The sequence below is a fragment of the Lysobacter soli genome (assembly GCF_009755585.1).
GTDB lineage: Bacteria > Pseudomonadota > Gammaproteobacteria > Xanthomonadales > Xanthomonadaceae > Lysobacter_J > Lysobacter_J soli.
Window position 1 is genome coordinate 3,067,543 of sequence record NZ_CP046603.1, and the last position, 54,901, is coordinate 3,122,443.

Consider the following 54,901-nt stretch of genomic DNA (forward strand, 5'->3'; position numbering starts at 1 on the left):
TCAGCCGCATCACGTCGGTTTTCCGGCTGCGGCCTCGGCATCTGCGGCATTTGGCTCTCCTGGCCGCAAGGTAGTGGGACGCTCGTAAAAGCCGTGCAGCGAAATAGTTGTCGGCCCCGCAAAGATGTCCGCTTGTGGCCGATAGCGGACATCCGGTCGGAGGCCTTTAACCGGCCCGGCGGTATATTCGCGCTTCTCCCTCGGGACCGCGCCATGTGCTATTCCGCCCAAGTCTGGGCCAACTACCGCAAGTACGTCCGCGAGTTCGGCGCCGAGATTTCGATCGAGGAGTTCGCCACCCTCTACTTCCACGACGAAGGAAAGGCCCGGCCGAAGACGCCGAAGGCCATGGACGACGCATTTGCTGCTGGCCAGACACCGGCGGAGCGCGAGATCTGGCGCAACATCGCCGAGTGGAACCGCGAGGCGGCAACGAAGGCCGAACAGGAGCTGTTCACCCAGACAACCCGGCTGAACGCCGCCGAGCGCGCGCTTCAGACGAAGCTGACGAAGAAGGCGCAAGAGGACGTGCGCATCGCCACCAACAAGATCCAGGCGGCGAAGCAGAAGCTGGCGGACCTACGGCGCACCGATGATCCCCTGCCCCGCGACTCGCGCGTGTTCCCCGGTGTGTACGCGCCCGTGATGATCTGGGAGGACGGCCGGCGCGTGATCAAGCCGATGCGGTACTTCTGCCGGCTGCCCGGCTGGACCGAGGCAGTCGAGCGCAAGTTCCCGGGCACCTACAACGCACGGCGCGACAAGCTCGAAACCTCGTGGAAGGACCTCTTCGGCTACCAGCACGGGATCATGGTCGCGGACGTCTTCTACGAGAACGTCGAGGGGCCGAACGGCGAGAACCAAGTGCTGGCCTTCACGCCTAAGACGGCAGAGCCCATGCTGATCGCCTGCTTGTGGAATCGGTCACCGGGCTACAAGGGCGCGCCTGACCTCTACTCGTTCGCAGCAATCACCGACGAGCCGGAGCCCGAAGTCGCCGCGGCCGGCCACGACCGCACCATCATCAACATCAAGCCCGAGCACATCGACGCGTGGCTACGTCCTGACGCGGGGAATCTCGCTGCGCTGTACGCGATCTTCGACGACAAGCGGCACCCGTTCTACGAGCACAGGCTTGCGGCATAGACATGAGCGACCCTTTGAAAAACGAGCCCGGCCTTGATGCCAACGAGATCCTTGGCGCCAGGCTGTATGCGCTCGACTCGCTGATGATCGTTGTAATCACCATGCTGGCCGCCCGGCCCGAATTCCGCGCTTCGATCGATTCCTTGGTGCGTACGATGCAGAACGCGCCACCGCCGATCGACTCGGAGAAGGGCCGCGCGTACATGGGCGTCGTGCTCGACCAGCTCCGGTACTACCAGGAAATCGCGGAGAGCGCTGAAGGCAAGCCGAAGGGTCGCGCGCAGTAGATCAATGCTGCCGATGCTCTTCCGGCACGTAGCCCAGATCGATCAGCATGTCGGTGATGCGCACGCTCGCGTCGTCGTAGCAGGAGTCGTTCGCGGCTTCGAGGATGTCGTCGGCCAGGTCGGCAAACCGCGGCATGAAATCGGCCTCATCCGGGAACCGTTCCTTCAGGTCATCGGCGGAGAGGCGGAGCTGGCGAAGGCGGGGCTCGATGTCGGCCCAGACGAGTTTCTCAGTCATGGCAATCACTCCGGGGGAGGCGCGCAGCGTGCCTGCCGATCGTCGCATGGAGTGAGATAGGCCGTTCACCGCGGCTCGTCCTTCTGCCCCGCTGGCATCCAGGACCGGTACGGCCGCGCTGCGTCGATCGCCGCGACTTCGGTCGCCAGCCGGTCTGCGTGACGCCTGGCCCATGCTTCGATGCCAGCCTGCCCTGATTCGAAGCTCTGGCAGTCGCGGTTCCGCCGCCAATCCCATGGCAGGTGCTGGTCCAAGGTCGCGATCCAGTGGCCGTCCAGATGCTGGCTCAGGCGCGCGACCTCCTTCCCGTTCAACCGGTAGACGGTCTTCGGGCGATCTGTGATTGCGGTGGTCAGGTATCCCCACTCGAACATGCCGGGCATCGTACGCCCGGCCGTCGCACGCCTTGCGAATGCCCCGGCGCCGACTCCGGTCAGGACTCTCGGGCGGGGTGACGCCGCTGTGTTGTGACCGCGGCGCCGGGGCGGTTACCGCGATCGCCCAGAAGGATGCCGAGAACGCGCACCTGAGGGCCGTCATCGATCACCTTCGGCGCCCATGGTGGCGCCGCCTACTCCGGAGAGCCGCATGACCCAGATCGACCGCTTCGCCCACCACCGCGCCGCGATCGCCGCCGGCGCGATGATGCTCGCCAACGAGGGCCGGCATGGCCGTCCGCTGACCTACCACGTGGTCAACGCCGAAGGCCGCGAACCGGCTTTCACCTGCGAGCCGCATGAGTATCTCGCGGTGACGCCATGGACCCCGCAGACCGAACCGTTCCAGATGGGCGTGTCGGCGTGGATGGCTGCGACGTTCCCGAAAGAGGTCTGCGCCGACATTCGCGAGCGCGGCGATCGCCTGCTCGAAGAAGTGCTGGAACTCCTCCAGGCGCACGGCTACGACCGCGATCGTGTCGCTACGCTGACCCAGTACGTCTACGGGCGTCACGTCGGTGAACCCGCGCAGGAAGTGGGCGGCGTGATGGTCACGCTCGGGGCCTACTGCCTGGCCGCCGGCCTCGACATGCACGCGTGCGGCGACGCCGAACTGGCGCGCGTGTGGACGAAGATCGACGAGATCCGAGCGAAGCAGGGGGGCAAGCGGGGGCTGCACACGCCGCTTCCGACTGCGCCGGACTCGGCCACTGCGGACACGCTCCCGATTACCGTCTGGCAGATCAACGACATGGAGTGGTTCGCGGGTGCCGGCACGCCCGAATCGATCCTGGCCTGGTACATGGAAGAGCACGGCCTCTCGCACGAGGACGCCACCGGCGACGAAGACGAGCTGCCGCGCGCGCTCAGCGACCACGAGCTCGACACGCTCAAGTTCCAGGACTGCGACGAGAACGAACGCCCGACCGGGATCGTGCGCACCTTCCGCGAGCAGCTGGCGATCGAGGTCGCCGAAGGCGGCACGTTCCCGCGCCTGTTTGCCTCGACCGAATGCTGACGATGAGCTCGATCGAACTGAACCTCGAGCAGTGGGTGCGCCTGCTCACGAACTCCGACCAGCGGGAAGTGCGCATCATTGGCGCGCTCTCCGCCGCCCGGCTGCTCATCGGCAATACGCCGCTCGATGAATCGATGCAGCCCACCATCGAGAAGCTCGTCATGAGCTTGGGGGATGCGCTATGAGCCGCAGCGGATACAGCGACGACTGCGAGAACATTGGACTGTGGCGCGGCGCCGTCTCCAGCGCGATCCGCAGCACGCGCGGCCAGCGGTTGCTTCGCGACTTCGTAGCCGCGCTCGATGCCATGCCCGATAAGAAGCTCGGACGCGGAGCCCTGAGCGACAGCGAAGGTTGCATGTGCTCGCTAGGCGTGGTCGCGGCGCACCGGCAGATCGACTTCTCAGACTTCAACGCCGGCACCGATAACTACGGCTACGCGTATCAGGCCCATTCCTTCTCGGACCGCTTCGACATCGCCAACGCGATGGCGCGCGAAATCATGTTCGAGAACGACGAAGGCGGCCCTTGGGACAGCAGGGCCGAAACGCCGGAGGCACGGTGGGCGCGTATGCGCGCATGGGCGATGGTCTATGCAGCGGACGGTGAGTGCCGCTTCTTCTCCGATCACGAGATCAACCGATACAACCCTGAGTGGTGCCTGCCGAAGGCAGCAGACCGCGGGAACGTGACACCGCTCTTCATGCCGCGCTGGGCGTGCCGCCTGGTGCTGGAAGTGACCGACGTCCGCGTGGAGCGCCTGCACTCGATCAGCGAACAGGACGCGGTCGCTGAAGGTGCTGGGCCTCAGCTGCTACCGGACATCGCGGTCGGCCGTCGTAGCCCCATGGCTGACCGCCTCGCCGTTTACAGCAGCGCGCGCGAGATCTTCGCGGGGCTGTGGGAAACGATCAACGGCCCGGGCTCGTGGGACGCGAATCCGTGGGTGTGGGTGATCGACTTCAATCGCGTGGAGGTGGCCCATGGCTGATGGGTCCCGCGGCTTCAACTTCCCGCGCCCGCAGGCCTCGCGACTGCGACCAGGCGAGATCGTCATCGACCTGTTCGCCGGCGGCGGCGGCGCGAGCGAGGCACTGAAGCAAGCGATCGGCATCGATCCGGCACTGGCCTACAATCACGACGAGTGGGCGATCGGCATGCACGCGGCGAACCACCCGCTGACGATCCACCACCGCGAGGACATCTGGCACGCGGACCCACGCGTCGACGTCGCTGGACGCAAGGTCGGCTGGTTCCACGCGTCGCCCGACTGCACGCATTTCAGCCAGGCGAAGGGCGGGCAGCCGCGCAGCCGCAAGACGCGTGCGCTCTCGTGGGTCGTGCTGAAGTGGTGCGGACAACTGAGCCGGGTCGGTCTCGCACCTCGCATCGTGTCGCTGGAGAATGTCTGGCAAATCCTGACGTGGGGTCCGCTGGTCGCGAAGCGCGATAAGGCGACAGGTCGCGTGCTGAAGATGGACGGCACCATCGCGGCGCGCGGCGAGCGCGTGCCGGTCGAGAACCAGCAGCTGGTGCCCGACAAGAAGCGTACGGGGCGCACCTGGCGCCAGTTCGTCGCCGCGCTGCGCGCGCTTGGCTACCAGGTGGAGTGGCGGAAGCTAGACGCGAGCCATCATGGCGCAAGCACCGACCGGGAGCGGCTCTTCCTGCTGGCGCGGCGCGATGGGCTTCCGATCCAATGGCCCTCGCCTAGTCACCGCGACTCCGGGCCGCTCCGGAAGCGTTCAGCCGGTGATGCCATCGACTGGAGCGTGCTCGGAACCAGCATCTTCACGCGGAAGCGCCCGCTTCGACCCAACACCATCAAGCGTCTACTCGCCGGCGCCGTTCGTGGTCGCTGGCCCCAGCCCTACATCGACGCCCTGTCCGCGCTGCGCGACGGACGAGAACCACGCTTGGACATCACCCTTGAACAGGCCGACGAGATCGCGCAGCGCATGGGCCATCGCGCCGGCATGGTCATGGCAACAGGCGGAGGTGGTGCGGCCCGGCCGGTTTCCAGCCCGGTGCCGACGATCACCACCGGAGGCAATGGCGTTGCACCTCACTTCCTCCGGCCGGTGATCCTCCATCGCAACGCCAGCGAAGGCGGTCGCAGCGCGCGGCCCGTCGACGAGCCGTTGCCGACGATCCTCACCGGGGGCGCTGGGAACCTGGTCGAACCGGTGATCCAGCCGGTGCTGATGGGCACGCAGGGCTCGTCCAAAGCCAAGCCGGTTACCGAACCGATGACCACGATCACGACAGGCGGCGCAGCGAACGACGCGCGACCAGGTTGTGCTCGGCCGCAGATGTTCGAGCCTATCGTGGCGCCGTACTACGGCAGCGGCAGCGGCACGACGGGGCAGCCGTGCAGCGAGCCCCTCCCGACCGTCACGACGAAGGCGAGGTTCGGACTCGTCGAGCCGGTCGTCGTCAGCACCTGCAACAGCAGCAGTGCCGGCGTTCGGCTAGCCGGCGATCCCCTGCGCACTATCACGACTGCGCGCGGCGGCGATATGGCTCTTGGCGAACCGGTGGTGGTCGGTTATCGAATCGACATCCTCTATCGGATGCTGTTCGAGCGCGAGCTGTTCAACGCACAAGGGTTTCCGCCGGACTACATCATCGACCGCACCGCTGACGGCCGCCGAATCACGCGCACCCAGGCGATTCGAATGGTCGGCAACAGCGTGAGTCCGCCTCCGCTGCGCGCGCTCGCGCAAGCCAACCTCGACTCAGTCGCCGGAGCGCTTAGGGAGGCGGCATGAGCGCTGAATTGAAGCCCTCAACTATTGAAATGCTCCGTTGCGAGGGCGGGTTCCGCAATCGAGACAAACTTATGCACAGCCTTGTGCGCAGCTTCGAACTCCGGCTCAACGTGCATCGCCAATTCTCTCGCGAGTTTCGCGGCTTCCACGTGCTCGATCCCGAACAGTATGCGTTCATCAGGAATTCTGCGGTTCACCTCGGACAGCAGCCTCGCAAGTTTTGCGTAGGCGAGTACGACGGCACTAGCGGTTTGCGGATCCAGGGCATCGAGCTTTCCGTGGAAGAGATCGAAGACAGGCGTCTCCAATGCGACAAAGAAGATGCGGAACCGTCCCCACTGCTCCGCCGAAGTAACGCCGTGATTGAAGCTAGCCATACCACTCAGATTGAACCTGATGGCCGAAATCTCTTCCAGCATGGGCTTTGCCACAACCAGACCCATTCGGAGCCCGTCGATGCGAGCCAGGCGGTCTTCCCTCTTCCACTCCGCGTCGCGCAACCGAAGCGCACGTCGGTGCTCAATTTGCGAAAGCCTCATGGCGCGGCGGTGCTCAGTGCGGGCCGAGTTGAGGGCGACCCAGACCGCGCCAACCGTGGCGATCGCCGAAAGCCAGCCTGCGGCTTCTTGGCTCCAGAGTTGATCCAGAAGCCACGGCACTTTTCCCGACGCGACCGTCACCAGAAGCGCTCCGGCCGCAGCCGACAACCCAACAAGCCAGAACGCCTGCGCAGAACTTACCGGTTCCTTGATCCTTGGCATGCGCCCTCCCCTTCGATGGGAAGCATAGCGGAGTGTTGGGGACGGTCTACCGAGAAGACTCAACCGAGGAAGGCCGCATGAGCGCCGCCGAGAAGCTCCCCACCCTTTTCACCGAGGAGGAGGCAGCGGCCTATCTCGGCGTCGCCGAGATCACGCTTCGCCGACACCGAACGGCCGGCAAGATCGGGTTCATCCGGATCGGCAAGTTCATCAAGTACAGCGAAACCCACCTGTTGAAGTATCTGGAGCAGCACACGTGTCAACCCGCTTCCGCATCGGCGATTACTGGCTCGAGCAGCGAAAAGGCTCCGCCGTCTGGCAGCGCGCGTGGCGCGACGCGAATGGATGCAAGCAGCGCGCTTCGCTTGGCACAAGAGACTTTGAAGCCGCGAAAGTAGCGCTCGCGCAGTGGTACATCGAGAACGCGGCGATGAAGAACCAGGCGCCGACGGACGTGACGGTCGCGACGGTGCTGACGCGCTACCTGCACCAGCACGGCACCGAGCTGCCGAGCAAAGACGTCGCCAAGCGCGGCGCGGCACTGTGGCGCGAGCACTTCGGGACGGATACCACGGTGGCCGAGGTGACGATCGGGCGGCAGGAGGACTTCATGCGGTGGTTGCGCGGCGAGAAGGGCTACAGCGATGGGTACGCGCGCCGCGTGCTGGGCGTCGGCAAGTCCGCCCTGAACCGCGCGTGGAAGCGCGGAGAAATCGCGCAGGTGCCATTCGTCGAGCTGCCGAAGGGCGGCGAGGCGTACCCGCACTACGCCAGCCGCGAGCAGATCGTCCGGCTGCTGAATACCGAGATGCCCGAGCACATCTGGGCCTACTTCCTCGTGCGCCTGTGCACGGCCTGCCGCGGGGACGCCGCCCGGGACCTGCAGGTGTTCCAGCTGGACCGCGCAGCGCGCCTGGTGCGCCTCAATCCACCGGGACGGGCCCAGACGAAGAAGTACAGGCCCACGGTGCCTCTGCTGCCGGCGCTCGCCGCCTACGTCGACCAGATGAAGCCGGCGAGCTACGTGGTGAACTGGCACGGCCGGCGCGTGGCGTCGATCAAAACCTCGTGGCGGAAAATCCGGGTGCGGGCGGCGCTGCCGGTCTGGTTCGTCCCGAAGACGATGCGCCACACGCTGGCGACCTGGCTGCGCCAGCGTGGCGTGCCGGCGTGGGAGGTGTCGGGACTGCTCGGGCACCACGCGGCGGGCACGACGGACGTCTACGCGAAGTTCGACCCCAAGTACCTGGGCGAGGCGCGGGCGGCGCTGGCGGCCGTAATTGAAGACCTCGCGCGCGACGTGCCGAAGCTGCGCGACCTGCTGGCCGCTGGGGTCAGTGTGGGGTCAGTGGCCACCACAAATGAAAACGGCGAGAACCCGAAGGCCTCGCCGTATCAACCACTTAAAGTGGTGGGCGGTACAGGGTTCGAACCTGTGACCCCTACCATGTCAAGGTAGTGCTCTACCGCTGAGCTAACCGCCCGGAAATCTTCCCGGAATGCTCCGGATTCCTCTCGACGCGAACCGCTCGTCGAGGGGCGCGCAGTGTAAACCGTCGGCCCGGCCGCGGCAACAGGTCCGTACGCGTCGGACCTTCGCCGCGCCGGTTCAGGCGGCGAATCCGGCGTCCTTGAGCTGCCGCAGCTGGTCGCGCACCGCCGCGGCTTCCTCGAATTCCAGGTTCTTCGCGTGTTCGTACATCTGCTGTTCGAGCGCCTTGATGCGCGCGGCGAACTGCGCCGGCGTGAGCTTGGCGTAATCGGCCAGGCTCTCGCCCACCTTCTTGCCCTTGCCGCGACCCTTGCCGACCTCGCCCGGTTCGGGGCGCGCGCCTTCCATGATGTCCACGATCGGCTTGGCGACCGAGCGCGGCGTGATGCCATGCTCAAGGTTGTGCGCGACCTGGCGCTGGCGGCGCCGGTCGGTTTCGTCCAGCGCCGCCTGCATCGACCGGGTCACGCGGTCGGCGTAGAGGATCGCCTTGCCGCGCACGTTTCGCGCGGCGCGACCGATGGTCTGGATCAGCGAGCCGGCCGAACGCAGGAAGCCTTCCTTGTCCGCGTCGAGGATCGCCACCAGCGACACCTCCGGCATGTCCAGGCCCTCGCGCAGCAGGTTGATGCCGACCAGCACGTCGAACTTGCCCAGGCGAAGGTCGCGGATGATCTCCACGCGCTCGACGGTGTCCACATCGGAGTGCAGGTAACGCACGCGCACGCCGTGTTCGCCGAGGTATTCGGTGAGGTTTTCCGCCATGCGCTTGGTGAGCGTGGTGATCAGCACGCGATCGCCCATCTTCACGCGTTCGTTGATCTCGCCCAGCACGTCGTCCACCTGCGTGGCGACCGGTCGGATCTCCACTTCCGGATCGATCAGTCCGGTTGGGCGCACGACCAGTTCGACGATCTGGTCTTCGGACTTTTCCAGTTCGTAAGGGCCCGGCGTCGCGGATACGTAGATCGCGCGCGGCGAACGGCCTTCCCATTCCTCGAACCGGAGCGGGCGGTTGTCCAGCGCGGACGGCAGGCGGAAACCGAATTCCACCAGAGTTTCCTTGCGCGAACGATCGCCCTTGTACATCGCGCCGATCTGCGGAACGGTCACGTGCGATTCGTCCACCACCAGCAGCGCATCCGGCGGCAGGTAGTCGAACAGGCACGGCGGCGGCTCGCCCGGCATGTGGCCGGTGAGGTGGCGGCTGTAGTTCTCCACGCCGTTGCAGAAACCCACTTCGGCGAGCATTTCCAGGTCGAACTGCGTGCGCTGCGCGAGGCGCTGCGCTTCGACGAGCTTGTTCTGCGCGTACAGCTGCTCCAGGCGCTCGCGCAGCTCTTCCTTGATGGTCTCGACCGCGTCGAGCACGGTGCGGCGTGTAGTGACGTAATGCGAACCGGGATAGATCGTGTAGCGCGGCACCTGGCGCAGCGATTCGCCGGTGAGCGGGTCGAACAGCGTCAGGCGTTCGATCTCGCCGTCGAACAGCTCGATGCGCAGCGCTTCGGCATCGCTTTCGGCCGGATGCACGTCCACCACTTCGCCGCGCACGCGATAGGTCGCGCGGCGCAGTTCGGTGTCGTTGCGCGTGTACTGCATTTCGGTGAGGCGGCGGATGAGTTCGCGCTGGTCGATGCGCTCGCCGCGCACCATGTGCAGCACCATGCGGAAATATTCGTTCGGATCGCCCAGGCCGTAGATCGCCGAGACGGTGCAGACGATCAGGGCGTCGCGGCGTTCGAGCAGCGCCTTGGTCGCCGACAGGCGCATCTGCTCGATGTGCTCGTTCACCGAACTGTCCTTCTCGATGAAGGTGTCGGACGAGGGAACGTAGGCTTCCGGCTGGTAGTAGTCGTAGTAGCTGACGAAGTATTCGACCGCGTTGTGCGGGAAGAACGACTTGAACTCGCCGTACAGCTGCGCGGCAAGCGTCTTGTTCGGCGCCATGACGATCGTCGGTTTCTGCACCTGCGCGACGACGTTGGCGACGGTGAACGTCTTGCCCGAGCCGGTGACGCCCAGCACCGTCTGCGCCGCCAGGCCGTTCTCGAAGCCCGCCACCAGGCGCTCGATCGCCTGCGGCTGGTCGCCCGCGGGCTGGTACGACGAGACGAGCTGGAAACCGGCGGGATGGAGGCTGTCGTTCATCGGCATGGCTCCGGAAAATTCCTCAGTGTAGACCGCCTCATGGATGGGGGCGGGAACGGCATTTCCCTACCCTGCCCGACGGCGCGCGGCGATGCCGCCGGGCCGCGTTGGCGGCGACGCTGGAGCCCTCTCCCACGCTGCTTTCGACGCCATGGACCGGGCCCGGGGCCTCACCCTTCCTGAACTGATCACCACCCTCGCCGTGCTGGCGATCTGCACTGCGCTCGTCTGGCCTCAATTCAGCTCGCTGATGTTGCGCACGAAAGGGACGGCGGCGCTGAGCCTGCTCGGCACATCACTGGCTGGCGCGCGGATGGGGGCCGTGTCGCGGCGAGTGCCGGTCACGGTGTGCCCGAGCTCGGACGGGCGACAGTGTCGCAAGGATTCGATCTGGGACGACGGCTGGATCCTGTATCGCGATCCGCATGGCCGGGACCAGCCCGAGACGCCTGCGGACATCGTGCAGCGGTTCACCATCGACCACGACGCATTCACCCTGCGGAGCACCAGCGGCCGCCAGCGCGTGCGCTACGTGTCCAGCGGCTATACGGCCACCAACAACCTGACGATCCTTCTGTGCGAACGCCGCGCGCAGCGCGAGGTGGGGCGCGTCGTGGTGAGCCGCCCTGGGCGCATCCGCACGGCGCGGCCGCGCGCTCCGAATCCCGGATGCGTCTTCTGAGCATCATGTCTTGACCTTGCCGCCCGAGGCTTTACAATGCCGGTCCCCGCCCGAATAGCTCAGCCGGTTAGAGCACTTGACTGTTAATCAGGGGGTCGTTGGTTCGAGTCCAACTTCGGGCGCCAAGATCGAAAGCAAAAAGGGCCGCGAGAAATCGCGGCCCTTTTTGTTGGTCGGTGTATCGCGGTGATGACGCGGATGGCGCATCGAGAGCATGCACGCGCCAGGCATGCGATCACACCTGACGCTCGCTCGTTACCAGCACACGCTCGGGTCGCTACCGGTCGCGCTCTTCGCACCGGACTGGGTAAGCGTCAGCGCCAGGCACTTCGCATCGCGCTCCTGGCCGGCACCGCTTACGGGCGTGGCCGTGAGCGTGTAGCCGGCTGCGGTGGCGTTCGACACGGCAACCGTGTAACGCGCCGTGCCGGTGCTGGGCGAATTCGCCTTGGTCGTCGGCACGGTGAAACCCGCATAGGTCCCGTTGACCGTCCTGAAGCGTTCCGCCATCTGGGCCACTTCGAGTAGATCGGCCTTCGCCTGGCCACGACGACTCTTGCGCACGGCGTCGTTGTACGAGGGGTATGCGATGGACGCCAGGATGGCGACCACCGCAACCACGATCATCAGCTCGACCAGGGTGAAACCACGCGCCGAACGTCGGCGGGACGACAAGCTACTCATCGGATCTGTCTCCAGGATTGACGGCCGCACGGCCTCAGTCGATACATCAGCGGCGCGCCGGCCACGGAGATGATCGTGGTGCAGTAATCGGGCGGCAAGCCTGCCGCCGCAGCCAGGTCTGCGTTGCTCGGATTGCCTTCGAGGGCTCCTTCCTTGCCCGTCGTGTTCATGCCCACCTCGGTGACGGGCGAAGAGCCATCGCCCGCGAGCGGCCCGAGGCGACCAGTCCCTTCGGCTGGACTGCTGCCATCGATGGATCCCAGCTTGACCACACCGAGATCGCCGCTGCCGTCGCTCACGGACAGCCCGTACAGGAAGTTGCTGCCGCCGCCCGAGCACGCATCGCCTGCGGTCGGCGCATAGGTGGTGAAGTAGATCGTGCCCTGCTCGTCGATGCGCGGGTAACCGATCATGCGCTCACCGGCGGCCACGAAGTTGCCTCCTGTGGTGACGCCCAGGTCGAGGTACCAGCCACGCTTGGTGTAGTAGTCCACCGCAGTGGCGGTGATACCGCCGTTCGCGTTCATGGTCTGGCCGACCAGGTTGCTGCGCGAAAGCGGCAACGTGATCGATTCGTCAGGCATGTCGAGCACGCTGTACATGGTCTGGCGATCGGTGTTCTGCTTGTCGCCATCGCGCGAGAAGCTGCCGGTGCCGAACAGCAGCAGGACGCCGTTGCGCGGGCCGACCGCCGCCTCGATGCCGCCCGTGATCGGCTGGCGCTTGGCTGCGTCGCCCGTACCGTCCTTCGCGGTGAACAGCGGCTTGCCGCCGAGCGCCACGCGGCTGGTGCCCGAAGCCAGCAGATCGAATTTCCAGACGTTGCCCTGGATGTCGCCGCCGTACACGGTGTCGACCATGCCGTCGGTGCCCGCCACATACCTGCGCGCAGCGGGATCGTACTTGTAACGGTCCAGCGCGGCGACGTTGCCCAGACCGTTGGGCGCGACCGGACCCGCGGTTTCCTTCGCGTCGATGTAGTCCACATCGCCGGTGGCGATGTCCACGATGAAGAGGGTCACGGTGCCCTGGGTCGCGGCGACGCCATTGAGCTTGTTGTTGTAGCCCGCGCCGAAGATCGCCTTCCACACCGGGCGACCGCTGCTGCTGCGCACCGGCACGATGACCGGCTTGGACAGCACATGGCCGATGCGGTCGCCGACTGCGCCCGGAATCTTGTCGTTGACTTCCCACAGCACGCTGTCGGCATCGAACCCACCGCTGCCGGCCGAGGTCACGTCCAGACCGAACACGCTGCGGCCACCCGCGCCGGACGTGCCGACGAGTACGGTCTTCCAGGTAGTACCGAACAAGGCGTCGGATGCGACCACCGGGCCGTCGACGTAGTAACGGTGCTGGAAGTTCGGGCTGCTCGGGAAGAGCAGGTTGCCCATGTAGCCCACGGCAGTTGCCGGGATGTAGCCGAACGCTTCCTCGCCCGTGTCGCCACGGAAGCCGTGCAGCATGCCGTCGTTCGCGCCGACGTACACCATCCGCCTGCGGTTCTTCTTGGCGTCGAGGTACGCGTTGTAGTTGTACGGATCGTACTGGAAGGTGCCGTCGGCCTTGCGCAGCACCGAATAGCCGTAGTCGTCGGTCGGCGCGGTGACCACCGGCGCGGAATTGATGATGTCGCCCAGCGGATGCGTGCGCACGCGCAGCTTCGTGCCTTCCAGGCTGCGGTCGCCGGCCAGGTACTGCACCGCCTGCGTGGCCGTGACGCCCAGCGCAGTGATGTCGGCGCCTGCGAGCGGGCCGCACGTACCGGCGGCGTAGTTCGCACAAAGCGCGGCCAGCGTGGACGGACCGCCCGTGTAGAAGTTGGCGACCGCCGGGGTGCTGTCGTCGGTAGTGGTCGCGTAGAAAAGCTTGCGGCTGGCCGCTACCGGCAGCTTGGTGCTCGCGGTCCACTGGGTCGTGTAGGTGATCGTGGGCTTGCCGTCCGTGCCGCGGCCCTGCACCGGCTTGGACGCGACGATATCGCCGTACCAGTCGACGCCATTGCGGTTGAAGCGCGGCGTGATCGAAAGGGAGTTGTCGCCCAGGCGCGAGCCGGTGATCGCCAGGCTGCCCGACACGCCGCCGCCCACGCCCACCGACGCGAGCACGCTGCGCATGGCGTTGGTGATGTCGGCCGGCGTCTGCGCGTTGATGTAGCCACCGCGCGCGTTCATCGTCGCGTGCCAGATTTCGTCGACGGTGTTGGGGTTGTCGTTGGTACGCGTTTCCCAGGCCGGCGAGGTAGCGGACGCCAGCGCCTGCTGCGTCGCCAGCGCACCGTCGGTGCGGCCGTCAGGACGGACGCCCCAGTTCACGCCGAATTGCTTGCCCTTCGCGCCCAGCGTGATGCCGTAGAAGTTCATGTGCAGGTTGGTGTTGCAGTCCAACCCCTTCTTCTGCGCATCGGTGCCGCTTTCGCAGACCTGCGGGTTGGCCGTCGGCACCTTGCCCGGAGTGAAAGCGTTACCGCGCAGCGTGGTGTTGTAGTAGTACGCGGCGATGTCGGCGAGCGTGTTGTCGAAGCTGTCGGCAAACGGCACGCCGAGGGTGCCGTCGGCATTGTTGTAGCCGGTCGGTCCGTTCTGGTTGCTGTAGCCGTCGGTGAACAGCATGCCCGCGTTCTTCTGGCAGGCGTTCTGGATGACGTTGGTGTTGGTGTTGAACTGCTTGCCGATGTGTTCGACGGCGAAGCGGTTCGGCGTGCTGCCGTTGGCGCTCAGCTTGAGCACGTCGGTGAGCAGCGCGGTCTTGTCGGCCGTCACCTGCATGTCGCGCATGGTGAGCGTCGGGTAGTTGTTGTAGGCGCCGTCTTTCAGACCGCTGTTGATCGTGAAGTAGCCGACGCGGAGCTTCTCGGTGTCCTTCAGCGAACGCGTCAGGCCCGCGACCATCGCGCGGTTGCGGTTTCCGTAGTACGAGAACCAGTTGGCGAAGTTCTGCTTCGCCGCGTCGGAGGTCGGCGTGTACTTGTACAGCGAGCAACCGGTGCCGCAGGCATTGGCGACTTCAACCGCCGTCGAGTAGCCCGCGATCACGCGGTTCTGCTTGAGGTAGACCACCGCCGGAACGTGTTCGATGGCGATGTCTTCGGCACCCGCGTCCCAGGTAAGGTTCGAAGAAGCGCTGTATCCCACCCAATCCGACCGTGTGCAGCCGCCCCGGTTGTTCCACTCCACGCACTGGTACCGGCTGTAGTTCGTGCCGGACGGGATCACCATGCCCGTCTGCATGCGGAAGTCGTCGTTGGTGTTGGTGCTGTAGTACTTGGCGAACAGGTTGACCGAGGCGGTGTTGCGCGGGTCGAGCCTGGTCGCGGTCAGCGAAGCGTTGCCATACGAGGTCAGGTCCGACTTCACCCAGGGCTCGTAGACGGTGTCCGGGTTGTAGTAGGTCGGGTTGTAGTCCGGCGAACGCGCGAAGCCGTAGGCGTCGAACGGCGGAATGCCGTAGTAGTTGTTGATGCGCGCGCCCGGCAGGACGTAGAGGTAGTCGCAGGAACCGGACGTCCGCAGCGCGGTGCCGTTGAAGAAGCTCTTGTCGGTGGTGCTCCAGCAACCTTCACCGTCGGCGCCGGGGAACATCGTCTGGAAGGTCATCGAGCCCGAATCGTCGATGGCCATGATGAAGTTCGGGGAGACGGTCGCGCCCAGGTGCATGGGCTCCTGCGCGAGCGTGCCATCACCCTGGCGGGTGGCATTGGCGCCCACGTCTACCGTCAGAAGGAGCACGCCCGCGGCAGCGGCCGCAGCGAGGGAAACGATCAGCAATCGTTCGAGTTTCATGGAGGCAGCCTTAAGGCACGAAGACGGTTTCGACACCGGCGTCCGAAGTCGGATCCACCGGCATATCGGTCGAGAAGGCGGAGATCTGCCAGATCGAGCGGGTAGTCTCATTTCGTGGCCCCTTGCCCTTGTTCAGGGGTTGAAGGCCCATGCAGTCGTTGAGTTCCGTGCCGACGACGGCGGTGTCCGGATCGTCATCCTGCGAGCGCAGGTCGGCCCAGGCCGAACCGCGAACCGGATCGGGGTCGTCGCACAGACGCTGCTCGTCGCGTTCGCCGCTTCGCGGAATGAAACGGCCCGTGGGTTCGCTGTTGATCTGCGCCTCGGCCAGTCGCGCCAGACCTTCCGCACGCTGGAACGCCTGGTTGGTCGCACGATAGTTGGACGCCATGCGTTCCTGCAGCGAGGCGACCTGCATGCCGGCCACGCCCAGCAGGGCGAGCAGCACCAGGAAGATCAGTGCGACGTACAGCACGGCACCGCGCTGGCGTCCGGGGAAGTTCACGGGAGTACGATGCATAAAGGAGTCCGCCTCAGTTGCCGAACATGCGGTTGCGCAGCACGACCGTGGTCTCGTAGACCGAGCGGTAGTAGCCATCGGAGCTTGGGGGATTCAGCTGCACGCCCAGCACGCGCGGTGCCTGCTGGGCCTGCACCGCCGTCGCACGATCGGAGCTGCGCATGAGCAGCCCGATCTGAACCGAAGCGACGCGGCGCCACTCGTCGCCCTGCGCGTTGTTCGGGTTGCTCGTGGGAGTGGCGTTGACGGCCGACGCCACGCGCATCCGCTCGACGCTGCCGCGCGGCGGCGCATTCGGCAGGTTCTGGTCCATGCCGTACAGCAACTGCATCGATTCGACACCTTCAACCAGTTCTTCCGGGTCGAAGCGGACGTTGGCGCCGTCGTAGATGATGCGCGCGCGATACAGCGACGGCGGCCTGGTGCCATCGGCATTCGTATTGACGCCCGCCGCGACGTAGTAGACGTAGCCTTCCGCGCGGTGCAGCGTCGGCGGCAAGCTGCTGCGCTCCTGGGTCTGCTCCACATTGAGCACGCCGCTCTGGTTCGGACTGGCGCCACCGACGGCGATGCTGACCTGGCCGGTGCCCGCATCGACGACGTTGGAGGCGAACACGCTGGCGGAGGTGCAATCGGCAAGGCCGAACAGGCCGGTGCTGTTGGCGGTCGATACGGTGCGCCCGTACGCGGACGGGAGAATGGTGTAGGAGTTCGCGCTGACCGAGCTGAGCACGGCGGGAACACCGTCGCGCGAGAGGAAGCGCACGACCAGGATGTCGCTGCCGGCGACCGGATTGAGGTTCGCCAGGATGGTCGGCAAGGCCGGAGTCCACTGGTTCGCGTTGCCCGCCACCGGCGTACCCGCCGCGAGCGTACGGCTGTTGCCGGGCGCACTGGTCGCGGCCTCGAAGCCTTGGATGCCCAGGTCGAAGCGCAACGGGAAGCGGTTGTCGCTCAGCGCATTGAAGCTGCGCGCGTTGCGCTCGGCCGCAGTGAGGAACCACAGGTTCAGGCCCTCGCGCGTGGCATCGCTGGCGGTGGGAACCGCCGTCTGCATGCGTGCCTGGTCGTTCACGCAACCGAGGTGGCCGGCCATGCGCAGGTCGCGTTGCACGTAGTCCACGGCGAAGCGCGCGTTCTCCTGCGTCCGGGCCAGGCCGGTGGACAGCTGGTAGGCATTGCGCGAGGCGCTCATCACCTGGACCAGGCCCAGCAGCAGGACCAGGCCGATGACCATGGCGATCATCAGCTCGATCAGCGAGAGACCGGCCGCGAGGCGCGCGTTGTAGGAATGTCGACGGTTCATAGTGTGGAGACCACCTGGAACGAAGTGCGCTGGCCAATGCCCCGCGCGTTCTGCACTTCATCGTCATCCGCGCCGACGTCATCCACCCACGTCACCGTGACGGTCACGATGTAACCCGTCGCCTGCGTGCCCTGGATTTGGACGTTGCCGGTGCCGCCCGGCAGCTGCGACACCACGTCGCAACGCCAGCGCGCGATGTTCTGGAGCACGGAGCCGGCGTTCTCGCCGATCGCGCTGCATCCGCCCACCGGTTCGGTCACACCGGCGAAGGACGCCTGCGTGAGGCGCTGGTACACGACCACGTGCCGCGGATTGGAGCGCATCATGTCGAGCACTTCGCTCGCCAGGTTGGTGGCCATGGTGCGGTTCTCGGCACTGCTGGTGTAGCGCACGTTGAGCACCTGCAGGAACGCGAGGCCCAGCAGGCCCAGCGCGAGCACGAGCAGCGCGATGAGCACCTCGATCAGCGAGAAGCCCGACTGGCGCCGCGAAAGATGCGGTTGGCGGCGGATGGTCACTGGCACGGCTCCTTGGTCATTCGCGTCTGGCCGATCTGGCGCACTTCGATCACGCGGCGGTACTCCTGCCCTGCTTCGCAGTCCTTGATCTGCAGGTTGATCAGGACCGGCGCCGCGACGCGTCCCGACCGGTCGAAGGCCACCTGTTCGATGCCGCCGCCTCCGGACTGCGCGGTCAACTCGATGGCATCGTTGCCCTCGAAGTAGCGGACCACGCGATCGCCTGCACTGAAGGTGCCGTTGAAGTCGACGTCCTCGTAGGCCATGAGGCCGATGTTCCAATCGGTGCCTTCGCAGTTCAGTCCATCCGACGAGGGGCACACGCCGCCCCCGCGGTTTCCGCGGATGCCTTCGCTTCGCGCCAGGTTGAACGCCGCGATGAAGTTGTTGGTACTGGTGGCGACGCGGTTGGACCGCATCACGCCCTGGAAGGACGGGAACGCCAGCGCACTGCCGATGGCAAGCACGGCGATCGCTGTCATGAGCTCGACGAGGGTGAACCCCCGGCTCCTGGAACTGGTCATGGAATTGAATTCCCCTTACACCCCGAGGGCATGTTTCCCTGACCGCCGCTCCCGGACAAGCGCACCGGGGATGAGCGGTCGGATCGGCCGATGGGCGTGGCGGGCGCTGTGACGCGCATCTCGCCCGGTCGCCCTGGCCTGCCGGCTATGGCCCCCGCCACGGGCCGGCAGGCAATATGGTGGCCCGGCGGCCGCTCCAGTGCAGTGCTCCAATGCCCAGTTCGCAACCCGCACACAGTCCGCTGGACGCCCTGTGGCAACCCACGGCGATCATCTGGACGATGCTGTCGGGCGAAGCCCTGGCCCTGCTTCTCGCGCTGGCGCCCGGACTGGACGAACAACGCCTGCGCTACTTCGGGCTGATGTCGGTGGCGATCCAGTGGGTGCTGTTGTGGAGCATCGCCTCGCTGTACCTGGTCCGCCGCCCCCTGCGCTCGCTGCCGCCGCATCGCATCGCGTACGTGGTGCTCGCGATCCTGCTGGTCAGCACCTGGATGATCACCGCCGCGATCGGCTTCTTCTTCCGCGAAGGCTGGGGCATGGACCTCGGCGACTGGCGCTGGACGCAGTGGCGCCTGATCGGCATGGTCATGACGATCGGCGCGCTCGGCATCGCCGTGTTCCAGAGCCAGTGGCGCGCGCGGCAGCTTGCCCTGCGCGCCAAGCAGCTCGAACTGGAAGCCCTGCAGGCCCGCATCCGCCCGCACTTCCTGTTCAACACGCTCAACACCGGCGCCGCGCTCGTGCACCGGCAGCCGGAGGAAGTCGAACGCCTGCTGCTCGACCTGGCCGACCTGTTCCGCGCGGCGCTCGCCGGGCCGCGCGACATCACGCTGGAAGACGAACTGGCGCTCGCCCGCCGTTACCTTGAAATCGAATCGCTCCGCTTCGGCGAGCGTCTGCGCATCGAGTGGAAGCTGCCGCGCGAGATCCCGCGCGTGATGGTGCCCTCGCTGTCGATCCAGCCGCTGGTGGAAAACGCGATCCGGCACGGCATCGAGCGGCGCCCCGAGGGCGGCGAGGTCGAGATCGCGGTGTCGACGATGCCCGACACGGTGATCGTGCGGATCATCAATCCGCTGGCGAGCGGCGGCGAGAACCGGCCCGGCCACCACGTCGGATTGAATGCATCGCAGGTGCGGATCGAAGCCCTGACCGGCGGTCGCGGCAGCGTGCTGACGCAGCAGGAAGGACGCCGCTTCATCGCGACCGTGCGCCTGCCGACGAACGCGTGAACCGAAGAACCAGGAAGGCCGGCGCGATCCGCACCGGCCTGTCCTGACGGCTTACGCCACCACGCGATAGCAGGGTTTGTATTCGCCGGCGATCTTCATACGGCGCTGCTCGACGAACGCGCGCAACAGCGCGTCGAGCGACTGCATCATGTCCGCATCGCCGTGGATCTCGAACGGCCCGAACTCCTCGATGCGACGCATGCCGTCTTCCTTCACGTTGCCGGCGACGATGCCCGAGAACGCGCGGCGAAGATCGGCCGCGAGCTCGTGCGGCTTGCGGCCGTGGTGCAGGTCGAGCGCGGCCATCGCCTCGTGCGTCGGCACGAATGGACGCTGGAACGTCAGCGGGATGTCGATCGACCAGTTGAAGAAGAACGAATCCTTCTGCGCGATGCGATGCTCGCGCACCTTGCGGATACCCGCCGACATGCGCTTGGCGACCTGGTCGGGGTCGCCGACGATGATCTCGTAACGCTTGGTCGCTTCGTCGCCGAGCGTGAGGCGGATGAACTTGTCGATCTGTTCGAAATACGGCGCGGCGGACGCCGGGCCGGTGAAGATCAGCGGGAACGGCAGGTTCGCGTTTTCCTCGCGCAGCAGGATGCCCAGCAGGTAGAGGATTTCCTCCGCCGTGCCCACGCCGCCCGGGAAAACGATGATGCCGTGGCCCATGCGGACGAAGGCCTCAAGGCGCTTCTCGATGTCCGGCATGATCACCAGGTGGTTGACGATCGGGTTCGGCGATTCGGCCGCGATGATGCCCGGCTCGGTGATGCCGATGTAGCGCGTCTTGAAACGGCGCTGCTTGGCGTGCGCGATCGTCGCGCCCTTCATCGGGCCCTTCATCGCGCCCGGGCCGCAGCCGGTGCAGATGTCCAGGCCGCGCAGGCCCAGTTCGTACCCGACCTGCTTGGTGTAGACGTACTCGTCGCGCGAGATCGAATGACCGCCCCAGCACACGACCAGGTTCGGATCGGTCGGATGCAGGATGCGCGCGTTGCGCAGCAGTCCGAAGACGGCGTCGGTGATGCCGTCGCTGGTCTCCAGGTCGCGCGGCGAATCCGGGCCGAGGTCCATCGCGGTGTAGGCAAGATCGCGCACCACGGCGAACAGCAGTTCGGCGACGCCGCGGATGATCTCGCCGTCGACGAACGCCATCGCCGGCGCGTTGTGCAGGTCGATGCGCATGCCGCGATCCTGCTGGTGCACTTCGATGTCGAATTCCGGATACAGCTCGCGCGCGGCACGCGGATCGTCCGACGCGCTGCCGCTGGTGAGCACGGCCAGCGCGCAACGGCGCAGCAGGTCGTGCATGCCGGTGGACACGTCGCGCAGGCGGGCGACTTCGTTGTGCGAGAGGACGTCCAGCCCGCCCTTCGGGTAGATGCGGGCGTTGACGGTGGGAAGCGTGGTTTCGATGGGGGTGGCGGTGCTCATGAACCTGTCTGTCTCTTCTTTCGTTTTTTAGCCCTGCGACTCTAGCCCCCTCCCCCGTAAAAAGAAAACGGCCGGGTTTCCCCGGCCGTTTTCGGTACATCAGGCAGCTGGATCAGAACTCGTAGCGCACGCCGATCGACATCGACCACTGCGAGATGCCGTTGGTCTGGCCGTCTGCGTTGGTCGGGATGCCCTTCGCCGTGGCCTGGCCGAACTCGGTGCCGCTGCGGTACGAGTAGACGTACTTGCCGGTCGCCGGATCGATGCCCACCAGCGTCGCCGCCGCGAGGTTGGCGTTGAAGCCGTAGTCGATCACATGGCCCCAATCCTTGTTCAGCAGGTTGCCGACGTTCTGGATGTCGAACCAGATCTGCGACTTGTGGCCCTTGAAGAAGCCCGGGAGCTCCTGGCTGATGCGCACGTCGAACGTGTTCACCCAGTTGGCGCGGAAGCCGTTCTCCGGAGCAACCTGGCCGCGGTAGGCCTGCAGGTCGGTCTGCGTGCCCATCCAGTTCCAGAACGCCTGCTCCATCGCCGCGTTGGCGGTGAACACGCCGGTGGCGCTGAGCGTACCGAACTGCACGTCGCCCGGGCCCGCCGGCACGTAGAACAGGTCGTTGAAGGTACGACCGTCGCCGTTCGCGTCGCCGCTGAAGATGTAGCTGTACGGACGACCGCTGCGGCCTTCGTAGAACAGGCCGACGCTGGTGCTGTAGTCACCGAAGAACTTGTGGTCCCAGTTCAACGAGCCGGTGATGCGGTCGCGGATCTCGTAACGCGCCGTGCTGCTGCTCGGCTCGTTGGGGTTCAAGCTCAGCTGCGAGCCGAAGCCCGAGCCAGCCGTCGAGCTGGTCAGCGCCGACACTTCCTCGGCGTTGGTGTAGGTGTACGCCAGGCTCCACGACCAGTCGCTGCCTTCCATGAAGGGCTGCGTCAGCGAGACCGTGAACTGCTGGCCCTTGCCCTTGTTGGTGTTCTCCAGCAGGAAGACGTCGCCGAAGTAGCTGTTGTTGCCGAAGCGCGCGGTCGCGTTCTTGTTGACCGAGTTCGGGTTCCAGTACAGCACGCGGCCATCCGGCGAGTTTGCCGGGATGAAGCCCGGGCCGATGTTGAGCGTGCGGTAGAACAGGCCGTTCTTGACGTCGGTGAGCAGGATTTCAGCCGAAGCGACGATGCCGTTCCACGGCGTCTCGACATCCATGGCGAGGTTCGCCTTCCACACCGACGGCAGCTCGAAGTCTTCGCTGATCGCGTTGACGTTGCGGATGCCGGTGCCGCCGGCGGGGATCGGCTGGTTGAAGCCGTCGGCGCTGAAGTCCAGGCCGTTGTTGCAGCCGGTGACGGGGTTCCAGCCGTTGACCGGGCCGGTGCCCGAGCAGTTGATGCTGGCGGTCGGCGAGTACGTGCCGGGGTTGCCGTAAGCGGTGTAGTTCATGCCGGTGCTGCTGTAGGCATTGCCCACCCACACCTGCGGCGCGTCACCCTGGAACAGGCCCACGCCACCGCGCAGCTGGGCCGGACGCTCCCAGTTGAAGGTGTAGTTGAAGCCGAAGCGCGGCTGCAGGATGAAGTCGTCGCTGTAGGTGGCCGTATTGTCGAGGCTGAAGCCACCGTTCGGGCAGGCGGCGCCGCCCGTGCCGTTGGCGACCCGCGCGGACGCGAAGCAGGCGTTGAACGGCGGAGCCGGCGTGGCTTCCGGACGATCGGCGCGGATGCCGTAGGTCAGCGTCAGGTTCGGCGTGGCATACCAGGTGTCCTGGATGAACAGACCGAGCTTCTTGTCCTTGTAACGCGCGGCGATCGCATTCGGATCGGCCGGGTTGGTCTGCAGGTCGTAATCGAAGTAGCGACCGTTCTCGAGGAAGCTGAAGTCCTTGGCGGTGCCGGTACCCGGGACGTAGAAGCTGTAGTTGCCCCACGAATCCTGCAGGAAGTAGTTGTAGATATCGTTCTCGGCGTACTCGCCGCCGAACTTGATGTCGTGGTCGCCCAGCGTCCACGTGCCGGCCGCGAAGTAGTTCCACGTTTCGGTCAGCAGCGTGTTGCCCGGCGAGCTGCGCTCGGTGCCCAGGCGGATCGCGTCGCCGGTGTTGATCGCGGTGGTCGGGCTGCCATCGTCGAAGTACACCTGCACCGTCGGCGCCGTCGTCGGGCTGACGCGAATCGCGGAGTAGTCGCGATACGACACCTTGAACTCGGTCGAGAAGTTGTCCGACCAGTCGCTGAAGAGCTGGCCGACGTAGCTTTCGACGGTCTTGACGTGGTTGTACCAGTTCGAGCTCAGCGCGAGCACCGACGCGGTCGACGCTTCCGGACGCACGCGGTTCTGTTCGAGCTTGCTGTAACGCAGGTTCGCGCGATGGGCATCGTTGATGTTCCAGTCGAGCTTCAGCGCGTACTCTTCAAGCTCGGTGTCGCCGCTGCCGCTCGTGCTGCCCGGCTCGAAGCCCCAGATGTTGCGCGCGATGTCCTGCACGCGGGCCACGTCGTCGGCAGAGAAGTCGGCGCCGACGGCCAGCGGGTTGGTGCCCTGGCTCTTGCCGGCCGGACCGATGTCGGTCTGCTTGAACTTCTCGTAGTTCGCGAAGAAGAACAGCTTGTCCTTCATCAGCGGACCGCCGAAGGTCATGCCGTAGGTCGTTTCCTTCTTGAACTCGTCGAACGGCAGGCCGGTGACGTCCAGGGTGCTGCCGGCGACGCGCGCCGGGTAATCGCCGAACCAGTCGCCGTCGCGGATCGAGCCGTAGATCGTGCCGTGGAACTCGTTGGTACCCGACTTGGTCACCGCGTTGACGTTCGCACCGGCGGCGCCGGAGAACGACACGTCGTAGTTGGCGACATTGACGTCGATGGCTTCGATCGCATCCATCGAGACCGGCTGGCGCTGGGTCGGCATGTTGTTGCCTTCCAGGCCGAAGGTGTCGCTGGCCGAGACGCCGTCGATGGTGATCTTGTTGAAGCGCGGGTTCTGGCCGCCGGCGGAGATCGAACCCGACGCGCGGTCGGTGACGGCCAGGCGCGGATCCAGGCGCATGTAGTCCTGGATGTTGCCGTTGACCGACGGCAGGCCTTCGATGGTCTGGCGGCTGATGCTCGTGCCCGAACCCATCTTGGTGGCGCTGAAGACGTCCGAACCGCCCAGCGCGACCGCCGTGACGGTGTCGAGCGTGGTGAGGTCGCCCGTCAGCGCGGCGTTGATCGTGTTGGTCTTGTTGAGGTCGAGGTAGACGTTGTCTTCCGTCTTCGTGCCCTCGCCCGACTTGGTGATGGTCACCGTGTACGGACCACCGACGCGCAGGCCGCGCGCGGTGTAGCGACCGCTCGCGTCGGTCGTGGCGCGGCTCACCGTGCCCGATTCGACGTGGGTGATGACGACTTCCGCACCGGCGACGGGCTGGCCGTCCGTGCGCGTCACGGTGCCGCCGACGCCGGCGGAGGTGGCCTGTGCGAACACGGGCGCGGTGGCAAGGGCGGCGAGCAGACCAAGCGTGAGCTTGGACAGACGGACGCGATTCGGATGGGTCATTACGATGGCCTCGAAGCGTGGTTCACAAGAGGGAAGCCAGGCGCGACCCCGGTCGCACCCGTGCAAGAAAAGGTTTTGATTCCGCCCCCTGGGGCGCCGGGCCGGAGCCCGCCGGTTAACGTCAGTTTAACAGGCTAGAAGCCCTGTGTGACAGGGCCGTGACGGCCATCACTAACGGACACAAACCGCCAACCGCATATCGGGCGGGTCCGGACGCGGAATGTCGGCCCCCGAACGAAAACGCCCGACCCGGCAAAACCGGATCGGGCGTCGTCCGCACGGCTGGCACCGCTTACGGGGGCGAGATCTGCAGGTACGTCCCGAGGCCGTCCAGGAACATCTGGACCGAGATCGCCACCAGCAGCATGCCCATCAGGCGCTCGATGGCCGTCAGCGCTCTGCGGCCGAGCAGCTTGTAGAGCAGCGTCGCGGAGAACAGGATCGCCGCCGTCGCGCCCCAGGCGATGAGCAGCGCGAGGCTCCAGTCGTTGAGGCGGGCGGGCTCGTTGCTGCCCATCAGCATCACCGCCGCCATGCCCGACGGGCCGGCCACCAGCGGGATCGCCATGGGCACGATGAAGGGCTCGCCGTCGGGGATCTCGCCCATCAGGCCTTCCGGCGGCGGGAAGATCATGCGGATGCCGATGAGGAACAGCACGATGCCGCCGGCGATCGACACCGACTCCTGGCGCAGGTGCATCAGCTCCAGCGCGTACTTGCCGCCCCAGAGGAACATCATCAGCACGGCCAGCGCGATCAGCAGCTCGCGCGCGAGCACGATGCGCTGGCGCTGCGGCGGAAGGCCGCGCAACAGGCTCAGGAAGACCGGCACGTTGCCGAGCGGGTCGAGGATGAGGAACAGCAGCAGCGCTGCGGACGCGATGGTCATGGGCGTTCGGTCACTGCAACTGGGTCAGGCCGACGGCCGCGGGTGTCGGGATCCAGACCTGTCCGCGGTGGACGGCGCCGGCGGCCGAAAGCAGGGTCACGCACGAGGCGGCATAGGCCGACGGATCGAGCGCGGCGCGATCGTTTTCTTCCACGTAGGCCTTGGCGCGAAGCGCCGTGCGCATCGGGCCCGGTCGCAATCCGGCCACGCGGATGGAGGAGTTCGGCATCTCGGCATGCAGCATGTGCACGAGGCCTTCCAGCCCCTGCTGCGCCAGGCCGTAGCCACCCCAGAACGCCTGGCCGGCACGCGCGGCATCGTCGACGACGAACACCACCGAAGCGTCGTCGGACTTCGCCAGCAGCGGCAGGCAGGCCTGCGTCAGCCACCACGGCGCGGTGAGGTTCACGTGGAGCGCGCGCGCGAACACCGCCGGATCGGTCTGCGCCAGCGGCGTGAGGCCGGCGAAGTCGGCCGCGCAATGCAGCACGCCGTCGAGGCGTCCGAGTTCGGCTTCGATGCGCTGCGCGAGTTCGGCGTAGTCGTCGGCGCTGGCGCCTTCCAGGTCGAGCGGATAGAGCAGCGGTTCCGACCCGACCTGCGCCAGCGTGTCGTACACCCGGTTCAACTTCGGCACCTTGCGGCCGAGCAGCACGACCGTCGCACCGGCACGCGCGCACGCCTGCGCCGCGGCGGCGCCAAGACCGCCGTGGGCGCCGGTCACCAGGACGACGCGTCCTTCGAGCGGACTCACTGGTTGTGCGTCTCGCTGATCATGCGCGCCAGTTCGCCCGACTCGAACAGCTCCAGCGTGATGTCGCAGCCGCCGATCAGTTCACCGTGAATGAAAAGCTGCGGGAAGGTCGGCCAGTTCGAATAGCGCGGCAGGTTCGCGCGGATCTCCGGATCCTCGAGCACGTTGACCGTGTGCAGCTGCGTTGCACCCGCGGCCTTGAGCGCCTGCACCGCGCGGCTGGAAAAACCGCACATCGGGAACTGCGCGGTGCCCTTCATGAAAAGGACGATCGGATGGCTTTCGACTTCGGCCTGGATCCGCTCCATCACGGACATGGCGACAACTCCTGCAATGGTGCGTTGCCGGCGGTTGACGGCACGGCAACGGAACGTGGGGATAGAATGTCCAATTGTAAGCCTTCCCGAGCCGCGGACGCGCGCAGTTCACCGATCGCCGCCCGGCATTCCCTTAGCCAGCCCCCTCAGGAGCCCGCAATGGCCATCGAACTGCCCCCCCTGCCCTACGACCGCACCGCGCTGGAGCCGCACATCTCGGCCGAGACGCTGGACTACCACCACGGCAAGCACCACAAGACGTACGTGGACAACCTCAACAAGATGATCGAGGGCACCGAGTTCGAGCAGCTGTCGCTGGTGGAGATCATCCGCAAGTCGCAGGGCGGCATGTTCAACAACGCCGCGCAGGTGTGGAACCACACGTTCTACTGGAACTGCCTCTCGCCCAAGGGCGGCGGCGAGCCGACCGGCAAGGTCGCCGAGCTGATCAACAAGGCCTTCGGCGACTTCGCCAAGTTCAAGGACGAGTTCTCGAAGCTGTCGATCGGCACGTTCGGTTCGGGCTGGGGCTGGCTGGTGCAGCGTCCGGACGGCTCGCTCGCCCTGGTGAGCACCTCCAACGCCAACACCCCGATCACCGGCGAAGACACCCCGCTGCTGACCTGCGACGTGTGGGAGCACGCGTACTACATCGACTACCGCAACGCCCGTCCGAAGTACGTCGAGGCGTTCTGGAACCTGGTCAACTGGGACTTCGTGGCGTCGAACCTGAAGTAAGTTCGCGTCCCCATGCAGTACGAAAAACGGCCGGGGAAACCCGGCCGTGTTTCGTTGTGGCGTCGTATTCGGCTACGTTGCGTCAGCGCAGCGCCTCGACCACCGGCGCCACCTGCGCCTCGCGTCCGAGCGCGAGGCCGACGCGTTCCAGCGACATCGCCAGCGCGTTCGCATCGTCGGCTCGGAGCGTCGCGTGGCCGACCTTGCGACCTGCGCGCGGCAGCTTGCCGTAGTCGTGCCAGTGGCCGCCGGGCTCGCGCAGCATCGGCAGCGCATCGGGCATTTCGCCGATCCAGTTGAGCATGCACGCAAGGCCAACCATGCGCGTGTCGCCCAGCGGCAGGCCGAGCACGGCGCGCAGGTGGTTCTGGAACTGGCTGGTCTCGCTGCCTTCGATGGTCCAGTGGCCGGAGTTGTGCACGCGCGGCGCGAGTTCGTTCGCGAGCAGTTCGCCATCGCGGCAGAACAGTTCCAGCGCGAACACGCCGACGTAATCCATCGCTTCGGCGAGGCGACGCGCATAGTCGTAGGCGATCTCGCCCAGCGCGGTGTCCACGCGCGCGGGCGCGAGGCTCGCCGACAGCACGCCGTCGACGTGCCAGTTCTCGGTGAGCGGCCACGCACGGAATTCGCCATCGCGGCCGCGCACGGCGACCACCGACAACTCGCGTTGGAAGTGCACGAAGCCTTCCAGGATCAGTCCGACCTTCGGCGCCTGCGCGCCGAGCGCCGCCCACGCGGCATCGGCATCGGCCGGCGACTTGATGCGGAACTGGCCCTTGCCGTCGTATCCGAGGCGGCGCGTCTTGAGGATGCAGGGCGTGCCGATGTCGGCCAGCGCGGCATCGAGCTGCTCGCGCGTGTCGATCGGCGCGAACGGCGGCACCGGGATGCCGAGTTCGCGGAACAACGTCTTTTCGGCCAGACGATCCTGCGCGGTCGCCAGCGCGCCGGGATTTGGGAAGACCTGCACGCGTTCGCTCAGCCACTGCGCCGATTCGGCCGGCACGTTCTCGAAATCGAACGTCGCTACGTCAACGCGCGACGCGAACTCGGACAGCGTGGCCTCGTCGCGGTAATCGCCCACGACCATCGGCGCGAACTGGCCGGCGCAGGCGTCGGCGACGTTGTCCATCACCAGGAAGCGCAAGCCAAGCGGCGCGCCCGAGAGCGCGAGCATGCGGGCGAGCTGTCCGCCGCCGAGGATGCCCACGGTGGTCATTTGCGCCGTCACTTCCGCGGATCGTCGTTGGCCAGCACATCGTCGGTCTGGCGGGTGCGGAAGGCGTCGAGCGCGTCGCCGATCGCCGGCTGGTCGTTGGCGAGCAGCGCCGCGGCGAACAGCGCCGCATTGGCCGCGCCAGCGTTGCCGATGGCGAAGGTCGCCACCGGAATGCCCGCGGGCATCTGCACGATCGACAGCAGCGAATCCATGCCGTTGAGCGCCTTGCTCTGCACCGGAACGCCGAGGACAGGCACCGCGGTCTTCGAAGCCAGCATGCCGGGCAGGTGCGCCGCGCCGCCGGCGCCGGCGATGATCGCGCGCAGGCCGCGGGCTTTCGCCGTGGCCGCGTAATCGAAGAGGACGTCGGGCGTGCGATGCGCCGACACCACGCGGACTTCGTGCGGGACGCCCAGCGCCTCCAGCTTCGCCGCGGCGTGCTGCATCGTCTCCCAGTCGGAGCGCGAGCCCATCACGATGCCGACCAGCGGCGTGGGTTCTCCTGGCATGGTCCTAAGGCCCTGTGCAAAGACGTATTCTAACCCCCTGTTCGATTCCCCCGGCACCGACTCCATGGACCGCAAGCTGCTCGACCTGCTCGTCTGCCCCACCACGCGCCAGCCGCTGCAACTGCTGGACAGCCGGGGCCTCACGGCGCTGAACGCCGCGATCGAGGGGGGCGGGTTGCAGCGCGCCGACGGCAGCGCGCAGATCGAGACGCTGCACGAGGCCCTGGTCACGCGCGATCGCAAGACCGTCTACCGCGTCGACGATGGCATTCCGGTGCTTCTGGCCGAAGAAGCCATCGCGACCTCGCAGATCCCGGCCTTCCCGGGGGCATGAGCACGTTCGCCCCGCCGCCGGCCGAGGTCGTCGCGCACGACGTCGCGCTGGCGCTGGCCGAAGACCTGGGCAGCGGCGACGTCACCTCCGCCCTGTTGCCCGACGTGGCCGACGACGCCTACCTGCTGTGCAAGGAAGACGCCGTTGTCTGCGGGCGGCCGTGGTTCGACGCCTGCCATCGCGCGCTCGATCCGCACGTGCGCATCGACTGGCGCGTGTCCGAAGGCGACCGCGTGAAGGCCGGCACGGTACTGGCGACGCTCCACGGCCGCGCGCGTGCGCTGGTAAGCGCCGAACGCGCGTCGCTCAACTTCATGCAGACGCTGTCCGCCACCGCGACCACGACGGCGGCGTACGTCGGGGCAGTGCGCGGCACGACCGCCAGGATCCTCGATACGCGCAAGACGATTCCCGGCCTGCGCCAGGCGCAGAAGTACGCCGTGCGCGTAGGCGGCGGCGTGAACCATCGCATCGGCCTGTTCGACGCGGTGATGCTGAAGGAAAACCACGTGCGTGCAGCCGGTTCGATCACGGCCGCCATTCGTGCCGCGCGCGCGATGCATCCGTCGCTGCCGCTGATCGTGGAAGTCGAATCGATCGAGCAACTGCGCGAAGCGCTGCACGAAGGTTGCGACCGCATCCTCATCGACGATTTCGATGCATCGATGCGCCGCGAGGCGGTCCGCATCACGCACGAACTGCCGGCCGATGAACGCATTCCGCTGGAAGTGTCCGGCGGCGTCGACATGCAGACGCTGCGCGGCATCGCCGAGGACGGCGTGGATTGCATCTCGATCGGCGGACTGACCAAGCACGTCCGCGCGATCGACCTGTCGCTCAAGCTCGGACCGCCGCCCGCCTGAGGCGGCGGCGGTCGGGTCCCTTACAGCGGCATCAACACGACCGCAGCGGCACCGGCGGCCACCAGCACGAGCGCCAGCGCGACCCACGGCCACGCCGAACGCTTCGGGGTTTCCTTCGCCTTGCGCATCGACGTCGGCACGACCTGCACCGGCTCCTGCACGGACGTCCCGGCGACTCGGAAACGCAGCACGTCGAAAGCGAGCTCGTCGCCGACCTTCGCCTCGCCGCGCAGGATGCGCTTGCCGTTGAGGAAGGTGCCGTTGCTGGAACCCAGGTCCTCGACCTGCACGCCGGTGTCGGTCGGGATCAGCCGCGCATGCGAGCGCGACAGGCCCGGCGTATCGAAGCGCAGGTTGCAATCCGGTCCGCGGCCGATCGTCAGCACGCCGACCAGCGCGTCGCTGCGGCTGCCCAGTTCGGCCGACACGCTGCGCAGGAAGAAGCGCGGCAACACCGGACGCACGGCGGTGACGCCGGGGTCGTCGTTGGCCGACATGAGGTCGGGACCCGCGACCGGCTGGCGTGCGACCACCGGCGGCGGACCGAGCGCGGCGAGCTTCGCCTGCACCTGGTCGAAGCCGACGCTGTCGCCGGGACGCAGGGCGATAAGCCCCTGCACCTGCCGGCCGTTGACGCTGACGGCCGTCCCGGCCGGGACGTCGAGCATCACGCCCTGCGCGGTGACATGCAGTTGGCAGTGCTGCGGCAGCACGCCGGGGTGGTCGATGACGATGGTGGATTGGGGGTCGGAACCGACCCGGTTGACGCCATGGCCCAGCAGGACCTGCGGGTGTTCTCCACCCGGAAAGACGAGTTTCAAGCGGGATCTGCCCCCTGCAGCGGTTCCCATCATTGTGTGGTGCGCGACGTGTGGGGCGCGTCGCGGTCGGACCTTGCGAGCAGCTCGGCACGTCGCCACAGTAACGGCATGACTCTACTGATCTTGATGATCGTCGCTGCGATGGCGTTCGCATTCTGGAGCGCCAGCCGGGCCGCCGCCGAACGCGCCGAGGCCGTTGGACGCGATGCCTGCCGCGCTGCCGGCGTGCAGTGGCTGGACCAGAGCGTGCACGCGATCGGCCTGCGCTTCTATCGCCAGGACAGCGGATGGCTCGGTTTCGAACGGACGTTCCGCTTCGACTATTCGATCAACGGCGAGGACCGCCACATCGGCAAGCTGGTGCTGCGCGGAGAACGGCTGGTGGCGTTCACCGGACCGGTGACGCGGGAGCCGTCGGCATTGCATTGATCGGCGTGCGTGGTGGCGTCGCGACCGGACCTGGCTCCCTGTCGCTTGAACATCGCCGCTGATGGCGTAACGGCCTGGATCCCGGCCTTCGCCGGGATGGCGTATCGGCAAAGGCGCACGCGCATGGCGCGTGCGCGCCGATACGTCACTTCACGATGCGCAGGTGCGCGCCGCGCTTTGGCGTCGGCGTCTGAGGCCCGTCGTCGTCGCCCTCGGGCGCAGGTTCGCTCGGCACCGCGCTGAGCGGGCTGATGGGCGTCTCGTCGGCGAGCTCGACCTCCACCTCGCCTTCGTCCGCAGCGGCGTGGATGTCTTCCGGCAGCGCCATGCCCTGCCCCGTTTCGCGCGCGTAGATCGCCAGCACGGCCTGCACGGGAACGGTTACCGGGTAGCTCACGCCGCCGAAGCGCGCGCTGAAACGGATCGCGTCGTTCGCCATTTCCAGGCGCGATACGGCGCGCTCGGCGATGTTCAGCACGATCTTGCCGTCCTTCACCGCGTGGGTGGGGACCTGCACGCCATGGCGCGTGGCATCGACGAGCAGATGCGGCGTCATGCCGTTGTCGGCGATCCACTCGTACAGCGCCCGCAACAGGTACGGGCGGTGGCTGGTCATCGACGAATTGCTTTCCTGACTCATGCCGGGAGTGTAGCGCCGCGCGGTCGCCGACGGTTATACGCGGCGCCCGGTCGCATGCGGCCATTCGCCGCAAAAACGGAAACGGGCCCGAAGGCCCGTTCGCTCGACAACCGGAACCGGAACCCTCAGGCCGGCATCTCGCGCAGCTTGCGCTCCTGGTCGGTCAGGCTCCGGGTGAAACCCGGGTTGCGGAAGATGCGGTTGCCGTAGTCCTCGATGGCCTTGCCATCCTTGGGAAGCGGGACGCCAAGCGCGTCCAGGCGCCAGATGATCGGCGCCATCGCGCAGTCGGCGAGGCTCATTTCGGGGTTCAGGAAGAACTTGCTCGCCTTGAACAGCGGGACCGACGCGGTCAGCAGTTCCTTCAGGCGCTTCCGGCCGGCTTCGGCCTGGGCCTTGTTGCCGAGCTGGATCGCCTGCACCTGCGGTACCCAGTCGTGCTCCAGACGCAGCATCGCCAGGCGCAGGCGCGCGCGGGAAAGCGGATCCACCGGCATCAGCGGCGGGTGCGGGTAACGTTCGTCGAGGTATTCGCTAACCACGCTGGCCGCGTACAGGACCAGGTCGCGCTCGACCAGCGTCGGCACCGAGTGGTACGGGTTGAGGTCGACGAGGTCTTCCGGCGGGTTCTGCGGATCGACCGGCACCAGGTCGTAGGTCACGCCTTTCGCGGCCAGCACCAGGCGCACGCGATGGCACAGCACGCAGTCGGTGGAAGAAAACAGCGTCAGGGCATTGCGCATACGTGGACTCGCCGCCATTCGACCTCTCCGGCCACCGGAATCCGCCGGTGGTTAGACGCCGCCCACCCCGTGTGGACAGTCGTCACGGCCTCGATCAGCTACACCCTCACTGCAAACCAAGGAGCCCGCACATTCCTGTACGGGCTCCAAAGGGATACAGCATGCGATCAGTGCTTGTCCACGTCCCGCCAGTACTCGGTCTTGAGCAGGTAGGCCAGCAGGGTGAACATCGCCAGGAACAGGATCACCCAGACGCCCAGGCTCTGGCGCTTGAGGGCGGCCGGCTCCGCGGCGTACTCGAGGAAAGCGGTGATGTCGCGCACCGAACGGTTGAACTCCTCGGCGTTCTGGTGGCCCGGCTGGGTCACCTTCAGGCCGAGGACCGGACGCTCGCCGGTCGCCTTGTCCGCGTCGCCGAACTCGGCGTGCTGCAGACCCTGCAGCTCCCACAGCGGGTTGGGCATCGACGCGTTCGGGAACAGCTGGTTGTTCCAGCCCAGCGGACGCGATTCGTCCAGGTAGAACGACTTGAGGTAGGTGTAGATCCAGTCGCTGCCACGGACGCGGGCGATCAGGCTCAGGTCCGGCGGCATCTTGCCGAACCACTGGTTCGCGTGTTCGGGCGTCATGCTGACGTGGATCTGCTCGCCGAACTTGGCGCCGGTGAAGTTGAGGTTGTTCATCACCTCGTCTTCGGTCAGGCCCAGGTCCTCGGCCATGCGCGAGTAGCGCAGGTACTTCAGCGAGTGACAGCCGGAGCAGTAGTTCATGAACAGCTTGGCGCCGTTCTGCAGCGAGGTCCGGTCGTCCAGGTCGGTGCCCGACTGCATCAGGTGGCCGCCCTCGGCCGCCGACACGTTGGTCGACAGCGCGACGAAGGACACCAGCAGGCCGGCGGCAAAGGTGGCGAACTTATTCACGATGCGCATCTTTTGGACGGGGCGGTGGATGGCGCGAGCGGTCATCTCAGTCATGCATCGTCACCCGTTGCGGTACCGGCTTGGTTTTATCGAGCTTGGTCCAGAGCGGCATGGTGATGAAGAAGGCGAAGTACAGGAACGTCAGCACGCGGCCGATGATCGTCTCCACCGGGTCGGTACCCGGGCCGGCGCCGATCTTGCCCAGCCACAGGAAGCAGATCGCCAGCACGCCCAGCATCACCTTGGTGATCCAGCCGCGGTAGCGGTGCGACTTCACCGGAGAGCGGTCAAGCCACGGCACGAAGAACAGCACGGCGATCGCCGAGAACATCACGATCACGCCCAGCAGCTTGTCCGGGACCACGCGCAGCATCGCGTAGTACGGCGTGTAGTACCACACCGGCTTGATGTGTTCCGGCGTCACCAGGCGGTTGGCCTCGGTGAAGTTGTCGTGCTCCAGGAACCAGCCGCCGAAGGCCGGCGCGAAGAAGATCACAAACGCGCAGATGATCAGGAAGAAGCCGACGCCGAACAGATCCTTCACCGTGTAGTACGGATGGAACGGGATGCCGTCGGCCGGCTTGTTCGGATCCCAGCGATTGCCCTTCGGACCCTTCTTGATCTCCACGCCGTCGGGGTTGTTCGAACCCACTTCGTGCAGCGCGCCCAGGTGCAGAACGACGAGCAGCAGCAGGACGAGCGGCAGCGCGATGACGTGCAGCGCGAAGAAGCGGTTCAGCGTGGCGTCGCCCGGCAGGAAGTCGCCCATGATCCATTCGGTCAGGCCGTTGCCGATGACCGGGATCGCGCCGAACAGCGAGATGATCACCTTGGCGCCCCAGAAGGACATCTGGCCCCACGGCAGCACGTAGCCCATGAAGGCCTCGGCCATCAGGACCAGGTAGATCAGCATGCCCAGGATCCACACCAGCTCGCGCGGCTTCTGGTAGGAGCCGTACATCAGGCCGCGGAACATGTGCAGGTACACGACGATGAAGAACATCGACGCACCAGTGGAGTGCATGTAGCGGATCAGCCAGCCCCACTCCACGTCGCGCATGATGTATTCGACCGACGCGAACGCTTCGGCCGCGGACGGCTTGAAGTGCATCGTCAGGAAGATGCCGGTGACGATCTGGTTGACCAGCACCAGGAGCGCGAGCGAACCGAAGTAGTACCAGAAGTTGAAGTTCTTCGGCGCGTAGTACTCGGTCATGTGCTTGCGGTACGCCGGCATCATCGCCGGGGCCCGCTCGTTAACCCAGTCCATCACGCCGCCAGCGGCCTTCGTGAAAATGTTCGCCATGGCTTACGCCGCTCCCTTGCTGCTGGACGGATCGACACCGATGACGATGGTGGTGTCGTTCTCGTAATGGTGCGGGGGCACGAGCAGGTTGATCGGCGCCGGGACACCCTTGAACACGCGGCCGGCCATGTCGAAGCGCGACTTGTGGCAGGGGCAGAAGTAACCGCCCTTCCACTCCGGATCGAACGGCTCGGGGCGGATCTCGGCCTTCATTTCCGGCGAGCAGCCCAGGTGGGTGCACAGGCCGACGAGGACGGAAATCTCCGGCTTGATCGAACGCAGTTCACCGGTGATGTACGCCGGCTGCTGGTCCTTGTTCTCGGACTTGGGATCGCGCAGGTTCGGGTCCAGCGTCGGCAGCGCGTCGAGGATCGCCTTGGAGCGCTTGACGATCCAGATCGGCTGGCCGCGCCATTCCATGATCAGTCGCTGGCCTTCTTCCAGCGCCGAGATGTCGGCGGTCACCGGTGCACCGGCGAGCTTCGCCCGCGTGCTCGGATTCCACGACTTGATGAAGGGCACCGCCACGAAACCGGCACCGACCGCGCCGACCACTGCAGTGGTCGCGGTCAGGAACCGACGGCGGCCCTGGTTGACAGGATCGTTGACCCCTTGGTTGGCCATCCGGCACTCCGCAAAGCTGGAACGAAGTTACGCCGCACTGCCAACGCCACTGGCGACAGCTCGCGGCACAAAAGACGGGGAAGTGTAACGGAACGATGAATGAACCGACAATCCGCTACACGTTGCGCGAGTCGTCCGCTGGACGGACGCGCACGCACCCCACGCCCCGCCGGGCGCGGGATGGGAAAAAACGTCAGCGCATCATGGCGGTGGCGCCCCGATAACGATCGGCCAGCTGGCCCACGCGCTGGACATAACGCTGGGTTTCGCTGTAAGGCGGCACGCCGTTGTACTTGTCGACGGCGCCCTCGCCCGCGTTGTAGCCGGCGGCGGCGAGGGTCAGGTTGTTGTTGAAGCGCTTGAGCAACCACGCCAGGTACTGCACGCCGCCCTGGATGTTCTGGCGGGCGTCGAACGCGTTGCTCACGCCGAAGCGCCGCGCGGTGGCGGGCATCAGCTGCATCAGTCCCTGTGCGCCGGCGCGCGAGAGCGCGTTCGGGTTGTAGGCCGATTCGGCATGGATGATCGCCCGCACGATCGACTCGTCGACGCCGTGCTGGCGCGCCGCGGCGGCGATCTCGTCGCGGTAGGCATCGGTGTTGAGGCGGACCGTGCCGAAGTTCACGCCGGGCCGCATCGAGCAGGCGTAGCAGGTCTCGATGTAGCTGTAGCGGATCGTGCGCACCGCCGAGGCGCTGGCCACGTTCTGCGGCTTGCGGCTGGTGTAGTGACGCACGCCATCCTTGATGTAGGAGTACACCTGTCCCTGCACGACGCGCGGCGCGTTGTACGAAGGCGTGGGCACGGGCGTCGGTGCGATCGCAGCCGACGTGGCGACGGTTGCCATCATCGAAGGCGTCGTCGATGCGGGCGCGGATGCCGACACCGAAGCGGTGACGGAAGAAGCCGGAGACGTCACCGCGCCGACGGCGGCGGCGGGCGTGGAAACCATCGGCTTCGATGTCGCGGACTTGCGCGCGGGGCCATCGGGCGTGTGGCTGACGACCGTGCACTTCGCACCGGCCGGGCGCTTGCTCACGTAGCTGCGTGAACCATCGGGACCGTCGCAACGGTACAGCGTGCCGGCAACGGACGGCGCCGCGGCCAACAGGCAGACGATCCCCAGCAGCAGTGAGCCCCCCCTCATGGCCGCGAGTGTGTCCTGTCTGCTTCCCCTTCACAAGTCCTTGATTGCGCTGGCCTCGTGAAACGTGACCGCGCCCGCATCCCCGCCCCGCCCGCCGGTCGAACCCTTGGCGGCTCAGCGCCGCATCGCGGTCGCCGACCGGTATCGCTCGGCCAGCACCGCCACCCGCTGCACGTAGCGCTGGGTCTCGTCGAAGGGCGGCACGCCGCGATAGCGGTCGACCGCGCCCTCGCCGGCGTTGTAACCCGCGGCGGCCAGGACCAGGTTCCCGTCGAACCGCTGCAGCAGCCACGCCAGGTACTGCACGCCGCCGCGGATGTTCTGGCGGATATCGAAGACGTTGACCACGCCGAAGCGCCGGGCGGTGGCGGGCATCAACTGCATCAGCCCCTGCGCGCCGACGCGCGAGATGGCGTTCGGGTTGTAGGCCGACTCGGCGTGGATGATCGCCCGCACCACCGCCTCGTCGACGCCGAAATCGCGCGAGGCCGATGCGATTTCCGCGCTGAAGGCCCGGGTGTCCAGCCGGATCGTCGCGAAGTCCACGCCCGGCTGGAGCGCACAGGCGTAGCAGGACTCCATATAGGTGTAGGTGACCCGGCTCACCGGCCCGAGCCCGGCGCGTGGGGTCGGACGCTGGCTGGCGTAGTGGACGATGCCGGCCTCGGTGTAGGTGTAGACCTGCCCCCGGGCCACGCGCATCGGCGGCAGGGCGCCGGCCGCGTCCGCGGCGTCGACCCGCGCCGGCGCATCGTCCGCCGCACCGGACGGGAAGCCGAACGACTGCGCCGGCGCGGACGGCCGGCTCGGCTGCCCGAGCCCGGACTGCGCCCACGCCGCGGGCGCCGCCACGAGCAGCCCGGCCAACCCCAGCGATGCAAAGCCTGCCTTCAGGGACTTCACGAACGTCAGGGTCGTCGGCGCGGCCCGCGCGCCCTCCGTCTGCCCTCTGATCTCAGAACGCGATTCCCGGCCCGACCCGGACCGCGGCCTGTAGAATGCGCCCCCTCCGGCGCGGAATAACCGCCGCCCCTCCCGGATCGAGCCAGATGAGCCAGACCAACACGACTTCCCTGCCCTTCGAGGCAGCCGCCGAGCGCGGCACCGATGCGGTCGTCGCCACCGCGCCGCGCAAGCTCTACATCCAGACCCACGGTTGCCAGATGAACGAGTACGACTCGGCCAAGATGGCCGACGTGCTCGCCGCCAGCGACGGCCTGGAGCTGACCGACAACGCCGAAGAGGCCGACGTCATCCTGATCAACACCTGCTCGATCCGCGAGAAGGCGCAGGAGAAGGTCTTCAGCCAGCTCGGCCGCTGGAAGTCGCTAAAGAGCGGGGGCAAGCCGGTCGTGATCGGCGTCGGCGGCTGCGTGGCGTCGCAGGAAGGCGAGGCGATCGTGAAGCGCGCGCCCTTCGTGGACCTGGTGTTCGGCCCGCAGACGCTGCATCGGCTGCCCGAACTCATCCAGGCCCGTCGCGACACCGGCCTGCCACAGGTCGACATCTCCTTCCCCGAGATCGAGAAGTTCGACCGCCTGCCCGAACCGCGCGCCGAAGGCCCGTCTGCGTTCGTCTCGATCATGGAAGGCTGCAGCAAGTACTGCTCGTTCTGCGTGGTGCCCTACACGCGCGGCGAGGAAATCAGCCGTCCGTTCGAGGACGTGCTGGTCGAAGTGGCCGACCTTGCCTCGCAGGGCGTGCGCGAGATCAACCTGCTCGGACAGAACGTCAATGCGTATCGCGGCCCGTACGGAGAAGACGGTGAAGTCGCCGACCTCGGCCTGCTGATCCGCGCCATCGCCGAGATCGAAGGCGTCGGCCGCATCCGCTTCACCACCTCGCATCCGCTGGAGTTCTCCGACTCGCTGATCGAGGCCTACCGCGACGTGCCCAAGCTCGCCAACTACCTGCACCTTCCGGTGCAGGCCGGCAGCGACCGCATCCTCAGCGCGATGAAGCGCGGCTACACCGCCATCGAGTTCAAGCAGAAGATCCGCAAGCTGCGCGCGGTGCGCCCGGACATCTCGGTCAGCTCCGACTTCATCGTGGGTTTCCCCGGCGAGACCGACGCGGACTTCGAGAAGACCATGAAGCTGATCGAGGACGTCGGCTTCGACCAGTCGTTCTCCTTCATCTACTCGCGTCGCCCCGGCACGCCCGCGGCCGACCTGGAAGACAACGTTTCCAGCGAGGAAAAGCATGCGCGCCTGTCGCGTCTGCAGGCGCACATCAACGCGCATGCGCGGTCGATCTCCGACGCGATGGTCGGCACCACGCAGAGCGTGCTGGTCGAAGGCCCGTCGAAGAAGAACCCGAACGAGCTCACCGGCAAGACCGAGAACATGCGTTCGGTGAACTTCCCCGGCCACGCGCGCCTGATCGGCCAGTTCGTCGATGTCGTCATCACCGAGGCGATGAGCAACTCGCTGCGTGGCCGCGTGGCGGTAGCCGAAGCGAACGACGCCTGATCCTGGCGCCGCTCGCGGCATCGTCCCGGCGCGCGCCGGCACGGCTTACTTCAGCACCGTCCCGACGTCGACGATCTCGACGCCCTGCAGCTGGCCCAGCCAGGTGTCGAACCAGGGCTTGTGCGCGGCCCCCACGATGGACAGCACGCGCGCGCCCGGCTTCTCGCGAAACGTCTCGCGGATGTTGGCGACCATACGCAGGTTGCGCGTTTCCCAGCCGGCGACCCACACCTGCGGATAACGCTCGGGCGAAGTCGACCGCATCGCCGGCACGATGTTGTTCTTCGCGCGCGCATCCAGCGACGCGGGCTGGTTGAGCACGCGATAGAACGCCAACATGTCGCCCGAATCGATCGATACCTTCTCGCGCCTGAGCGCCGCGTCGAGGTCAGCGCGGTCCGAATCCCAGGCCGCCTGCAGTGCCTTGCCGAACGCCTGCACGTCGGCAATGCGTGCGTTGTCGCCGGTGTGGTTGTCCACCGCGTGCAGGCGCGGCAAGCCCAATCGCGCGGCGAGCTGCGCGCCGATCACATAACTCTCGTCGTTGCGCGTTTCGAGTTTGCGCAACGTCGCGACGAGCGCCTGGTCCAAACCATCGCCCGCGCGTCGTTCACCCGCGGGCAACTGCAGCCATTGCACATACGCCGACGCGCGATCGTTCGCGGCAAGAAAGCGCGAGGCCAGATGGCGGCGCTGCGCGGGCGTGGGTTGGGCAGGCCATTGCGCGAGGGTCTTGTCGACTTCGGCGATGGCCGCGGGAACGTCGAGTCCCGTCGCCTGCTTCGCCGCGTCCGTGCTGGCGCAGTAATCGGCGCCATAGATCGCCGCGTTGCGCGCGGCCATGTCGCATTCCTCGCCTGGCAATGCCTCGATCGTGATGATCTCGGGCTTGAACGCGGCGAGCCGGTCGATCACCGGCGCCAGGGACGCGGGCTTGAACGATGCCGGCAGCTCGCTCAGATGCACCGAACCGAGCACCAGCACCTGCGCGCGTGGACCGGCCATGTCGCGATCAAGCGTGGTCAGATCGACCTGCGTGCTCGCCACCGCCGGCGCCAGCAGGATCGCACCTGCCCATCGAATCCATCGTCCGCTCATCCACTCCTCCCATGGTGTGTTCGCAAGAACGGCCATTCTCGCAGCCCGCGTGGCGTTCCACCTGTGACATCGGACATAGGAGCGTTACGCATCGACGAACGCCCGTTCGAGCAGGCGGCCATTCTCGAGTGCGAGTCGCCGCGTCGGCGAAAGGGCTTCGACGAACGCCGCGTCGTGGCTGATGACCACGAGCGCACCGCGATACGCGCGCAGGGCGCGTTCGAGTTCGCGCACCGCGTGCAGATCGAGATTGTTGGTCGGCTCGTCCAGCACGAGCAGTTGCGGCGCGGGCGTCGCATGCAGCGTGCACGCGAGGCTGATGCGCAGCCGCTCGCCGCCGGAAAGCGCCGCGATCGGCCGATGCATGGCGGCGCCGCGGAAAAGCCATCGTGCGAGCAGGTTCGCACGTTCGACGTTGTCGAGCGCGGGCGTGTTCGCGCTGAAGCAGCCCATCACCGTGTCCTGCGCATCGAACGCGTCGAGCCGTTGCGACAGGCGGGCGACGCGACCTTCGCCGCGCCTGGTGACGCCCGAATCCGGCGCGAGATCGCCGCAGAGCAATCGCGCGATCGTGGTCTTGCCCGACCCGTTGCCGCCAGCGATGGCGATGCGTTCGGGGCCGCGGATGTCCAGGTCGATTCCGCCCGGCGCGAACAGGGCGACGCCATCATGGAGGACCTCCAGTGATCGACCGGAAAACAGCCATCTGCCCGGCGGTACGTGCGTGTCCGGCAATTCGATGGCGAGGTCGGGCTCTTCCCGGATCGACCGTTGCGCGACCGCCAGGCGCCGGCCCGCGTCGGCCAGCCGCGTCGCATGCACGTCTTCCGAGCGAGCCGCTGACAACTGCGCCGCACGCTGGCGATTGCCCGCGACGATGCGCGGCAGTCCCGCGTCGGATGCGCCACGACGTGCGTTGGACGCGCGTCGTTCGGTGCGTTCGCGCGCCTGCTGGCGTTCGCGTTCCTCCCGCTTCACGGCGCGTCGCAGGCTGCGCACGTCCTGCTCCGCGGCGTCGGCCTGCACGCGAACGGCCTCTTCGTAGAACGCGAAATCGCCCCCGTATAGACGCAGCGACGTGCGATCGAGTTCGGCTACCTGGTCCACGCGGCCCAGCAGCGTGCGGTCGTGGCTTGCCATGAGCAGGCAGCCGTCCCACTCGTCGATGAAGCGGTAAAGCCGCTGCCGCGCAGCGGCGTCCAGATGGTTGGAAGGCTCGTCGAGCAGCAAGACGTCCGGCCGCTTCAACCACTGCGCCGCGAGCCCAAGCGCCATCACTTCGCCGCCGCTGAGCGTGTCGAGCGTGCGGTCGAGCGCGAGGCGATCCAGCCCGAACGTGGCAAGGCTTGCCCGCGTGCGCTCTTCGAGATCCCACGCGTCGCCGACCGCATCGAACAGCGCCTGCTCCGCGCGCCCGGCCGCGATCGCCGCGAGCGCGTCGAGCCGTTCGCGCACGCCGAGCACGTCGGCGACGCGCAAGGCACCGGGGAAAGCGAGATCCTGCGGCAGGTAAGCGAGCGAGCCGGCGATATCGACCTGCCCGGATGCAGGCGTCAGTTCGCCGGCGAGCAGCCGGAGCAAGGTGCTCTTGCCCGCGCCGTTGGGCGCGACGATGCCCGTTCGACGGGCGTCGAGCGTGAAGGACAGTCCATCGAAGACCGGCGTGCCGTCAGGCCAGGCGAAACAAAGGTGGGAAACGCGTACGTGTGCACGCATGCGGGATGACTCCATCGTGCCGGCGCCAGGGCGCGGCGATCAGAACGAACCTGCGTCAGGCGGCAGGTCGAAGGCTCTGCGGAAGGAGTCGTGCGATCACACTGCGGGAAGGTCTCCGTGGGCCCGTACGCGAATGCGTCGGGCGAAGCGCATTATCGGCCGTGCGGCGCGCGATGTCGCGCACGCACCGCCGGATCGTTCAGTTGCGTGAGGAACGCGACGGCGCGCGCTGCCTCATTTCGCGCGGTACACCGCCTTGCCGTCCACGTACGTCGCCTGCACGGTGAGGTTGCGCAGGCCGTTCGGCGCGATCGCCAGCGGGTCCTCCGTCAGCACGACGAAGTCCGCGCGTTTGCCGACGGCGAGGCTGCCGACCTGCGTTTCGGCGAAGCCCGCATAAGCGGCATCGAGCGTGAAGCCGCGCAGCGCTTCGAATGCCGTCAGCTTTTCCTGCGGATACCAGCCGCCGGCCGGCAGGCCCTGCGCATCGGCGCGCATCGTCGCCGCGTACAGGCCGAAGCGCGGATCGACCGATTCCACCGGGAAGTCCGATCCCAGCGCAAGGCGCGCGCCGCTGTCGCGCAGCTGGCGCCACGCGTACGCGCCGATGATGCGCTGCGGGCCGACGCGATCCTCCGCCCACGGCATGTCGCTGGTCGCGTGCGTGGGCTGCATCGATGCGATCACGTGCAGTTGCGCCAGGCGCGGAAGGTCGGTCGGCGACAGCACCTGCGCGTGTTCGATGCGCCAGCGGTGATCGGTGCTCGTCGCGTCCTTTCCGAGCGCCTTCGCATACGTTTCGAGTACGACGTGGTTGCCGCGATCGCCGATGGCGTGCGTGGCGACCTGCACGCCGCAGCGCCTGGCCTTGTCGACCGCGACGGCGATCTGCTCCTTTGATGTCACCATGATGCCGAGGTTGCCGTGGTCGTCGCTGTACTCCTTCAGCATCGCCGCACCGCGACTGCCGAGCGCGCCATCGGCGTAGAGCTTCAGCGTGCGCATCTGCAGGCGGCCGGACGGATGCGTGTACAGGCCGTTCGCGCAGAGCGATTCGAGCGCCTCGTTGTTGCCGTCGGCCATCGCGGTGATGCGCAGCGGCATCGCGCCGCGATCGGCCAGGCGCTGGTAGCGCTTTAGTTCGGCCAGGCTCACGCCCGCGTCGTGCACACCGGTCAGGCCATGCTCCACCGCCGATTGCATGCCGAGCGACAGCGCGCGTTCGGCGGTTGCCTCGTCCAGCGGCGGTCGGGCTTCGTCGACCAGCCCGGAGGCCGCGTCGACGAACACGCCGGTCGGCTGCTTGCGCGCGTCGCGCACGATGCGGCCGCCATCGGGCTGCCAGTCGCCGTGCAGATCGCGCTTAACCGCACGCATCGCGGCGCTGTTCGCCCAGCCGGCGTGGCCGTCGATGCGTTCGAGCCAGACAGGGCGGTCGGGGAACGCTGCGTCGAGGTCGGCGGCGGTCGGGAAGGTCTTGTCCGGCCAGTCGTTCTGGTCCCAGCCGCGGCCGATCAGCCACGCGCCCGCGGGCAGCTGCTTTTCGAACGCCTGAAGCCGTTGCACCACTTCCTGCTTGCTCGCGGCATCCACCAGGTCGGCGCTGAGCATCGTCATGCCCAGCCCCGAGACGTGCGCATGCGCGTCGATCAGGCCGGGAATCACGGTCGCCTTCCCGGCATCGATGCGCTCGGCCTTCGGATAACGCTTCAGCAGCTCGGCGGTGGAACCGAGCGCGAGGATGCGGCCGGTCTCGTCGTACGCCAGCGCCTGCGCCTTCGGCTGCGCGGTTTCCATCGTGTGGATGCGCGCGGCGCTCAGCACCGTGACCTGTGCGGCCATCGCGTGGCCCGACATCGCGACCAGCGCGCCCGAAAGCGCCAGAACCAGCGTACGCATCCCCTACCCCGCATGTCCGAAAGTGTCCGGACTGTGCGCAATCGCGCCGGTCGTGGCAAGTACTGCGTGCGCTCAGTCGAGCCGCTTGCGGAAGCGCGAGATCGCCAGCGTCATCATCACCATGATGAAGGCCAGCAGCGCCAGCACGTCGGGCCACAGTTCGAACAGGCCCGCGCCGCGCAGCATGATGCCGCGGATCAACCGCAGGAAATGCGTCAGCGGCAGGATTTCGGCCAGCCACTGCACCACCTTCGGCATGCCGGCGAACGGGAACATGAAGCCCGACAGCAGGATCGACGGCAGGAAGACGAAAAACGTCATCTGCATCGCCTGGAACTGCGACTGCGCCTTGGTCGAAATGAGCAGGCCGAGCGTCAGGTTGGCGAGGATCAGCAGCACCGCGGCGAGGTATACGTCGAGCAGGCTGCCGCGGATCGGCACGTCGAACAGCCACACGCCCAACACGAGGATCACCGTGGTCTGGATCAGGCCGATGGCCGCGTACGGCAGCACCTTGCCGATCATCAGTTCCGAACTCGACAGCGGCGTGGCGATGAGCAGCTCCATGTTGCCGCGTTCGCGCTCACGCACGATCGCCACGCCGGTGAACAGCACCATCGTCATCGTAAGGATCACGCCGATCAGCCCGGGAACGATGTTGATCGCGGAACGTCGTTGCGGGTTGTAGAAGCTCACCACGCTCACCTGCCCCGGCCCGGTCTGCCCGACAGTGCCGGCGGTGCTCGCATTGGTGCTGGGCTGCGTGTTCAGCGGCAACTGCGCGAGCTGCACGGCGGCGCTCTGCACGACGGTGTCGCTGCCGTCGACCAGCACTTGCACGGCTTCACGGCCTTCGAAGCGGCGGCGCTCGAAATCGGGCGGGATCACCACGCCGATGCTGATCTCGCCGCGGCGCAGGCCTTCCATCAATTGCTGTGGCGACGTCGCGCTGACGGCGGGATCGATCACCCCGGTGGCGACCATGTCCATCACCAGCGCGCGCGAGGCGGCGGTGTTGGACAGGTCGGCGATGCCGGTGTCCAGTCCGCGCAGGTTGAGGTTGATCGCGTAGCCGAACAGCACCAGCTGCATCACCGGGATGCCAACGATCATCGCCAGCGTGATGCGGTCGCGCCGCATCTGGCGCAGCTCCTTCATCACGATCGCGAAGAGCCGGCGAAGGTTCATGCGGCTTTCTCCGGGTTGCCTGCGTCCTGCGCGTCGTCGCGGCCGCGCGTGGAGGAGACGAAGACGTCTTCGAGGTTCGGCGTCGATGCGGAAACGTCGGCCTGCAGGCCGGCATCGTCGAGCGCCTTCTTCACGCGCGCGGCGGCATCGCCGTTGGCATCGTTGAGCACCCGCAGCGCGTTGCCGATCTGCGCCACGCTGAGCACGCCCGGCACGTCCAGCAGCACCTTCTGCGCGCGGCGCGGCTGGTCGGCCATCACTTCCAGCGTGCGACCGGCGAGCGCGTGGGTGAGTTCGTCCGGCGTGCCATCGGCGACGAGCACGCCGCGGTCGAGGATCGCGATGCGATGGCAACGCTCGGCCTCGTCCATGTAGTGCGTCGAGACGAGGATCGTCGTACCGGCGTCGGCGAGGTCGAACAGCTTTTCCCAGAAATCGCGGCGCGATTCCGGGTCCACCGCACTGGTGGGTTCATCGAGGAACAGCAGCTCGGGCTTCTGGATCACCGCGCCGGCCAGCGCAAGGCGCTGCTTCTGGCCGCCGCTCATCGTGCCGGCGAGCTGCTTCTGCCGATCAGCGAAGTGGTACTGCTCGACCAGTTCGTCGATGCGCTTGGCGGCCTGCGCTCGCGGGATGTCCTGCACGGCGGCGAGGAATTCCAGGTTCTCGCGCACCGTGAGGTCTTCGAACAGCGAGAACTTCTGCGTCATGTAGCCGATGCGGCGTCGCAGTTCCTCGGCCTGTTCGGGAATCCGCAGGCCAAGCACTTCGACGTCGCCTTCGGTCGGCGTGAGCAGGCCGCAGAGCATGCGGATGGTGGTGGTCTTGCCCGAACCGTTCGGGCCGAGGAAGCCGTACACGTTCGCGCGCGGGACGCTGAGGTTCACGTGGTTCACCGCGACCAGCTGGCCGAAGCGTTTGGTGAGCCCGCGCGCGTGGATCGCCAGATCGGCGGCCGTATCGGGAGCGACCTGCGCGTTCATCGCGCGAATTCCACCCGCACGGGCACGCCGGCCGGAAGTTCGCCGCCGGTGTCCCCGGTGATCTCCACCTCGGCGAGGTAACTCAGGCGTGCGGCGTCATCGCCGATCAGCGCGTAGTACGGCGTGAAGCTGGGTTCGCTGCGGATCATGCGCACGCGGCCCTGCAAAGCGGCGTCGCGTCCGTCGAGGAACACACGCGTGGTGTCGCCGACCTTGACGTTTGCGCGGATCGGCTCGGGCACGTAGATGCGCGCGTAAGGGCGATCGCCCACGAGCATCACGGCGAGCGGCGCGCCGACCGGCGCTTCGTCGCCGAGCCGGTACGGCAGGCTGTCGACGACGCCGGAGCGGGGCGCGGTGACGTCGAGCCGTTGCAAGGTCGCCTGCTGGTTCGCGGCCTGCGCCTGCGCGGCCGCGACGGCCGAGCGACCCTGCGCGATCTGTTCGACGCGCGTGCCGCGTTCGAGTTCGAGCAGCGCGGCCTGCGCGGCACGGACCTGTCCTTCGGCAGTGCCGGCGGCGGCGCGCGCGCGATCGACATCGGACGCCGCGACCAGTCGTTGCCGGCCGAGCGGTTGCAGGCGCGTGTAGTACGCACGCGCGTCGGCGGCTTCGGCCTGCGCGGCGGCGAGGTTCGCGCGCGCCTGCTGTATCTGCTCGCTGCGCGGGCCGTGTTCCAGTTCCTCCAGCGCCTCGCCCGCCTGCTGCGCCTGGGCCTGCAATGCCTGCAGTTGCGCCTGCGTTCGCGTGACCTCCAGCTGCAGCAACGGCGTGCCGGCTTTCACGCGCTGGCCTTCGCGCACGTCGATGCGGACGATTTTCTCCGATGCGGGCGCGGGCAGCGCGATGCGGTCCCATTCCAGCGTGCCCAGCGCCTGCGGCGCGTCGTCGCGACAACCGGCAACGACCAGCGTCAGGGCGAGAAGGCAGACACGTGCGTTCATGGCGTCACTCCAGTCCCAGGCCGCGGTCGAGCAGTGCGAGCGTGTGCCGGCGCAGCACGTCGAAATCGAGGTCGTCCGCCTGCAGCAGACGGCGCCAGATCGGCGCACCGGCCGCGGGAAACAGCGTCAATCCGACCAGCGACACCATCAGCAGGCGCGGATCGAGGTCTTCGTTGAGTTCGCCCCGCGACTGCGCCTGGGCGAAGCGCGCGGCCATCATCTGCGGCAGTTGCGGGCCGATGCGTTCGAACAGCACGTCGCGAAGCGCGCCGCCTTCGCACAGCACTTCGCGCACCCACAGCGGCGGCAGCCAGGGATGCGCGGCCACCAAGCGGCCCACGCCGGTGACGAAGCCGGCGATCAGCCCGGCCACGTCGTCGCCGGCGGCGAGCACCGGCTCGCGCAACTGCTGGAAGGCCGGCAGCACGCGCTCGGCGATCACCGCTTCCTGCAATTGCGCCTTGTCGCCGAAGTAGTAATGCAGCAGCGCCGGCGTGACGCCGGCCTCGGTGGCGATGGTCCGCAGCGAGGTCGCGGCGATGCCCCCGCGCACGAAACAGGCGATCGCCGCGTCGAGCAGGCGTTCGCGCAGGTCGGGGCTGTCGGCGTTCGGACGGCCGGGCGAACGGCCAGCGGGTCGCCCCGCACCTGTTCGTCGAGCGGTTGGCGGGCTCGGGACCTTTGCGGCCTTCCGACGTGGTTTGGGGGGTAGCTCGGCGCTCATGGCAGGTATTTAATTGTGCAATTAATTAGATGGCAAGCCGGTTCCGACGAACGGTCGCGCCCGGTGGCGCAGTTGCGAGCCGCGAGCGTTGCGAAGATGACAAGCGTCGCGCGGCCCGGTCGGCCATGATGGGGACGGGTCCACCACGGAATCCTTCCCATGATTCCCACGCATCCCCTCCTCCAGCGCTGCGCCCTCGGCCTGTGGTTCCTGGGGCTCGGCGCGCTCGGCCTGCTGCGCTGGTGGATGCGCTATTTGCGCGACGCGCAGGTGTTCTCCGACGTGGTGATGCACGTCTGGCTGTGGGGATCGCTCGGGCTGGTGGCGGTCGGCGCCGTGTGGACCGCGTGCGCGTTCGCCACGCATCGACGCCATCGCGACACGCGCTGAGGCTTCTTTGAAAAATGACACCCGCGGGCGCAAGCTTGTGGGCTCCGGCGCGCGTCGCGCGCATTCCCCCACGGAAGATCCCGTCACGATGTCCCGAACCACGTCCGAATTCGTCCTGGAGCCGGCCGAAACCGAGCGCCTGGCCAACCTCAGCGGCCCCTTCGACGGCCACCTGCGCATGATCGAACTGCGCCTGGGCGTGGAGATCGCCAACCGCGGCAACATCTTCCGCATCGTCGGTCCGCAGGACGCGGTGGGCAAGGCCGAGCGCCTGCTGCGCGACCTCTGGCGCGACGCCGCCGAGGAAACGCTCACCGAGCCCGCGATCCACCTGCGCCTGACCGAGATCGACGCCGACCACGTCGCCAACGACGACGTCGAACCGCAGGAAGTCGCCATCCGCGTCAAGCGCGGCACGATTCGCGGTCGCGGCGCGAACCAGGCCAAGTACCTGCACGCGATCGCCACCAACGACATCAATTTCGGCATCGGCCCCGCGGGCACCGGCAAGACCTTTCTCGCCGTTGCCAGCGCGGTGGAAGCATTGAACGAGGCGCGCGTGCAGCGGCTGATCCTCGTGCGCCCCGCGGTCGAAGCCGGCGAGAAGCTGGGCTTCCTGCCGGGCGATCTGACGCAGAAGGTCGATCCCTACCTGCGCCCGCTCTACGACGCGCTGTACGAGATGCTCGGCGTGGAGAAGGTCGTCAAGCTGCTGGAGAAGAACGTCATCGAGATCGCGCCCCTTGCGTACATGCGCGGACGCACGCTTAACGATGCGTATGTGATTCTCGACGAGGCGCAGAACACGACCATCGAGCAGATGAAGATGTTCCTGACCCGCATCGGCTACGGCAGCACGGCCGTGGTCACCGGCGATCTCACGCAGATCGATCTTCCGCGACACCAGAAGTCCGGCCTGAAGGATGCGCTGGACGTACTGCGCGACGTCAACGGCATCAGCTTCACCTTCTTCGAATCGCGCGACGTCGTGCGCCATCCGCTCGTGGCGCGCATCGTCAACGCCTACGATGCCCGCGACGCGCAGAACGCGGCGACCGGCCCGTCCGCCTGAGCGATGCCATGACCAAGGGCCCGATCCGTCTCGACGTCGTCATCAACTATGCCGTGCCGCGTGCCGGCGTTCCGTCCGCGGTGAGCTTCCGCAAGTGGGTCGCGGCCGCGCTCGACAGCCGCATCCGCGAAGCCGACCTCGCCATCCGCATCGTCGGCACCAAGGAAGGCCGCGCGCTCAACCATCACTATCGCGGCAAGGACTACGCGACGAACGTGCTCAGCTTTCCAGCGGAACTGCCCGACGGCCTGCCCGAAGGCGTGAAGATGCCGCTGCTGGGCGACCTGGTGATCTGCGCGCCGGTGGTGGCGCGGGAGGCGAAGGAACAGAAGAAGCCGCTGGCCGCGCACTACGCGCACCTGACGGTGCATGGCGTGCTGCATCTGCTGGGCTGGGACCACGAGGACGAGAAGGAAGCCGTCTGCATGGAGCAGCTGGAGCGGGAAATCCTCGCCGGAATGGGCATCGAGGACCCTTACGGCGAATGAAGCTTGCCCGGCCCGGGCCCGCCAAGCGCCCGTCGCCCATCCGCGCTAGACTCCCCCGACGCCCCCATCCCCCGGGGCGCCTGACCAAATCGCAATGTCCGAGGACGACAGTAGTAGCTTCCATTCGCCCGAGCACCAGGAAAAACGCGCCGACCGGCGCGGGCACGAAAAGCCCCGTTCCTGGCTCGAACGCATCAGCTCGGCGCTTTCCGGCGAACCGACCACCCGCGAAGACCTCGTCGAACTGCTGCGCGATGCGCAGGCCGACGGGCTGATCGCCGCCGACACGCTCCGCATGATGGAAGGCGCCATCGCGGTGTCCGACCTCACCGTTGGCGACGTGATGATTCCACGCTCGCAGATGGTCTCCCTCCCGGCGGACGCCAAGTTCCTCGACCTGATGAAGCAGGTCGTCGAATCCGGCCATTCGCGCTTCCCGGTGCACGGCGAGGACAAGGACGAGATCCTCGGCGTATTGCTCGCGAAGGACCTGCTGCGCGGCGTGGTCGCCGACAACGGCCCGGGCAGCATCCACGAACTGCTGCGCCCGGCCGTGCTGATTCCCGAATCCAAGCGCCTGAACGTGCTGCTGCGCGAGTTCCGCCAGTCGCGCAACCACATGGCGATCGTGATCGACGAGCACGGCGGCGTCGCCGGCCTGGTGACGATCGAGGACGTGCTCGAGCAGATCGTCGGCGAGATCGACGACGAACACGACGACGCGGAAGACCCGAACGCGCTGATCGCCGCTCAGGCCGACGGCCAGTTCGTGGTGGACGCGCTGACGCCGATTTCCGACTTCAACGAACGCTTCGGTGCCGACTTCGATGACGACGAATACGACACCATCGGCGGCCTGGTCACGGCGGCCATCGGCCACCTGCCCGAAGCCGGCGAGGAGCTCACGCTGGGACGCTTCGTGTTCCGCGTCTCCGGCGCCGATGCGCGCCGCGTGCACGCCTTCCACGTCGGGGTGCTGGGTGACGCGTGAGCCGGGGGCGATGCGCCGCGTCTGTGCGCTGATCCTTCTGCTGCTGGCGTTCGTCGCCCTGCCCGCCTTCGCCGCACCGCGCATTGGCGTGGCGACGATGCAGCCCGGCGAGATTTTCTTCGAGCGCTTCGGCCACAACGCGATCGTCGTGGTCGATCCGGAAACGAACGAGGCGATTTCCTACAACTTCGGTTTCTTCGACCCGACGGAGAAGGATTTCGTCAGCCGCTTCGTGAAGGGCGACATGCGCTATCGCCTGGCGGCGCTGCCGTTCGAGCAGGACCTGATGCAATACCGCGAGGAAGGTCGCGGCGTGAGCATCCAGTGGCTCGACCTGACCGATGCGCAGGCGAGCGAGGTGGCCGCCGCGCTGGCGGAGAACGCGAAGCCGGAGAACGCGTTCTACAAGTACGAGTACTTCGACGACAACTGCTCCACGCGCGTGCGCGACGCGCTCGACCGCGTACTCGACGGCGGCCTGCGCCGGCAGATCGAAGGCCGTTCGCACGGCTCCACCGCGCGCAGCGAAGCCGTGCGACTCGCGTCGCCTGCGTGGTGGATGTGGCTGGGTTTCGACGTCGGGCTCGGTCCGTCCGCCGACCAGCCGATGCCGGTCTGGCGCGAGTCGTACGTGCCGATGCGCCTGGCCGCCGCGCTGCGCGAAGTGAAAAACAGCGACGGGCGTCCGCTCGTGCTGGAAGAACAGGAAATCCTTCCGCATCGCCTTCCGCCCGAGCCGCAGGACGGCCCGGTGCGCTGGTGGCCCTGGGCGCTGGCCGGCATCGCGTTCGGCATCGCCGCCGCGGTGGCGGGACGCTCGCGTCCGCGCGTGGTCGCCGCCGTCGCGCTGCCGTTCTGGATCCTCGCCGGCGTGCTCGGCGCGTTGATGCTGTTCCTCTGGTTCGGCACGCAGCACACGTATGCGTGGGCGAATGCGAATCTCCTGCTGCTCAGCCCGTTGTGCTGGCTGCTGCCGCCCGGCGCGGTGCGCGTGCTGCGCGGGCGCGATCCGGGACGGTTCTTCCGCGGCGTGCTCGTCGCGGTGGCCGTCGCTGCGGTCGCGTCGCTGTTCGTGTACTGGCTGCCGGTGACGCCGCAGCGCAACGTGCACTGGATCGCGCTGCTGCTGCCGATCCACCTCGGGCTCCTGCAGGCCTTCCGCGCTCGTCGCTGAGGGTTGCCGCGGCGGGCGTGCCGGGCGCAGGATTCGCGCATGAGCACGCCTGCCCCGACTCCGACGAAACACAACAGCCTCAACCCCCAGTGCGTGGTCAACTGCGCCGCCTACGGGCGCGGCGGCATACGCCGTGAAATCAGCCTGGACGAGATCAGCGAAGTCCTCGCGAAGGACGACGACACCTTCGTCTGGGTCGGCGTGTACGAGCCCGAAGACGCGATCCTCGACAAGTTGCAGGAGGAGTTCGGCCTGCACGACCTCGCCATCGAGGACGCACGCAACGCGCACCAGCGTCCGAAGATCGAAACCTATGGCAACTCGCTCTTCATCGTCGTTCACACGGCGCAGAGCGTGGACAGCCACATCCGCTTCGGCGAGACGCACATCTTCGTCGGACCGCGCTACCTGGTGACGGTGCGGCATGGCGCATCCACCAGTTACGCACCGGCGCGCGCCCGCTACGAGCGCGACGCGGACGACCTCGCGCATGGGCCCGGTGCGGCGCTCTACACGGTGCTCGACCTCATCGTCGACAACTTCCAGCCGATCGTGCAGGAGTTCAGCCAGGACCTGAACGAGCTGGAGCAGGACATCTTCGCCGAGGAATTCCGCAGCGAAACGGTCAAGCACCTGTACGACCTCAAGCGCGAACTCACGCGGCTGCGCATGGCGGTGTCGCCGCTGCAGGATATCCTCGGGCAGCTCGCGCGTGCGCGAACCAGCCTCATCGACGAGGAGAGCCAGCTGTATTTCCGCGACGTGCTCGACCACGCCGTGCGCCTCAACGAAACCACCGACACGCTGCGGGAAATGCTCACCGCGGCGATGAGCGTGAACCTGTCGCTGGTGACGATCCACCAGGGCGAGATCGTCAAGCGGCTGGCCGGTTGGGCCGCGCTGCTCGCCGCACCGACCCTGATCACCAGCTGGTACGGCATGAACTTCACGCACATGCCGGAACTGGAAGGCCGCTGGAGCTACCCGGCCATGATCGTCCTGGTCGGCGTGGTCTGCGTCGTGCTCTATGCGTTGTTGCGGCGCGCCAAATGGCTGTAACTGCACCCGGCGTCGCCTTGCCTAGACCAAAGTCGCAGGCGAGTTGACGCATTGCGCATTGACCCGGCGCCCGGCGCGGCGCGAACCTTCGGTGATCCTTCCGGAGGGGTGTCATGAAATCTCTGTCCTGGCTTGGCTGGGCCGTCCTGGCGGTACTGGCGGCTTTCTGCATCGGCACCATCGCCCTGCATCGCGGCGAAACGATCAACGCGATCTGGCTGGTGGTCGCGGCGGTGGCGACCTTCACCGTCGCGTTCCGCTTCTACGGGCTGTACATCGCGCGCAACGCGCTGATGATCGACGGCTCGCGCGCGACGCCCGCATGGCGTCGCAACGACGGACTGGACTACGTCCCGACCGCCAAGAGCATCGTCTTCGGACACCACTTCGCCGCGATCGCCGGCGCCGGCCCGCTGGTCGGCCCTGTGCTCGCCGCGCAGATGGGCTACCTGCCCGGCACGCTGTGGATCCTGTTCGGCGTGGTCCTGGCTGGTGCGGTGCAGGACATGCTGGTGCTGTTCTTCTCCACGCGCCGGGACGGCCGCTCGCTGGGCGAGATGATCCGCGCCGAGATGGGCCCCGCCGCGGGCGTGATCTCGATGGTCGGCATCCTGATGATCATGGTGATCCTGCTGGCGGTGCTGGCGCTGGTCGTGGTGAAGGCGCTCGCGGAAAGTCCGTGGGGCACGTTCACCGTGGCCATGACGATCCCGATCGCGATCCTGATGGGCCTGTACCTGCGCTACTTCCGCCCGGGCCGCATCATGGAAGTGTCGATCATCGGCTTCGTGCTGCTGATGCTGGCGATCTGGGGCGGCGGACTGGTCGCCGCGCACCCGACCTGGGGCCCGGTGTTCCACCTCAAGGGCACGACGCTGGCGTGGCTGATGATCGCCTACGGCTTCGTCGCCTCGGTGCTGCCGGTGTGGTTCCTGCTGGCGCCGCGCGACTACCTGTCCACGTTCCTCAAGATCGGCACCGTGCTGATCCTCGCGCTGGCGATCGTGGTCGCGATGCCGGACCTGCAGATGCCGGCGGTGACCAAGTTCGTCGACGGCACCGGCCCGGTGTTCTCGGGCAAGCTGTTCCCGTTCCTCTTCATCACCATCGCCTGCGGCGCGGTGTCGGGTTTCCACTCGCTGATCAGCTCGGGCACGACGCCGAAGATGATCGCAAGCGAGCGCGACATCCCGATGGTCGGCTACGGCGGCATGCTGATGGAGGCCTTCGTCGCGATCATGGCGCTGATCGCCGCCTGCGTGCTGCAGCCGGGCATCTACTTCGCGATGAACTCGCCCGCCGCGCTGATCGGCACGACGGCCGAATCCGCCGCGGCCGCAATCTCCAGCTGGGGCTTCGTACTCACGCCCGACATCCTGACCGCCACGGCTAAGGAAATCGGCGAGCAGACCATCCTTTCGCGCACCGGCGGCGCGCCGACGCTCGCGGTGGGCATGGCGCAGATCCTGCACGGCCTGATCCCGGGCGAAGGCATGATGGCCTTCTGGTATCACTACGCGATCCTGTTCGAAGCGCTGTTCATCCTGACGACGGTCGACGCCGGCACGCGCGTGGCGCGCTTCATGATCCAGGAACTCGTCGGCCTGGCGTACGAGCCGTTCAAGCAGACCGAGAGCTGGGTCAGCAACGTGGTCTGCACGCTGATCGCGGTGAGCCTGTGGGGCTACTTCCTCTACCAGGGCGTGGTCGATCCGCTGGGCGGCATCAACACGCTGTGGCCGCTGTTCGGCATCGCCAACCAGATGCTCGCGGGCATCGCGCTGGTGTTCTGCAGCGTGGTGATGGTGAAGATGAAGCGCGAGAAGTTCCTGTGGATCCCGCTGATCCCGACGGCGTGGCTGCTGATCTGCACGCTCAGCGCGGGCTGGCAGAAGCTGTTCCACCCGGATCCGAAGATCGGCTTCATCGCCAA

The 54,901-nt window shown here is 67.0% G+C and carries 54 protein-coding genes, 2 tRNA genes and 1 pseudogene (1 of these 57 cut by a window edge); 23 read left to right on the forward strand and 34 right to left on the reverse strand.

Going from position 1 to position 54,901, the window contains the following annotated elements; genetic code table 11:
• Window positions 1–213 precede the first annotated feature (213 nt).
• Window positions 214–1,146, forward strand: coding sequence for an SOS response-associated peptidase family protein (locus GOY17_RS13975; protein WP_157030855.1), 933 nt, complete (start codon window positions 214–216; stop codon window positions 1,144–1,146).
• A gap of 2 nt (window positions 1,147–1,148) precedes the next feature.
• On the forward strand, window positions 1,149–1,433 hold the full coding sequence (locus tag GOY17_RS13980; protein ID WP_157030856.1) for a hypothetical protein: 285 nt from the start codon (window positions 1,149–1,151) through the stop codon (window positions 1,431–1,433).
• Between the two features lies 1 nt (window position 1,434).
• Here the strand turns inward: GOY17_RS13980 and GOY17_RS13985 are convergent, their stop codons facing one another.
• Window positions 1,435–1,671, reverse strand: a complete 237-nt coding sequence (locus GOY17_RS13985; RefSeq protein ID WP_157030857.1) for a hypothetical protein — start codon at window positions 1,669–1,671, stop codon at window positions 1,435–1,437.
• A gap of 65 nt (window positions 1,672–1,736) precedes the next feature.
• Window positions 1,737–2,045, reverse strand: coding sequence for a hypothetical protein (locus tag GOY17_RS13990; protein WP_157030858.1), 309 nt, complete (start codon window positions 2,043–2,045; stop codon window positions 1,737–1,739).
• 214 nt (window positions 2,046–2,259) lie between these two features.
• Between GOY17_RS13990 and GOY17_RS18825 the strand changes: the two genes are divergently transcribed.
• From GOY17_RS18825 to GOY17_RS14015, 4 genes are read left to right on the forward strand one after another with little or no spacing between them, the layout of a single operon-like run.
• Window positions 2,260–3,126, forward strand: coding sequence for a hypothetical protein (locus GOY17_RS18825; protein WP_198173690.1), 867 nt, complete (start codon window positions 2,260–2,262; stop codon window positions 3,124–3,126).
• A 2-nt stretch (window positions 3,127–3,128) separates the two neighbouring features.
• On the forward strand, window positions 3,129–3,311 hold the full coding sequence (locus GOY17_RS14005) for a hypothetical protein (RefSeq protein WP_157030859.1): 183 nt from the start codon (window positions 3,129–3,131) through the stop codon (window positions 3,309–3,311).
• Window positions 3,308–4,117, forward strand: coding sequence for a hypothetical protein (locus GOY17_RS18830; RefSeq protein WP_198173691.1), 810 nt, complete (start codon window positions 3,308–3,310; stop codon window positions 4,115–4,117). The genes GOY17_RS14005 and GOY17_RS18830 overlap by 4 nt, the downstream gene beginning before the upstream one ends.
• The gene (locus GOY17_RS14015) at window positions 4,110–5,897 is read left to right on the forward strand and encodes a DNA cytosine methyltransferase (protein WP_157030860.1); all 1,788 of its coding nucleotides are present in this window, start codon (window positions 4,110–4,112) and stop codon (window positions 5,895–5,897) included. The genes GOY17_RS18830 and GOY17_RS14015 overlap by 8 nt, the downstream gene beginning before the upstream one ends.
• A 17-nt stretch (window positions 5,898–5,914) precedes the next feature.
• On the opposite strand, the gene GOY17_RS14020 is transcribed toward GOY17_RS14015, so the two are convergent.
• Window positions 5,915–6,658 carry a hypothetical protein gene (locus tag GOY17_RS14020; RefSeq protein ID WP_157030861.1) on the reverse strand — a complete coding sequence of 248 codons (744 nt, stop codon included), beginning with the start codon at window positions 6,656–6,658 and terminating at the stop codon, window positions 5,915–5,917.
• 77 nt (window positions 6,659–6,735) lie between these two features.
• Between GOY17_RS14020 and GOY17_RS19150 the strand changes: the two are divergent.
• Window positions 6,736–6,852 (forward strand): annotated as a pseudogene (locus GOY17_RS19150) (DNA-binding protein); the annotation flags it as partial.
• A gap of 65 nt (window positions 6,853–6,917) precedes the next feature.
• Here the strand turns inward: GOY17_RS19150 and GOY17_RS18975 are convergent.
• Entirely contained in the window at window positions 6,918–7,478 is a 561-nt protein-coding gene (locus tag GOY17_RS18975) for a hypothetical protein (RefSeq protein WP_232338433.1), read from the reverse strand.
• On the opposite strand from GOY17_RS18975, the gene GOY17_RS18980 reads away from it, so the two are divergent.
• On the forward strand, window positions 7,467–8,117 hold the full coding sequence (locus GOY17_RS18980; RefSeq protein ID WP_232338615.1) for a tyrosine-type recombinase/integrase: 651 nt from the start codon (window positions 7,467–7,469) through the stop codon (window positions 8,115–8,117). The two genes, GOY17_RS18975 and GOY17_RS18980, sit on opposite strands and share 12 nt — an antisense overlap.
• On the opposite strand, the gene GOY17_RS14035 is transcribed toward GOY17_RS18980, so the two are convergent.
• Window positions 8,068–8,142: transfer RNA gene (locus tag GOY17_RS14035), tRNA-Val, on the reverse strand. The genes GOY17_RS18980 and GOY17_RS14035 overlap by 50 nt on opposite strands.
• A 125-nt stretch (window positions 8,143–8,267) precedes the next feature.
• Window positions 8,268–10,301: an excinuclease ABC subunit UvrB gene (gene uvrB / locus GOY17_RS14040; RefSeq protein ID WP_115842597.1), complete on the reverse strand. Its 2,034-nt coding sequence runs from the start codon at window positions 10,299–10,301 to the stop codon at window positions 8,268–8,270.
• Window positions 10,302–10,392: 91 nt separating this feature from the next.
• Here uvrB and GOY17_RS14045 point away from each other — a divergent pair, with 91 nt between their 5' ends.
• Together GOY17_RS14045 and GOY17_RS14050 are read left to right on the forward strand one after the other, a co-directional pair.
• A complete protein-coding gene (locus GOY17_RS14045) occupies window positions 10,393–10,983 on the forward strand; it encodes a GspH/FimT family pseudopilin (RefSeq protein ID WP_198173692.1) in 591 nt (196 codons plus the stop codon).
• A gap of 48 nt (window positions 10,984–11,031) precedes the next feature.
• Window positions 11,032–11,108, forward strand: a tRNA-Asn gene (locus tag GOY17_RS14050).
• Between the two features lie 130 nt (window positions 11,109–11,238).
• On the opposite strand, the gene GOY17_RS14055 is transcribed toward GOY17_RS14050, so the two are convergent.
• Genes GOY17_RS14055 through GOY17_RS14080 form a run of 6 tightly spaced genes read right to left on the reverse strand, consistent with a single transcriptional unit; the run spans window position 11,239 to window position 18,317 of the window.
• Window positions 11,239–11,667, reverse strand: coding sequence for a type IV pilin protein (locus GOY17_RS14055; protein WP_157030864.1), 429 nt, complete (start codon window positions 11,665–11,667; stop codon window positions 11,239–11,241).
• Window positions 11,664–15,449 (reverse strand): pilus assembly protein, encoded by a 3,786-nt coding sequence (locus GOY17_RS14060; protein ID WP_157030865.1) that lies wholly within the window; start codon window positions 15,447–15,449, stop codon window positions 11,664–11,666. The genes GOY17_RS14055 and GOY17_RS14060 overlap by 4 nt, the downstream gene beginning before the upstream one ends.
• A gap of 10 nt (window positions 15,450–15,459) precedes the next feature.
• Window positions 15,460–15,969: a pilus assembly PilX family protein gene (locus GOY17_RS14065; protein ID WP_157030866.1), complete on the reverse strand. Its 510-nt coding sequence runs from the start codon at window positions 15,967–15,969 to the stop codon at window positions 15,460–15,462.
• 13 nt (window positions 15,970–15,982) lie between these two features.
• Window positions 15,983–17,275, reverse strand: a complete 1,293-nt coding sequence (locus tag GOY17_RS14070) for a PilW family protein (RefSeq protein ID WP_157030867.1) — start codon at window positions 17,273–17,275, stop codon at window positions 15,983–15,985.
• Window positions 17,272–17,793 (reverse strand): type IV pilus modification protein PilV, encoded by a 522-nt coding sequence (gene pilV, locus GOY17_RS18840; RefSeq protein ID WP_198173693.1) that lies wholly within the window; start codon window positions 17,791–17,793, stop codon window positions 17,272–17,274. Before pilV ends, GOY17_RS14070 begins: the two co-directional genes overlap by 4 nt.
• Complete coding sequence (locus GOY17_RS14080; protein WP_157030869.1) at window positions 17,790–18,317, reverse strand: GspH/FimT family pseudopilin; 528 nt, start codon at window positions 18,315–18,317, stop codon at window positions 17,790–17,792. The genes pilV and GOY17_RS14080 overlap by 4 nt, the downstream gene beginning before the upstream one ends.
• 212 nt (window positions 18,318–18,529) lie before the next feature.
• Here GOY17_RS14080 and GOY17_RS14085 point away from each other — a divergent pair, with 212 nt between their 5' ends.
• Entirely contained in the window at window positions 18,530–19,552 is a 1,023-nt protein-coding gene (locus GOY17_RS14085; RefSeq protein WP_157030870.1) for a sensor histidine kinase, read from the forward strand.
• Between the two features lie 51 nt (window positions 19,553–19,603).
• Here the strand turns inward: GOY17_RS14085 and ppnN are convergent, their stop codons facing one another.
• From ppnN to grxD, 5 genes are all read right to left on the reverse strand, one after another.
• Window positions 19,604–20,989, reverse strand: a complete 1,386-nt coding sequence (gene ppnN, locus GOY17_RS14090; RefSeq protein ID WP_115842444.1) for a nucleotide 5'-monophosphate nucleosidase PpnN — start codon at window positions 20,987–20,989, stop codon at window positions 19,604–19,606.
• A 112-nt stretch (window positions 20,990–21,101) separates the two neighbouring features.
• Window positions 21,102–24,515 carry a TonB-dependent receptor gene (locus GOY17_RS14095; protein ID WP_198173694.1) on the reverse strand — a complete coding sequence of 1,138 codons (3,414 nt, stop codon included), beginning with the start codon at window positions 24,513–24,515 and terminating at the stop codon, window positions 21,102–21,104.
• 292 nt (window positions 24,516–24,807) lie between these two features.
• On the reverse strand, window positions 24,808–25,404 hold the full coding sequence (locus GOY17_RS14100) for a YhgN family NAAT transporter (RefSeq protein ID WP_157030871.1): 597 nt from the start codon (window positions 25,402–25,404) through the stop codon (window positions 24,808–24,810).
• Between the two features lie 10 nt (window positions 25,405–25,414).
• Window positions 25,415–26,158 (reverse strand): SDR family NAD(P)-dependent oxidoreductase, encoded by a 744-nt coding sequence (locus GOY17_RS14105; RefSeq protein ID WP_157030872.1) that lies wholly within the window; start codon window positions 26,156–26,158, stop codon window positions 25,415–25,417.
• Window positions 26,155–26,475 (reverse strand): Grx4 family monothiol glutaredoxin, encoded by a 321-nt coding sequence (gene grxD, locus GOY17_RS14110; RefSeq protein ID WP_115842448.1) that lies wholly within the window; start codon window positions 26,473–26,475, stop codon window positions 26,155–26,157. The genes GOY17_RS14105 and grxD overlap by 4 nt, the downstream gene beginning before the upstream one ends.
• Before the next feature lie 159 nt (window positions 26,476–26,634).
• On the opposite strand from grxD, the gene GOY17_RS14115 reads away from it, so the two are divergent.
• Window positions 26,635–27,213 (forward strand): superoxide dismutase, encoded by a 579-nt coding sequence (locus GOY17_RS14115; protein ID WP_115842449.1) that lies wholly within the window; start codon window positions 26,635–26,637, stop codon window positions 27,211–27,213.
• Window positions 27,214–27,295: 82 nt separating this feature from the next.
• On the opposite strand, the gene GOY17_RS14120 is transcribed toward GOY17_RS14115, so the two are convergent.
• Entirely contained in the window at window positions 27,296–28,435 is a 1,140-nt protein-coding gene (locus tag GOY17_RS14120) for a 5-(carboxyamino)imidazole ribonucleotide synthase (RefSeq protein WP_157030873.1), read from the reverse strand.
• A gap of 8 nt (window positions 28,436–28,443) precedes the next feature.
• Window positions 28,444–28,944: a 5-(carboxyamino)imidazole ribonucleotide mutase gene (gene purE / locus GOY17_RS14125; protein WP_115842451.1), complete on the reverse strand. Its 501-nt coding sequence runs from the start codon at window positions 28,942–28,944 to the stop codon at window positions 28,444–28,446.
• A 64-nt stretch (window positions 28,945–29,008) separates the two neighbouring features.
• Between purE and GOY17_RS14130 the strand changes: the two genes are divergently transcribed.
• Both GOY17_RS14130 and nadC read left to right on the forward strand, forming a co-directional pair.
• Window positions 29,009–29,278: a Trm112 family protein gene (locus GOY17_RS14130; RefSeq protein WP_157030874.1), complete on the forward strand. Its 270-nt coding sequence runs from the start codon at window positions 29,009–29,011 to the stop codon at window positions 29,276–29,278.
• Window positions 29,275–30,141, forward strand: a complete 867-nt coding sequence (gene nadC / locus GOY17_RS14135; protein ID WP_157030875.1) for a carboxylating nicotinate-nucleotide diphosphorylase — start codon at window positions 29,275–29,277, stop codon at window positions 30,139–30,141. Before GOY17_RS14130 ends, nadC begins: the two co-directional genes overlap by 4 nt.
• Window positions 30,142–30,161: 20 nt before the next feature.
• On the opposite strand, the gene GOY17_RS14140 is transcribed toward nadC, so the two are convergent.
• Entirely contained in the window at window positions 30,162–30,962 is an 801-nt protein-coding gene (locus GOY17_RS14140; protein ID WP_198173695.1) for an FHA domain-containing protein, read from the reverse strand.
• Window positions 30,963–31,070: 108 nt separating this feature from the next.
• On the opposite strand from GOY17_RS14140, the gene GOY17_RS14145 reads away from it, so the two are divergent.
• Entirely contained in the window at window positions 31,071–31,391 is a 321-nt protein-coding gene (locus tag GOY17_RS14145; RefSeq protein ID WP_115842455.1) for a DUF3301 domain-containing protein, read from the forward strand.
• Window positions 31,392–31,536: 145 nt separating this feature from the next.
• On the opposite strand, the gene GOY17_RS14150 is transcribed toward GOY17_RS14145, so the two are convergent.
• From GOY17_RS14150 to GOY17_RS14180, 7 genes are all read right to left on the reverse strand, one after another.
• Window positions 31,537–32,007: a ClpXP protease specificity-enhancing factor gene (locus GOY17_RS14150; protein WP_115842456.1), complete on the reverse strand. Its 471-nt coding sequence runs from the start codon at window positions 32,005–32,007 to the stop codon at window positions 31,537–31,539.
• A 149-nt stretch (window positions 32,008–32,156) separates the two neighbouring features.
• A complete protein-coding gene (locus tag GOY17_RS14155) occupies window positions 32,157–32,792 on the reverse strand; it encodes a glutathione S-transferase N-terminal domain-containing protein (protein ID WP_115842457.1) in 636 nt (211 codons plus the stop codon).
• A gap of 149 nt (window positions 32,793–32,941) precedes the next feature.
• On the reverse strand, window positions 32,942–33,703 hold the full coding sequence (locus tag GOY17_RS14160; RefSeq protein ID WP_157030877.1) for a cytochrome c1: 762 nt from the start codon (window positions 33,701–33,703) through the stop codon (window positions 32,942–32,944).
• 37 nt (window positions 33,704–33,740) lie between these two features.
• A complete protein-coding gene (locus GOY17_RS14165) occupies window positions 33,741–35,000 on the reverse strand; it encodes a cytochrome b (protein WP_157030878.1) in 1,260 nt (419 codons plus the stop codon).
• 3 nt (window positions 35,001–35,003) lie between these two features.
• On the reverse strand, window positions 35,004–35,624 hold the full coding sequence (gene petA, locus GOY17_RS14170) for a ubiquinol-cytochrome c reductase iron-sulfur subunit (protein WP_157030879.1): 621 nt from the start codon (window positions 35,622–35,624) through the stop codon (window positions 35,004–35,006).
• A 193-nt stretch (window positions 35,625–35,817) separates the two neighbouring features.
• Window positions 35,818–36,771 carry a lytic transglycosylase domain-containing protein gene (locus GOY17_RS14175; protein WP_157030880.1) on the reverse strand — a complete coding sequence of 318 codons (954 nt, stop codon included), beginning with the start codon at window positions 36,769–36,771 and terminating at the stop codon, window positions 35,818–35,820.
• 114 nt (window positions 36,772–36,885) lie between these two features.
• Window positions 36,886–37,674 (reverse strand): lytic transglycosylase domain-containing protein, encoded by a 789-nt coding sequence (locus tag GOY17_RS14180; protein WP_425482273.1) that lies wholly within the window; start codon window positions 37,672–37,674, stop codon window positions 36,886–36,888.
• 260 nt (window positions 37,675–37,934) lie between these two features.
• Here GOY17_RS14180 and miaB point away from each other — a divergent pair, with 260 nt between their 5' ends.
• Entirely contained in the window at window positions 37,935–39,242 is a 1,308-nt protein-coding gene (gene miaB, locus GOY17_RS14185) for a tRNA (N6-isopentenyl adenosine(37)-C2)-methylthiotransferase MiaB (protein ID WP_332310582.1), read from the forward strand.
• 45 nt (window positions 39,243–39,287) lie between these two features.
• Here miaB and GOY17_RS14190 read toward each other — a convergent pair whose 3' ends face one another.
• The 7 genes from GOY17_RS14190 to GOY17_RS14220 all read right to left on the reverse strand — a co-directional run bounded on the left by GOY17_RS14190 (window position 39,288) and on the right by GOY17_RS14220 (window position 47,794).
• The gene (locus GOY17_RS14190) at window positions 39,288–40,340 is read right to left on the reverse strand and encodes a DUF5694 domain-containing protein (protein WP_198173696.1); all 1,053 of its coding nucleotides are present in this window, start codon (window positions 40,338–40,340) and stop codon (window positions 39,288–39,290) included.
• Between the two features lie 84 nt (window positions 40,341–40,424).
• Complete coding sequence (locus GOY17_RS14195; protein WP_157030882.1) at window positions 40,425–42,056, reverse strand: ABC-F family ATP-binding cassette domain-containing protein; 1,632 nt, start codon at window positions 42,054–42,056, stop codon at window positions 40,425–40,427.
• 234 nt (window positions 42,057–42,290) lie between these two features.
• Window positions 42,291–43,955, reverse strand: a complete 1,665-nt coding sequence (locus GOY17_RS14200; RefSeq protein WP_157030883.1) for an amidohydrolase — start codon at window positions 43,953–43,955, stop codon at window positions 42,291–42,293.
• Window positions 43,956–44,027: 72 nt separating this feature from the next.
• On the reverse strand, window positions 44,028–45,143 hold the full coding sequence (locus GOY17_RS14205) for an ABC transporter permease (RefSeq protein WP_157030884.1): 1,116 nt from the start codon (window positions 45,141–45,143) through the stop codon (window positions 44,028–44,030).
• Window positions 45,140–46,084 (reverse strand): ABC transporter ATP-binding protein, encoded by a 945-nt coding sequence (locus GOY17_RS14210; protein WP_157031743.1) that lies wholly within the window; start codon window positions 46,082–46,084, stop codon window positions 45,140–45,142. Before GOY17_RS14210 ends, GOY17_RS14205 begins: the two co-directional genes overlap by 4 nt.
• A 38-nt stretch (window positions 46,085–46,122) precedes the next feature.
• A complete protein-coding gene (locus GOY17_RS14215) occupies window positions 46,123–47,070 on the reverse strand; it encodes an HlyD family secretion protein (RefSeq protein WP_157030885.1) in 948 nt (315 codons plus the stop codon).
• Window positions 47,071–47,074: 4 nt separating this feature from the next.
• Window positions 47,075–47,794 (reverse strand): TetR/AcrR family transcriptional regulator, encoded by a 720-nt coding sequence (locus GOY17_RS14220; protein WP_157030886.1) that lies wholly within the window; start codon window positions 47,792–47,794, stop codon window positions 47,075–47,077.
• 159 nt (window positions 47,795–47,953) lie between these two features.
• On the opposite strand from GOY17_RS14220, the gene GOY17_RS14225 reads away from it, so the two are divergent.
• The 7 genes from GOY17_RS14225 to GOY17_RS14255 form a co-directional block, all read left to right on the forward strand.
• A complete protein-coding gene (locus GOY17_RS14225) occupies window positions 47,954–48,184 on the forward strand; it encodes a hypothetical protein (RefSeq protein WP_157030887.1) in 231 nt (76 codons plus the stop codon).
• A gap of 88 nt (window positions 48,185–48,272) precedes the next feature.
• The gene (locus tag GOY17_RS14230; RefSeq protein WP_157030888.1) at window positions 48,273–49,256 is read left to right on the forward strand and encodes a PhoH family protein; all 984 of its coding nucleotides are present in this window, start codon (window positions 48,273–48,275) and stop codon (window positions 49,254–49,256) included.
• A gap of 8 nt (window positions 49,257–49,264) precedes the next feature.
• Complete coding sequence (ybeY, locus tag GOY17_RS14235) at window positions 49,265–49,744, forward strand: rRNA maturation RNase YbeY (RefSeq protein ID WP_115842470.1); 480 nt, start codon at window positions 49,265–49,267, stop codon at window positions 49,742–49,744.
• 94 nt (window positions 49,745–49,838) lie between these two features.
• Window positions 49,839–50,735, forward strand: a complete 897-nt coding sequence (locus GOY17_RS14240; protein ID WP_157030889.1) for a CorC family transporter — start codon at window positions 49,839–49,841, stop codon at window positions 50,733–50,735.
• Window positions 50,736–50,745: 10 nt separating this feature from the next.
• Window positions 50,746–51,909: a lipoprotein N-acyltransferase Lnb domain-containing protein gene (locus GOY17_RS14245; protein ID WP_157030890.1), complete on the forward strand. Its 1,164-nt coding sequence runs from the start codon at window positions 50,746–50,748 to the stop codon at window positions 51,907–51,909.
• Between the two features lie 39 nt (window positions 51,910–51,948).
• On the forward strand, window positions 51,949–52,968 hold the full coding sequence (gene corA / locus GOY17_RS14250; protein ID WP_157030891.1) for a magnesium/cobalt transporter CorA: 1,020 nt from the start codon (window positions 51,949–51,951) through the stop codon (window positions 52,966–52,968).
• Between the two features lie 113 nt (window positions 52,969–53,081).
• Window positions 53,082–54,901 carry the 5' portion of a carbon starvation CstA family protein gene (locus GOY17_RS14255; RefSeq protein WP_157030892.1) on the forward strand. Its footprint extends 241 nt past the window's final position, so the window shows 1,820 of its 2,061 coding nt (coding positions 1–1,820); its start codon is at window positions 53,082–53,084; the stop codon falls past the right edge of the window.

Bases quoted from the DNA above. Each gene is read 5' to 3' on its own strand.
- GOY17_RS13980 (WP_157030856.1), top strand. From the start codon at position 1,149: ATGAGCGACCCTTTGAAAAACGAGCCCGGCCTTGATGCCAACGAGATC.
- GOY17_RS14195 (WP_157030882.1), bottom strand. From the start codon at position 42,056: ATGCGTGCACACGTACGCGTTTCCCACCTTTGTTTCGCCTGGCCTGAC.
- GOY17_RS14115 (WP_115842449.1), top strand. From the start codon at position 26,635: ATGGCCATCGAACTGCCCCCCCTGCCCTACGACCGCACCGCGCTGGAG.
- GOY17_RS18830 (WP_198173691.1), top strand. From the start codon at position 3,308: ATGAGCCGCAGCGGATACAGCGACGACTGCGAGAACATTGGACTGTGG.
- GOY17_RS14200 (WP_157030883.1), bottom strand. From the start codon at position 43,955: ATGCGTACGCTGGTTCTGGCGCTTTCGGGCGCGCTGGTCGCGATGTCG.
- corA (WP_157030891.1), top strand. From the start codon at position 51,949: ATGAGCACGCCTGCCCCGACTCCGACGAAACACAACAGCCTCAACCCC.
- GOY17_RS14045 (WP_198173692.1), top strand. From the start codon at position 10,393: ATGCCGCCGGGCCGCGTTGGCGGCGACGCTGGAGCCCTCTCCCACGCT.
- GOY17_RS14060 (WP_157030865.1), bottom strand. From the start codon at position 15,449: ATGAAACTCGAACGATTGCTGATCGTTTCCCTCGCTGCGGCCGCTGCC.
- GOY17_RS14165 (WP_157030878.1), bottom strand. From the start codon at position 35,000: ATGGCGAACATTTTCACGAAGGCCGCTGGCGGCGTGATGGACTGGGTT.
- GOY17_RS14015 (WP_157030860.1), top strand. From the start codon at position 4,110: ATGGCTGATGGGTCCCGCGGCTTCAACTTCCCGCGCCCGCAGGCCTCG.
- GOY17_RS14155 (WP_115842457.1), bottom strand. From the start codon at position 32,792: ATGGCGGCGAGTCCACGTATGCGCAATGCCCTGACGCTGTTTTCTTCC.
- GOY17_RS14020 (WP_157030861.1), bottom strand. From the start codon at position 6,658: ATGCCAAGGATCAAGGAACCGGTAAGTTCTGCGCAGGCGTTCTGGCTT.
- nadC (WP_157030875.1), top strand. From the start codon at position 29,275: ATGAGCACGTTCGCCCCGCCGCCGGCCGAGGTCGTCGCGCACGACGTC.
- GOY17_RS14215 (WP_157030885.1), bottom strand. From the start codon at position 47,070: ATGAACGCACGTGTCTGCCTTCTCGCCCTGACGCTGGTCGTTGCCGGT.
- GOY17_RS14190 (WP_198173696.1), bottom strand. From the start codon at position 40,340: ATGAGCGGACGATGGATTCGATGGGCAGGTGCGATCCTGCTGGCGCCG.
- GOY17_RS14150 (WP_115842456.1), bottom strand. From the start codon at position 32,007: ATGACCAGCCACCGCCCGTACCTGTTGCGGGCGCTGTACGAGTGGATC.
- GOY17_RS18825 (WP_198173690.1), top strand. From the start codon at position 2,260: ATGACCCAGATCGACCGCTTCGCCCACCACCGCGCCGCGATCGCCGCC.
- GOY17_RS14175 (WP_157030880.1), bottom strand. From the start codon at position 36,771: ATGAGGGGGGGCTCACTGCTGCTGGGGATCGTCTGCCTGTTGGCCGCG.
- GOY17_RS13990 (WP_157030858.1), bottom strand. From the start codon at position 2,045: ATGTTCGAGTGGGGATACCTGACCACCGCAATCACAGATCGCCCGAAG.
- GOY17_RS14230 (WP_157030888.1), top strand. From the start codon at position 48,273: ATGTCCCGAACCACGTCCGAATTCGTCCTGGAGCCGGCCGAAACCGAG.
- GOY17_RS14240 (WP_157030889.1), top strand. From the start codon at position 49,839: ATGTCCGAGGACGACAGTAGTAGCTTCCATTCGCCCGAGCACCAGGAA.
- uvrB (WP_115842597.1), bottom strand. From the start codon at position 10,301: ATGAACGACAGCCTCCATCCCGCCGGTTTCCAGCTCGTCTCGTCGTAC.
- GOY17_RS14065 (WP_157030866.1), bottom strand. From the start codon at position 15,969: ATGCATCGTACTCCCGTGAACTTCCCCGGACGCCAGCGCGGTGCCGTG.
- ybeY (WP_115842470.1), top strand. From the start codon at position 49,265: ATGACCAAGGGCCCGATCCGTCTCGACGTCGTCATCAACTATGCCGTG.
- GOY17_RS14080 (WP_157030869.1), bottom strand. From the start codon at position 18,317: ATGACCAGTTCCAGGAGCCGGGGGTTCACCCTCGTCGAGCTCATGACA.
- GOY17_RS13985 (WP_157030857.1), bottom strand. From the start codon at position 1,671: ATGACTGAGAAACTCGTCTGGGCCGACATCGAGCCCCGCCTTCGCCAG.
- GOY17_RS14100 (WP_157030871.1), bottom strand. From the start codon at position 25,404: ATGACCATCGCGTCCGCAGCGCTGCTGCTGTTCCTCATCCTCGACCCG.
- GOY17_RS13975 (WP_157030855.1), top strand. From the start codon at position 214: ATGTGCTATTCCGCCCAAGTCTGGGCCAACTACCGCAAGTACGTCCGC.
- GOY17_RS14095 (WP_198173694.1), bottom strand. From the start codon at position 24,515: ATGACCCATCCGAATCGCGTCCGTCTGTCCAAGCTCACGCTTGGTCTG.
- GOY17_RS14005 (WP_157030859.1), top strand. From the start codon at position 3,129: ATGAGCTCGATCGAACTGAACCTCGAGCAGTGGGTGCGCCTGCTCACG.
- ppnN (WP_115842444.1), bottom strand. From the start codon at position 20,989: ATGAGCACCGCCACCCCCATCGAAACCACGCTTCCCACCGTCAACGCC.
- GOY17_RS14245 (WP_157030890.1), top strand. From the start codon at position 50,746: ATGCGCCGCGTCTGTGCGCTGATCCTTCTGCTGCTGGCGTTCGTCGCC.
- petA (WP_157030879.1), bottom strand. From the start codon at position 35,624: ATGGCCAACCAAGGGGTCAACGATCCTGTCAACCAGGGCCGCCGTCGG.
- GOY17_RS14205 (WP_157030884.1), bottom strand. From the start codon at position 45,143: ATGAACCTTCGCCGGCTCTTCGCGATCGTGATGAAGGAGCTGCGCCAG.
- purE (WP_115842451.1), bottom strand. From the start codon at position 28,944: ATGCCAGGAGAACCCACGCCGCTGGTCGGCATCGTGATGGGCTCGCGC.
- GOY17_RS14120 (WP_157030873.1), bottom strand. From the start codon at position 28,435: ATGACCACCGTGGGCATCCTCGGCGGCGGACAGCTCGCCCGCATGCTC.
- GOY17_RS14160 (WP_157030877.1), bottom strand. From the start codon at position 33,703: ATGCGCATCGTGAATAAGTTCGCCACCTTTGCCGCCGGCCTGCTGGTG.
- GOY17_RS14130 (WP_157030874.1), top strand. From the start codon at position 29,009: ATGGACCGCAAGCTGCTCGACCTGCTCGTCTGCCCCACCACGCGCCAG.
- GOY17_RS14085 (WP_157030870.1), top strand. From the start codon at position 18,530: ATGCCCAGTTCGCAACCCGCACACAGTCCGCTGGACGCCCTGTGGCAA.
- GOY17_RS14225 (WP_157030887.1), top strand. From the start codon at position 47,954: ATGATTCCCACGCATCCCCTCCTCCAGCGCTGCGCCCTCGGCCTGTGG.
- GOY17_RS18980 (WP_232338615.1), top strand. From the start codon at position 7,467: ATGCCCGAGCACATCTGGGCCTACTTCCTCGTGCGCCTGTGCACGGCC.
- GOY17_RS14220 (WP_157030886.1), bottom strand. From the start codon at position 47,794: ATGAGCGCCGAGCTACCCCCCAAACCACGTCGGAAGGCCGCAAAGGTC.
- GOY17_RS14055 (WP_157030864.1), bottom strand. From the start codon at position 11,667: ATGAGTAGCTTGTCGTCCCGCCGACGTTCGGCGCGTGGTTTCACCCTG.
- GOY17_RS14070 (WP_157030867.1), bottom strand. From the start codon at position 17,275: ATGAACCGTCGACATTCCTACAACGCGCGCCTCGCGGCCGGTCTCTCG.
- grxD (WP_115842448.1), bottom strand. From the start codon at position 26,475: ATGTCCGTGATGGAGCGGATCCAGGCCGAAGTCGAAAGCCATCCGATC.
- GOY17_RS14145 (WP_115842455.1), top strand. From the start codon at position 31,071: ATGACTCTACTGATCTTGATGATCGTCGCTGCGATGGCGTTCGCATTC.
- miaB (WP_332310582.1), top strand. From the start codon at position 37,935: ATGAACGAGTACGACTCGGCCAAGATGGCCGACGTGCTCGCCGCCAGC.